Here is a 57,671-nt window from a genome sequence, read left to right on the forward strand (position 1 = left end):
TCTCTGCGATGTCCGCTGTCTCCTCATCCGCAGAGCGGCGGAACAGCAGTCCCAGACGGCCCGGTCCGATCCACTCGGTCCACAGGGAACCCCCTTCCTTCTCGGCAATCTCCTGAATCACACTGCGCAGCGTGAATTTGAACAATGCCTGATCCCGGGCCGAGTAATCTGCAGCAAAAGCCTCATAGAAATCAATCTCGGCAATGCCCACCACCGCACCAGCGAATTCACCGTCCATCCCGATCCGTTTCGCTTCCCGGCTCCAGTTATCCGCCGACATCTGGCCGCTGTTCTCCAGCAGCTCCTTGAATAACTGATTCCGCCTGTGCAGAATCCCCTCGGCCTGCTGCTGCTCATAGCTGTTGGTCTGCTCGATCAGGCTCTCCAGCGCATGGCCGATGAAGGCGAATTCGTCGCCTTCCTTGCTCTGCGGCTTCCAGCCGAAGGCACGGTCCTCCCCGAAGGAGTAGATCCGGCTCATGACCTGCTCAATCGGACGGTAATTCCGGTGGCTGATATACGTCATGGCGGCGATACCGCCGATGATCGCGGCGAACCCCAGGACCGCCCAGACATTGGAGAAGGCAGACAACAGAGAGAAGGCCTTGGCACGCTCCATGCCTACCTGGATCGTCCAGCCGGTATAGGAGGATTTGCGGCTGACTGCCTGACTATGAACCTGCGGCCCGGAGCAGGCCTCTCCCCCGGCAAAAGCGCGTCCCGCCGCATCCTTCAGGCAAATCTCCGTATTCGCCATGTTCATCTCCTGAATCAGCGCCTGCAGCGACTGCTTCCGCACGTTAATGACAATCAGCCCCTGCTCACCGGAGAAATACGGCACCTGCTCCACCAGCGAAATGACTGATTTCCGCTGATCCTCGCCGGAGAACAGCTGCAGCTCACGAATTCCGCTCCAGACCGGACTGCCGGTATTCTTCATGGAAGACTCTATGAAGCTGCGGTCCCCGAAGTCCGGCAGACGCGAGGAGAAATGCTGCATCAGCACCTTGCCGTCAGCCGCACGGTATAAATAGACCGACTCAATCATCGGCAGCGGCGACATGAAATCCAGCAGCACCTCCGTTACCCCGTAATCGCGGTAAGGATCAAGCTTCCCCGGACGGTCAAAATAACTGCCCACCTGATCATCCATCAGCAGGCTTTTGATCGTCATGGTCTCCAGATTGCGCAGGGTAGTATCTACAATCTGCAGCACATTCTCTGCATATACGCCGTTGGCCTTCGCGGTCTGCCTCTCCATCGCTTCATTTAAAGTCACGAAGAACAGAATAATCAGGCAGAACACCACAGCAAACAGGATCGGCAGATAGGAAAGAATCAGTCGGTACAGCCATTTCTTATGCATCGGTGTCATCCCCTGTAAGTCCAGATGTTGGCTATCTTATTAATGATATGGGCTGCGCACCCGGGTTCATAAGCTTATGCTGTCAGTATCCCAGCTCCGTGCTCGCATTGCGGGAGACCAGCCCGAAGTACCCGGCTTCCCCAATGGCCCCGGCGGCGGTGTCCAGATAATTGAATACCTGCACCCCGTTAACCTTCAGGATCAGGCGCACACCCCCGGATTCTTGAAAAGCACCGAGCTGAACCCGTTTGCGCTCCCCGAAGGGCAGGAACGAATTAGGAATCGCCGGTCCGCCCAGGCTGGGCAGGCCCTCGATTGCGCCATAGATCACGGTCCGCACCCCGCTGTTGAAGCGGTGCAGCTCAATGCCCGAGGCTCCAACGACCACCAGATACATGCTGCCGGTGCTGTAGCTCAGCTCCTTGCTCTGATTATTCAGCATCAGGGCATACCAGCTGGAGGAGGCAGGGCTGTCATTGATTGTCATAGTGAAATCCAGCAGCTCATTCTGATATTTGCGGTTCTGGTAGATGATATGGCCGCCGGGTGCCCGCAGGGTCAGCGTGTCCGTCCCGCTCTCCTTCAGCCCGTTGGCCGTTGCCGCTACATACCAGCCGCCTGAGTCCTGCACCTCGCCTTGCAGGGTATGATCGTAGGCACTCTCCTCATTCCATACCTTAACCTCATATTGCCCCTGCGTCACAGTGCCCAAATACTCCGTAGAGAGGGTCAGGGTGGCCGAGCCGGTCTGATGGGCCGTTAACAGGCCGTTCCCGCTGACGCTGACGATGGAAGGATCGCTGCTGGTATAGGTGACCGCATCCAGCTCCTCACGGTTGCCGAACAGCGTCTCGCCATAAGGCTGCAATTGCAGGTCTGCGCCTTCACGGATGTAAGCAACATGGCCGTCGTGCCCCTCCAGAAGAACCGTGGACAGGGTGTCTCCCACGAACACATCCGCACTGAGGGTGCGCAGCATCGAGCCGTTCAGGATGCTCACTACAAGCTTCGTCTGTCCCTGGCTCAGTCCGGTGACCTCACCCCCGCTGCTAACCGAGGCCACTGCCGGATCGAGAATGCTATAGAAGAAGGTGCTCGACGCTGTACCCAGCGGCCGGTCTTTGCCGTCCAGCGCCTGGAGGGATACCTGCCCGCTTGCACCGGCGGCCAGCTTAAGCGGAGCAAGCCTCCAGCGGCTGACCTGCCCTTCTGCGCCAGAGGCGTATTCCGGCTGAAGCCCCGCCTGCTCGATAATGGACAGGGCCGCCTGCGGCCAGGCGGCATCCGGCTGGACCAGATTATTCTGGAACAGCACATTGCGCCCGTTGTTGGTGTATCCGTCTGTTGTCGTATAGTTGTTCACGAAATCCACATCATGGATGGTCGGCACATACGCCATCGCCCAGCGGAGCGGAGAATGCCAGAGCGGAGCGTCCTTCAGATCAATGACGTTATGCTCGAAGCTCCAATAGGCAGACCCTTCATCCGTGTAGAGAACGGCATTGCCGTCCATCTGGTTGCGGATGTAGTTGCCGCTGACCAGGTTTTTACCTTCGGCTGTGGCTCCTGTCGGGCCAAGACTGTAAATGGCGCCTCCGTCACGCAAGCCCATGCCCATGAGGTCATAGATCAGATTATTCTGAATCTTGACGTTCCGGGTGGCAGCATCGAACAGCTTATCCCAGCCGTAGCCGATATGGGTTCCGCTATAAGGCAGATTGTACATCTCATTATGGCTGATATCCATGTCCACCGGATACCCTGCCGATACGGCGGACGCTGATTTATAATCGATGCCGATATCATGAATCACATTGTTCAGCACATCATTATTCTTCATCAGCAGCCGGGGGTCTGCCGGATGATAGATATTGCGGTCTGCCGAATTCGGCTGGCCCACGTTCAGTGCGCTGCCGGAAATATCATAGAAGCGGTTGCCCTCGATCAGGCTGTTCTGAACGCCATTCTGCATCCGTACCGCTGTAATCCCCAGCTTGGTGAACTCGTTGCTGCGGAAATTCACTGTATTCGCCAGCTCCAGCATCACCGCCGCCTCGGTCAGCTCATCGGGGATGGACGGATAACGCAGATGGTTGTTCTGGGAATCGGAGTGTCCCGCAGCCGTGCTGGGCCGGTTCCAGGTGGTATACATAAATTTCAGGCCTGCAAAATTCAGGTTACGCACCGGTTCATCAGCCGATTCGCCGTAGATTGTGGCGAGCTGTTCCAGTACCGGAACCACCACCTCTGCGGTGGAGAGATCCTCCCAGGCACGCGGTTTGTAATACAGCATCCCTTCCTGGCGGTTATAGTACCATTCGCCAGGCTCATCCAGCAGCTCAAAAGCATTCTCGTAATAGACCGGAACCGTAGCTGAGGTTAATCCGCGGTTAAAGACCGCGCTGCGGCCCGGCTCCTGGAGCACAATCTGCGCTTGGCTGCCTGAAGAAGCGATAGACGCTACTTTAATTCGGGAATTCGTCCACAGCTCATTGTATACAAGCTCCAGATCATCGGTGTTACCCCATCCGGCCAGCTCCGGGTTATCGGATGTATAGCCGGTGGCCGTCTTGACCGGATTAACCAGTCCTGCCGTACTGCGGGCCCGGACCGCGCGGATGCCATCGACGAATAACTGCCGGGTCTGAAGGCTGGTCCCTACGTTAGCTCTGTAGATTCCCTTGACACTGTCAAAGACTCCCCAGTCCGTGACGGGCCGTCCGCCGCTGATGGCTGCCTGCTCCCCGGGGTAACTGCGGTAAGTAACAAAATACCCGTTCGTCCCGGAATCCTCAGGTGTAAACGCCAGCGGCTCCGTGAGCGTATAGGTACCTCCCCTCAGATTCACTACGATATCCGCGTCCATATCGTCATTCAGCAGGCGAACAGCCTCCTGCGCCCGGGTAATCGTCTGGAAGGGCGCCGCTTCCGTGCCGTTATTACTGTCGTTCCCGCCAGGAGCGACATACAGCTCCTGACCAGTCGTTCTTCCGGTGATGGTGACACCCGTCTCGGCGCGGACGCTTCCGGTCTCATCCGTGACGAACACGGTTGTCGTTCCGGCGCTGACGCCCGTCAATTCCCCGTAGCGGTCAATGACGGCAATGCTCTCGTCCTCCGTTCCCCACCGGATGCCTGTGTCTGTATTATCTTCGGGCGTTACCGCTGCCTGGAGCAGCACCCGTGAGCCCACGGGAACGGCCCGCGCCAGCGGAGCCAGCACGATCTCCGTGACCGGAGCTTCGTAGACGGCAACTGTCGCAGTGACAGCCGGAAGCCCCTCATTCGGCTGGGCCGTCACCACGGTGGTTCCCTGACGGATGCCTGTGACCAGGCCGTTGCCATCCACTGTGGCGATCTCCCCGTTGCCGGCAGACCAGACAGCCGTCTGATCGGTAGCATCTGCAGGTGTGAACTGGAGAGGTAAGGACAGCTTATCGCCTCTTCGCAGACTGTAGCTTTGCTGGGAAAAGGCCGCACTGAGCGCCTGTTTGTATCCGCTTACAATAAAATCGTCAAAGCCGATCTTGCCTATGCTGTCTTTATAGAACCCCATATAAAAGGAGGTTAAAGCCCCTCCCTCGGCCATCGGCTCCTTCGTCAGCAGACGGTTGCCGTCAATAGACAGATCGAAGGTGTGGCCGCCGCCGTCAAGCGACAGGCGCACCTCATGCCATACGCCTGCCGATACCGGCAGTACGGAGGTCCAGGAGCCGGCCCCTTTTTTCATATAGCTGAATGCCCCGTTGTTAATGGCGAACTTCACCAGCGGCACGGAACCGCTCTGCGGGGTGGGCAGGTAGATCACGGCTCCAGTCTGCTCGGCTCTGAACGAATAGCTGAACATGCTTCTGTACGTCACATCTGTAACGGATCTGCTGATGCTGTAGCTGCTGGCGAGCTTGCTGGTCTGCTGGAGCTCCAGCAGCTTGCCGGGATACCCCTCCCACGCCTGCACCCCCACACTCACTCCCTGGGGAGGTGTCTTGATCGTCCATCCGGCCGGCTTCGCACCGATGCTATACGTCTCAAAGGTCTCTTCCAGCCTGTAATCACTGTCTGCCCGGGCCACAGAACCAAGGTCTGCCGGAAGCAGACCCATCAGCAGAACCAAAATGATAGCGTATACAAAGAACGGTTTCCGACTTGATTTTCTCATAATAGCCACCTTTCCGTAGGGAAGCAAGTATAGTGTTCCGGTAGAGCATCCGAAGTTAAGCAGTGAATTCATTCCATAGATGCAGCCCATAGATACGGAAGTAATTAAATGCGGCCTCTATGGAGTTGCGTTCGACGCGAACATTCAGCGATAGTTGTACTTTGTACATTTAAAAACGGTGAACAGGCAGGATTTCGTCTTCTAACTGCAGTCTGTACAACTAAATTCACCCAAATGGGTGAGAAGCGGGGTATAGGGGGATTTTAGTTGTACGAAATACAGCTAAACGTATATTCGGCGGTACATTGGGCGATTTACTTGTACAAAGTGCAATTAAGTATGGTGCTCCCGCCCCCGTTTCCGCTTGCATCTCAATCGGGGCACGGCAAACCTTGCCGCTTGAACCGCGTGGTTAAGGGGCGTATGGATCAACGGTGAGCTGAACCGGGGGCTGGTCGCCCGCAGTCAGCACAATGCTGCGTATAGAGGCCCACGGCTCGCGCGGCACCTCCCGGTCATCCCTCACCGTATCCTCAATCGTCACCGTATCGAGCAACCTCTGGATATCCGCTGACTCCGCTGCTTCGTCCAGACATACCACCGCCCAGCCCGCTTCCAGGCGGGGCAGTGCCAGCATCGTGCTGCTGCCGGAGTAGAGAATCTGGCGGAGCCTGATCCGTCCTTCCTCCCGCACCACCGTAACAGGCAGTACGGCGTGAGCTTCCGCCTTGGAGTCCAGGCCGCTGAGCGCCGTGACCGCTACCGCGCAGCCCGGGTAACGCATCACCAGCCATTCCCTGTCCCCGGCAGTATTCACTACAGCTTCCACCTCGCCGTCATAGCGGTGGATCAGCCATTCATCGGCAATCTCCGCTGCCCGGTTATGCACCCGGGTCATCGAGCGGACCACCACCAGCGCATTCCCCTGCTGGGCGGAGCGCGTCTCCACCTCCGGGTACAGCGGCTCGGCGAACAATGCGGGCATCAGATAGGCGCTGCGGTACTCCTCCGCCGGATGCGTCCGCACGGCTGTGGAATCATCCACATACCAGCGCAGATAGGACACCTGCTGATCCCGCACGCTGAAGCTGACCGGGAAGCTCTGCCAGCCCAGCCCCCAGGACGGATGCTGGTAGCTGCCCGGCATCACCGGGAAACGGTTGATGCTGCCCAGCCGGGTATGCTGCCCGATCCAGGTATAGGAACGCGAGGCATCGAAGATCCGCTCCTCACGAATCCGCGGGACCGGCAGCGCAGCCGGGGCGTTCTCCCGGGGCTGCAAATCTGCCGCAAACAGCAGGAACCCCGCCATATCGTTAAGGGAAAAGGTCTGCTCCGCCAGAGCGCTGACCCCGGTCACACCGGCAATCGTCCACAGCAGGCTCTGCCGCCAAGTCTCTCCCCGGAAGTTATAACTGCGGATCGAGGGAACGAATTCCTCTCCGTCATGGAAGAGGAGCAGCCCCTTCAGAGCATCCATCTGCACAGACAGCCGCCCGGCCAGCTCACGGTCATGCTCCTTCAGCACAGAACCGGCAATTCTCAGCGCGTTCATCATCACCCCTTGATAGACAAGGCTGATATTCTCTCCCCAGCCCCAGCCCCGGCGGACCGTATATTCCTCCCACCGCTTGAAATAGGCAGTTGCCGTCTGGAGATACTCAGGTTCTCCGAGGAAGTGGGCCACCGCCAGCAGCATTGCCCCGTCACTCATCGTCTTGTTCGGGTAGAACAGCTCCGGTGTCCGGCATTCCTTGGAGAACCAGGCAGCCGCATGCCGGAACATGCGCTGCATAATCTCCAGATGGCTGGCCGGGAAGACGCCGGGACTGCTGAAGCGCACCGCCACCAGCGGCATGAGGATGAAGAAGGCCGCATTGGAATCCTGGATCACGCTTTCCTCCCGGTACCAGAGGAAGCCTCCGTAATCCGGGTGCTCCGGGTCAGTGAATTGCAGCGCGGCAATCGCTTCGAGCATCTCCAGCCCTGCCGCTTCATCCAGCTCTCCCAGCAAGGTGCCGTAAGCATAAAATCCGGCCGAGAACCGGGCCTCATGGCAATACGCCAGCTGTGAGACCTGCCGGGTATGTCCGGGCCAGTTATAGCGCACCAGCCCTTCTTCCACCACAATATTCTCCGTGGCCGCCGCCCAGCTCTGCTCCAAAATGGCTCTAACCCCATTGTTCAACTCTGCTCGCCCCCTAAGCTGTGACTCCATTTATTCAGCCGCATCCAGCTGCTTGCCCATCTCATAAATATCCTTCAGCATGATGGCATCCGCTTTATTGTCCTGATACCAGGCTGCGTAGAACTCATCGACCTTGGGTCCGCCCGCCTTCTCCCAGATGCCCTTGGCCTCCGCAATGAACTGGTCCACCGAAGCCGGATCGGAATTCACGATGGCCTGCATGGCCCGGTCGAGAATCGTTTTATTCGCATTGGTGTTGATCTGGGTCAGCTCCTGAGGCAGCAGCGGCAGGAAGGCCTTCTGCGTAATGCCGACAATCGGACGGTCAGGGTTCAAATACAGCTTCTCGGCCATTTCATAGATTGCGATAAAATCCTGCTCCGCCGGTGTAGGGTTCACCTTGTTCTTCAGCCCGTAATTCTTGCCAATAAGCGGGGTGAGCATTCCCATATCGCGGTTATACTCCAGCTCCTTCTTGTTCTTCTCCGGGTCGATCACCTCGGCACGGCCATCGGCGGTTTTCTTGTAATGGACCCCTTCGATCCCGTTCTGGATCGTGGTGGTATAGGTCTCTGTCACCATGAAATCAATCATTTTCATGACGGACTCAGGGTCCTTGGCCGCTGCATTCACCATACCGGTCATCTGGATCGGTGAGGTCAGCGTCGGGCTGAACTGGCCGAATTCCGTCGTTGGCAGGGCAATCGGAATCACCTCGGCCTCCGGGGAGTTCTTCTTAAGTGTCTCATAGGTGCTGACATCGGCCCCGTTACCGCCGTAAATGCCCAGCTTGCCGGAGATCCAGTCCTGCTTCTGCTTCTCGCCGTTCTTATCGGTCACGAAGTCCTTATCCACCACCCCGGCCGCATACAGCGCCTTCTGGAAAGAAACTGCTGCCTTAATTCGATCCCAGTCATGCACCACCTGGTCATTCTCCAGTACCCATGGGTACTGGTCTTCGCCGAACAGCGTGAACCCGGTGCCGAACATGTTGTTCAAAATAATACCGGCCACGAAGCTGAGCCCGGTTCCATACGTATCCGCTTTGCCGTTGCCGTCCGGGTCCTGCTCTGTGAAGGCCTTCGCGACCTTCAGCAGCTCCTCCGGTGTGGTGGGCACCTGCAGATTCAGCTTCTTCAGCCAGTCGTTGCGGATAAACAGATAATGCTGCGGGCCGAACTGGATCGGACGCCCCACCGTATACAGCTTGCCGTCTGCCATGGTGCCTGCCTTGCGCAGCGCCGGATACTTCTCCAGCATTGCCTTATATTCTGTACTGCTTTTCTCAATCAGGTCATCCAGCGGCAGAAGCTGCTTCTGGTTATAGAGCTGCCCCTGGTAAGCGGTATCAAATTCAAAGATCAGATCGGGGGCGGATTTCGAGGCGAACAGCACGTTGAACTTTTGCAGGGATTCGAAGCGCGGCACCGTAACGTATTTGACATTCACTGGCCCGTTCTCGTTGACCCATTTCGTCCAGCGGTTGTCGCTCATTGTCCCCTCTTCTGCGGGTACGGAGCCGCGGTCATACAGGGAGACGGTGATGGCCCCGCGCTTCCCGGAGCCCTCTCCCTTGTCTGTGCCCTGCGTGGCGGCATTGCCGCCGCCGCAGCCTGTTACCGCGATTGCGAGCAGCAGGGATGCTGCACCGGCAGCGGTTGTTTTTCTAAGCCGGGGTGAATTGTACATATGATTATGACCCTCCTATAATGGCATTCTGGTACTTGCAGTATGGCGCAGCAGCGGTCAGCCCTTGATGGCCCCGATGGTTACGCCTTTGACAAAATAACGCTGCAGCAGCGGATAGACAATCAGCATCGGAATAACCATGACCATAATCCCCGCAGCCTTGATGCCTTCCGGTGTAATGTTGACCACCTCCTGCGAGTTCATCGTATTCAGCTCCTGCAGGACGGCCTGGCTCTTCACCATCTGCTGGATCAGTACGGTCAGATTGATTTTCTCCGGGCTGTTCATGTAGATCATGACGTTGAAGAAGGAGTTCCAGTAATACACGCCGTAAAAGAGACCGATTGTCGCCAGCACAGGCAGGGACAACGGCAGAATAATGCCCGCCAGCAGCCGCCATTCGCCGGAGCCGTCAATTCTCGCCGCTTCCACCAGCTCCTCCGGGATGTTCTCAAAGAAGGAACGCATAATCATCATATTATACGTGCTGACCAGAGCCGGCAGCCACAGGGCTGCATAGGAATCGACCAGACCGAGACTGCTGACCACGAGATAGGTCGGGATCAGTCCGCCGGTGAACAGCATCGTGAACACAATCGCCAGCGTCAGCGTGCGTCTTCCGTAGAAATCACGGCGGGACAGAGGATACGCGGCGAAAATGGTGAACAGCATACTGGCCGCCACACCGACCAGGGTAATCAGCAGGCTGTTGCCGAAGGCGCGCACCACCGGCGTTCCTTCAAAGAGCATCGTATATGAGCTTAGCGTGAAATCCACCGGCCACAGGGTGACAAAACCGGACAGCACCGCATCCTTGCCGCTGAGTGACAGAGAAGCCAGATGGAGCAGCGGCAGCAGACACAGAATGCCTGCCAGGGTCAGGAGCAGATAATTGAAGCTATAGAATACTTTTTCACCGTTTGTACTTTGCATAGTGTCCCTCCTGTTACCACAAGCCTTTATTGAAGCGCCGGGCAATGGCGTTGGAGATCAGCACCAGAGTCAGCGCAACCAGGGAATCGAACATCCCCAGAGCAGCCGTCAGGCTGAACTGTCCGCCTTGCAGTCCAATCGCGTAGATGTAGGTGCTGATGACCTCGGAGATCCCCGATACAATCGAATTCTGCAGCACGTAGACATGGTCGAAGCCCACCTCCATCACCCGTCCCATGGCCAGAATCAGCATAATGACGATGGTCGGACTGATCCCGGGCAGCGTGATATGGCGGATCTGCTTCCATTTGCCTGCTCCGTCCATACTCGCCGCCTCATAGAGACTGGGGTCGATGGAGGTCAGCGCAGCCAGATAGATAATTGCATTGAAGCCCGCATCCTTCCAGATTCCCGAGCCGAGGAAGATCGAGACCCAGGACCACTCCTTGAACAGGAAGGGAAAAGCCTGGCCGGTCAGCTTCTCAACTACCGCATTGGCTACCCCGGTCTGGGCAAAGATCGTTACTACCAGCCCGCCGACAATGACCCAGGAGAAAAAGTACGGCAGGTAGACGAGGGTCTGGACTGATTTTTTGAACCACTTGTTCCTGACTTCATTCAGCATAATCGCCAGGGCTATCGGGAACGGAAAGCTGACCAGCACGGATAATATACTGAGCACAAGCGTATTGCGGATAATCTGCACCGACTGTGCCTGGGTGAATAGATTGGTGAAATTGTCCATGCCGACCCACTGGCTGCCCCATACCCCTTCATAGAAGGTATAGTTCTTGAAGGCGATAACCAGCCCCAGCATGGGGGTGTATTTGAAAATCATATAAAATGCGATAACCGGAACGAACATGACCCACAGGGGAACATTGTTCTTGAACCGCCGGGTCTGCCAGAAGCGCTTACGGCTGCTTCCGCTCTGCCGTGAAGTGTCCAGCCGCAGCACCGCTTTACTGCTTGTATTCGCTTTCATTTTCGGTGCCTCCTTTCGCTTGCATGTTGTGCGTGATCCTGCTCGTGCGTGATTAAGTCTTGCGATGGAGCTGAAATGGCCGATTTCATGTCCTCACCATAGCCGCTTCAGCGGGTTAGGGCAATATTCAGTTTTTCTGTTAATTGGCGCGGACCCTTATACCGCCTGGGGTTACAGGATTCCAGCCAGCTCCCGGGCCAGATTCTCGCCCATCCGTAGATGTCCTTCATCCCCCGGATGAATCAGGTCGCAGGACAGCCCGGCCAGGTCATCCAGCACCCGGCTCCCCTCGATCAGGCTCAGCTTGGGATGGGACAGACGCTGCACATGAGTGCGCAGAATGTCGTTGAACTGAAGATCCTTCTCCGCTATTCCGCTGCCGGGGAACATCGCAAAGTTGGGATACATCGTGATTACCGCAACCGGCTTCCCGGGATGTCTGCTCACCAGCTGGTCAAGCAGGTAGCCGCTCCGCTCACGGAATTCATCCGCCGACAGGTGGTCACGCATATTCACGCCCAGCTCCAGCGTCATGAATGACCAGTCCTCCTGCGCCGCAAGATAGTTGCTCATCTCCCGCTCACAGTGGCAGGAGCCGCTCATGCCGAGATTGAGTACATCGGCAGCCAGCCTTCTTGCCGCGTGGGCAACATATGGCAGGCTGCCGTTCTCTCCATAGGTGATGGACGAGCCGTAAGCCATCCAGCGCTTGCGGGGAATCTCCCCTTCCACCGGCGGGCGGAGCGGATGGCCGAAGGTCTCGATGCCGCAGACCACACAGGCATAGCGTCCGAAGCAGATCCGCCATACCTCCGGCGCGAAGCCCGCTTCCATCAGCAGCTCACGCTCCGCCATCGCCAGCCGCGGCGGCTCGCTTAACTGGAGGGTGCGGATCGTCCCGGCCTGAAGCTCATGCCTGGAGTGGAACAACCCGCCCTTGTATACCGATACGCTGCCACCCGTCTCCGGCAAGGTCAGCGTAATACGGATATTCGGAGCCGGTGTGACGAATCTGAGCTCACAGCCGCCCGCTTCCCCGGCGATGAACCGGCCCCGCTCGTTCAGATGCTCCCTGACGCTGCGGGGAATGCGGCGGAGGTGCACGCCGTAGCCCGCTGCCGGCTCCAGCTCGGCCACGTTATGGAAGGCAATCCGGTCCAGCCCCGGCAGCCCCTTGGTGGCGGAATTGATGCTGGCAGAATGGGTGCTGGCGGGATTATACATGCTTCATCGCCTCCACCAGCAGCAGCAGGGCCATGGATTGCCCGTAGGGCATCGGGCAGACCGGAATCTCCCGGTAGTCGTCAAGCGTAGCGCCCATCCCCGTGCCGTAGGAGACGCCCTGCACCACCCCTTCTTCATCGATCTGGCCCAGCACATAATGCAGTGCCGCCATTGCAGGCTTGCGGCAATCCTCAGGCAGCAGTCCTTGCCGCACCGCCTTCAGCATCCCGTAAGCAAAAGCGGCGGTGGCCGAGGTCTCCAGATACGAGCTGCTGTCGTCCAGCAGCGTATGCCATGCGCCTGACGGAGCTTGCAGCTCCGTCAGCTTGCGTACCTGCCGCGCAAGGGAGGACAGCAGGAAGCTGCTCACCCCTGACGGCAGCTCCACCATCTCCAGATAATCCACGAGCCCGGCGGTATACCAGGAATTGCCGCGTGCCCACAGGGCCCGGGCAAAGTGATGGCCGCCCTCGAAGGTCCAGCCGTGGAAGAACAAGCCGGTCACGGGATCGGTCAGATACTTCAGGTGGACGAGAAACTGGCGGATGCTCTCCTGTATACACGCCTCCTCCTTCAGCACGATCCCCATCCGGGCCACAAACAACACCGTCATATACAGCGTGTCGTCCCAGAGCTGCCCGGTATTCGGACTGCCGGTCACTTCATGCTGAAGACCGCCTTCCTCTGTGCGCGGCATCTCATGCAGCGCATACTCCAGCCATTCCCGGCACAGCTGCATATAATCCGCGCGCCCGGTCTCCTCTGCCAGATAGCTAAGGGTAAGCATCGGACACATCGTATTAACATTTTTCGCCGGAATGCCTCCGTCAAGCTTGCTGTCGAACCAGCCCGTCAGGTAGTGTAGAATCTCCTGCTCCCCGGTTTCCCGGTAATATCTGTATAAGGCAAATAATCCAACCCCCTGGGGCCACTCCCAATTGTCCATAGAGATGATGCCGATGGGTGCGGTTTCCTGAATGGAGCCTCTCATATCCTTCATCCGCTCAATGACGCGGGCGATATGGCCTTCGAGTACTGTCCGTGATACTGCTTCCATAATGCTCCTCCTTCTGCAATGTCCTGCTCTGAACCGGAAACCTGTAGCCTGAAACCTGGAACCTCAAACCTGGAACCTCAAACCTCAAACCTGTAGCCTGTTCCCGGCTGTTTAGCTGTTCGCAACCCCAGTGTAGTCAAGCGCCGCATTGCCGTCCATTAACAAGAATCTTGCTAATCGCTTTCACTTCTGGCATTGTTCATAATAGAGCTGTATTCCTCAGTTGGAGGAGTACATGAGTAGAAGGAGTACATGCTCACGTTCTAATTCTGTATAAAGAAATCAGGGAGGGTAACAGGTAATGAGAATTAAGTTTGATCTTTTTCCGGGCGGAGTTTCTAAAGCGCTAACAACGAGCTGGGATGATGGAAGAATCTACGACAGACGTCTTGTGGAGATCCTTAACCGGCATGGGCTGAAGGGATCCTTCCATTTGAATTCGGGGTTCTTCGGCAAGGAAGGCTATATCACTGAAGACGAAGTGGCTGCGCTCTATGAGGGGCATGAGATCTCAGCACATACCAGTACTCATCCTTTCCTTACCATGACTCCGCGCGAGGGGATCGCGGATGAGATTCTGACCGACCGCAAGGCGCTGGAAGCGCTGGCCGGTTATCCGGTAAGGGGCATGTCCTATCCGTTCGGCAATTACGATGATCAGGTGATCGGCCTGCTGCCTGCCATGGGCATTGAGTATTCCCGCACGGTGAATTCGCACCGCAGCTTCAGCCTGCCGGACAACCTGTTGGCTTGGCACCCTACCTGCCACCACAAGGAGATGCTGGCCCTGGGCAAAAAGTTCCTGGAGGAGAAGCCCCGCTTCTCGCATATGCAGCTTCTCTATGTCTGGGGACACAGCTATGAGTTCAATGACGATGACAACTGGCAGGAGCTGGAGCAGTTCGCCGCTGTGATGGGCGGCCACGAAAACATCTGGTATGCCACCAATATCGAGATTGTGGACTACCTGTCCGCCCTGCAAGGACTGCGCTTCTCCGCTTCGCAGGAGATGGTTTATAATCCGTCGGCTACGGAGGTGTGGGTCTCTGTGGGGGATGAAGCCTGCCGCATTCCGGGCGGGGGGATGGTGCGGCTGGGGTAGGGAATGGGGCTAGGAGTTGGGGCTAGGGTGAGACCCAGGAGCTGGCATTAGAGATAGGGGGCTGAATAGAGAGAAAATTTGGGGGAGACTGGGGCTGTACTTGGACGGTGGCTAGGCTGACATTGGGGCTGGGCTGAGACTTGGGGCTATCGCTGAGACTGGGGTTATAGCTGTAACTGGGGCTGTGACAATGCACTCAACTATTATCAATACCGATCAGCCCCCACCGAGCCGCCACAAGAGTCCTCCCTTCAGCCTCAGCACAGCCCCAGCTATAGCGCTAACCGTGCCGTGCCCGAGTAATGTGTACACGGTATACTTACTTGCACTCTGTACAACTAAATTATCTGTTATACCGACTAATATCCGTTTAGCTGTAGTTCGTACAATTATAATAACGCTATAGCTGGATTCCTTGCTCATTCGGGCTAATTTAGTTGTACCAACTACACTTAGAAGAGAAAAGTCTTCCTTTTCGCTGGTTTTAAATGTACAGAATACAACTACCGCTGAATGATCGCTGCGAATGAAAACTTGGAGCTCCAAGCATAGCCGCATTACGCCGCAAAATGGAGTGAGCTTCCCTAATCATATGAATTTAAAACACATTACTTAAAACACATGAGATAAATCATACGACATAAAACACACCTATAAGTTAGTTTAAAAACCCGATTACGCGCAGCCCCAGGGCTTGGCGAAATCGGGTTTTTGTGGGTTTTCGAGTGTTTTGCGGGTATTTCGTTGGCATACGTTTGTGCAGATGGTGGAGAATAGAGCGCTGTATCAGTCGTTGCCTGGCCGATCCCGCTATTCGCGGCAGACCAGACAGTGTAGGCAGGCCAGGCCGCCGCTACTGCCAGCTACCGCCAGATACTTCCACCTACTGCCAACCTCCGGCGGCAGCATCAGGATGCTCCTGCCTCGCTATCCAGGTGAGGCAGGCCGCCCGCAGCAGCGCGTCGGTCCGCTGGGCCGCGCCGCAGAAGACCCCGCTCAGGCCGATCTCATACAGATCGGCCAGCGCGTACGCCGCCGGTGCCCCCGCGGCGAGCACTGCCGCTGCCGGCCGCACCCGGCGCACGGCGGCCAGCACCCCAGCCGCCGCCTGCGCGAAGCCCTCGGCGGCGTTCTCCCCGGGCGCGGCCTCCTCCGCCGCGCCGTCCAGCACCAGGAAATCGGCGATACGCGCGATTTCCCCTGCGGCAGCCGGCCCCACATCGGGCGCGAGCAACGCCCCGATGCGGCAGGCTGCCGCATAAGCGTGGCCGAGAGTCTGCTCGGCCACGCCCTCAATGAATTCGCGCTGCGCCGCGAATTCCTCCAGGCTGGCGGGGTACGGCGCCAGCAGGTCAATGCGGCTGTCGCCGCCCAGCCGCTGGCTGTGCAGGGCGGCGGCGAACAGCGCGCCAAGCTGCGCATCCTGCAGCGTGGCCAGCCGGTCCGGGCGGGCGGCGAGCTCCGCCGTGTAAGGCAGAGTGACTGCGGCCCATACGCCGTCCGCCGACTCCAGGAGGTCGGCAGCAGCAGCCCGCAGCCGGTGATAGATCCGCTGCAGGATACGCTCAGCCTGCACCGGCTCCTCATCCCCGCACGACATCCAGCGCGAGTAGAGCGCCGACAGTTCCGGCTCGTGCAGCCATTCCTCGCCCCGGATCAGGCAGGGCCCCGCAGGGTAGACGCCGGGCGGCTCACGGCGGACAGCCCCGTCCCCCCTGCCCTCGCGCAGCACCAGGAAGGCCTGGCGCTCCCCGGGACGGCGGATATACGTGCGGCTCGTACTCACGTTACTCTTGCGCCGGTCCCCCTCAGCAAGAAATTCCGCTGCGGCGGAGGCTACAGATGCGGACTGGCTCATCTCTGCACCAGCCGCCCGGCCACCGGGGTCAGACTGGAACGGATGCTCCTCATACTTTGGACCCTCATTCTGCTGGCGTTCAACCTTCATCCTCGCACCCACCTTTTCTCACTAGGATTACTGCCGTGCTGTTCCTCTCAGGACTGCTGTCAACACCTCACATGCTTCATTCTATAGTTACGGGCAATGATGCTGAAATATGCAAACGGTATCAAATGAATGCGGCTGCGGCACCTTATCCGAATGGGTAGTGGACACGGTGGGGCGACGAGTTGAGGGAAGTACGCGAGTTGGAGTAGGCGGGCGAGTTGAAGTCGGTGAGTAAGCTGGAGTAAGTCGGGCGAGCTGGAGTGGGTGAGTAAGCTGAAGTAAATCGGGCGAGCTGAAGTGAGTGAGTAAACTGAAGTAAGTGGAGCGAGCTCAAGTGGGTAGGAAATAACTTTCACATATTTTGTTGTCAGTCTCTAATGGCTTTGAACTGGGGTTCGGGTTCGGGTTCGGGTTCGAGCTAGGCTTCGAGTTCTGCTTTTGCTTGGCGCGCACAGTGATCTAATGTATTTACTACAGCAGATCTTCTCTTTAGCGGTTGTAAAAAGCGATCTGTTGCAGTTTGTACAGCAGATTTTTGCGGGAGAGGTGTTTTGGGGCCGTATGCCGGAAATCTGTTGTATGGAATACATTAGAACGGATTTTAACGCCGAAAATGGCCTAATCCATTGCAGAAAGTACAATTGCCGTGCAACTTCAGCGCGAACACATACCTCACCAACCGTTTTACTCACAAACGATTCCCCCGCTGACACTCCTCTCTCTTCCCATTACTCCCAAACCCACCTCCTGCTCCTGCTAAAAAAACAAGACCACTGCCTAATGCAGAAATACGCTGCATCAAACAGTGGTCTGTAATTCCTCTTCCTATGCTGCAAGGAACAGCGCCTAAGCCTGCTGGCTGGCAGCGATCGCCTGCTCCAGATCATAGAGGATATCATCGATGGATTCAGTACCGATGGACAAGCGCAGCAGCTCCGGTGTAACACCGGCGGTAATCTGTTCTTCGTCCGACAGCTGCTGGTGAGTGGTGCTGGCCGGGTGGATGATCAGCGACTTGGAATCGCCGACATTGGCCAGATGGGAGAACAGCTTCACGTTCTCGATCAGCTTCACCCCTGCGGCGGCCCCGCCCTTAATTCCGAAGGTCAGAATCGCGCCCTGGCCCTTAGGCAGATATTTCTGTGCCAGCTCATACGAAGGGTGACTCTGTAGTCCAGCGTAGCTGACCCACTCTACCGAATCATGCGCCTCCAGATACTGGGCAACCTTGAGTGCATTCTGGCTGTGACGCTCCAGACGCAGGTGCAGCGTTTCGAGACCCTGCAAGAGCATCCACGAGTTAAACGGTGAAATGGCCGCGCCCAGGTCACGAAGCAGTTGAACCCGCGCCTTGATGATATAAGCAATCGGACCGACCGCTTCAGTGTAGACTACCCCGTGGTAGCTCGGGTCCGGCTCGGTCAGGCCCGGGAACTTGCCGCTGGCCTTCCAGTCGAACTTGCCGCCGTCCACGATGACTCCGCCGATAGAGGTACCGTGGCCGCCAATGAATTTGGTCGCCGAGTGTACGACGATATCCGCCCCGAATTCAATCGGACGCAGCAGATACGGACTTGGGAAGGTGTTGTCTACAATCAGCGGAATCCCGTGCTCGTGGGCGATGGCTGCAACCTTTTCGATATCCAGAACGTTCCCTTGCGGATTACCAATCGTCTCAGCGTAGAGCGCCTTGGTCTTGTCCGTAATAGCTGCCCGGAAGTTCTCCGGGTTATCAGAATCCACAAAATTCACCTTAATGCCCAGCTTGGGCAGCGTCGTGGAGAACAAATTATAAGTTCCGCCGTACAGGCTTGCGGAGGAGACAATCTCATCCCCTGCCCCGGCAATATTCAGAATAGAGAAGGAAATCGCTGCTGCTCCGGAAGCGGTCGCCAGTGCCCCTGCCCCGCCCTCCAGCGCGGCAAGACGCTGCTCAAACACATCGGTGGTCGGATTCATCAGCCGGGTATAGATGTTGCCGAACTCCTTGAGCGCGAACAGATTAGCAGCATGCTCCGCATCCCGGAAACCGTAGGATGTAGTCTGATACAGCGGCACGGCACGGGCTAAAGTAGTGGGATCAATCTCCTGGCCTGCGTGGATGGCGAGGGTTTCAAAGGACAGCTTGCGCTCTTCTGACATGGGTATTTCCTCCTCTAAAATAGGTAATGTCAAATGTTAACTCTATAAGATTGTACCTATTCTCTCACAAACCATGTCATTTGAAAAGATAAAATTCTTATTAATTCACTGTGTTTTATTAAGTTTAGTAAGCCCCGGCATAGCCTCATGGCTGCTGCGCTATCCCCTTCATGAAGCTCATGAATTTCTCCGCAATTTCTTTGGGGTGGGAACGGTACAAATAATGATTGGCATCCAGCAGCTCCATGTCTGCATGTACGGAATTCTGGATCAGCTTCTCATGCTCAGGAATCCATTGATCGGTTGCCGGATGCTCTGCTTGAACAAAAAGAAGGACAGGAAGATTAGGAGGGAACGTTACCCCTCGCTGTTCAGCCCCTCTAAAGCTGGAGTACATGTTTTCTGCCTCATTTAACAGAGTGGTGTTATACATATTTCTCTGTATCAGCAGTTTCAATTGTTCTTTGGTATGTTCATCATACGGCAGTCCCTCATAAGGGTCAGCACTCAGCTTCAATTGCAGCCGGGCGAAGCCCAGATTGCGGAACCATTTAACCATGCTTGTCTCTGAAGACTCTATTTTCTTCTCGCTCAGCGAGGGTACACTGCTATCCAGTCCGACAAATGTACTTACTTCATCTGAGTATTTATTCACATAATCCAGACTGTAAATTCCTGAAATAGAATGGCCCATAAGGATATAACGGTCAATATCGAGCTGCTGCAGCGCTTCATGGATTTCACTTACGATATTCTCTGAGGTTCGTTCTTTCTTCGTTGCGTCGCTTAAGCCGTAGCCGAAAGGCTCAACCACTACAACCTTGTAATGCGGAGACAGCTCATCGATGAGCAGCTTGAAATCAAGCGCCGGTGAAGCTGTTCCGAAGCCGGGAAGCAGCACGACCGTGTCCGGGCCATCTCCTTGAATGAACACATTCATATTCTTGCCGTCTACGGATACATGCTGGCCGTAAGGCTCTATCCTTTTGGCCTCCGCATTGCTGCTGATTACATTCGTGATATACACAATCCCCACAAAAATCACAATAGCGAGCAGGATGGCTCCCAATATTTTAAGCAGAATCTTGCGCAGTTTCTTGAGCCCCGTTTGATTTCCCATTATGTTATTCGCCGATGGTCTCATGTTCATCTTCCCCTATCTTAAATGGTAGTAAGCTTGCTTCATTGACGTTAATGCAAGCTTACCGAACGAAGATGTACTCTTTATGACGACAATATGAACAGAATATGAACCGAATATGTACTATCAGGCGGACGCTACCGCTCCTACAGTTCCAAAATTCCCCTCCGCCACTTTCCCTTTCCGTATATTTTCAAGTTCAATCTATATAAGCAAAAATGCTACAGTTACCTACAAGCGAGCTTGTGTGCAACCGTAGCATAGAATGAGAGTGACGAGCCTCAGGTGTCGTAGCTGACCAGATAATGATGGAGCTCCGTATTATAGCTGCCGATGCTGTGTTCGATCAGCCTGCCTTCCCCGTCATAGGAGTTGCGCAGGCGCTTCAGCACAGGCGTCCCCGGCGGAAGCTTCAGCAGCAGGCATACCTCGGGTGGTGCTGACTCGACAAAAAACCGGTCCCTGAAGTTCTCCAGCACGATGTCGTTCTCCTCCAGCGAGTCGTACAGGGACTGGATGTCCTCCCCCAGCTCTGCCGACCCTCCGCCCGGCAGGGCTGCTGCCGTCAAGAAGTGCACCAGATGGATATAAGGCTGTCCATCCAGAATATACAGACGTTCAATCCGCTGGCAATACGGCCCGTAGCGGCTGTATTCCTCTGTCCCAGTCTCATTGGTGACCAGACTTGTGCTCAGCAGCTTCTTTTCCAGCTTATGACCTGCTTCAACCAGCAGCTCTGTGAACCGTTTGCCCTTGGAGAGCTTCTGATAGGCGGTATTGCGCATGACAATGGTTCCGACACCGCTTTTCTTCTGCACATAGCCTTCCTGGGCCAGCTCCTGGACCGCGCCGCGGACCGTCATTTTGCTGACACCGAACTCTTTCTCCAGCTGCGGCTCGGAAGGGATAATGCTGCCGAGCGGGTATACCCCGTGCAGAATCCGGTCCTTGAGGATCTTCTGGATCTGCTGGTATAAGGGGCCTTGCTTGCGTTTCAGAGACACCTTACGTTCACTACCTTTCAACATCTGAGGTATGGCCATCCAGCGCGCGGAGCACCTCGCTCTCGGTGAACAACGCTGTATCGCCCGGGATGGTATGGGCCAGCATCGCTGCGGCCGCTGCCATATCCACCGTCTGCTGCTGCGGATAATCCTGCAATTCACCATGAATAATGGCACTGGCAAAAGCATCCCCGGCACCGATCCGGTCATACACCGGAAAGGTCAACTTACGGGAGAACGCGAACGTACCTTGACGGTACAGATATCCTGTAAGGGAATGCGTATTGTCTGCGTTAATCTCACGGTGGGTGCCCGCTGCCGCTGCAATTCCGAAGCGCTCCGCCACAGCGGGAACCGCTTGCTTCAACTGTGTTATTCTATCATAATCTGCCGCTGCGGTGCCAAGAATGTACAGCGCATCCTTCTCGTTCATCAGCACCAGATCGGCAAGCGTAAGCAGCTCTTCGTAATGCGGGCGGGCCTTGGCATAACCCTCCTCGCCCCATAACGCCGGACGGTAGTTACAGTCGAATACCACCCTGCCCCCCGCACGCTTCACCTCTGCCGCAAGCTGCTTCATCTGCCCGCGCACCCTGTCATTCATAGCCAGCGTAATGCCGCATAGATGAAGCACATCCACCCGGGAAACCAGCGCCGCCATATCATACTGATCAGCCTCAGCGGTATTGAAGCTGCTGCCCAGCCGGTCGGTATACGTGACTCTTCCGGGGCGGGCACCGAACCCGTTCTCCAGGAAGTACATCCCGAGGTGCTTGCCGCCCCGGCGGATCAGTGACGTATCTACCCCAAGCTTGCGCAGATAAGCAATCGCGGCTTCCCCTACCGGAGTCTCCGGCAAGGTCGTGATTAATGCTCCGTTATGGCCATATCTGGCCAGCGCTGCCGTTACATTTACCCCGCTGCCCGAAAAAGAGTACTCCAGCCTGCTGCTCTGGACCAGTGTCTCCACCCCCGGAACCTGCAGCCGCATCATCACTTCGCCAAATGCAGCGATTCTAGGCATACCGGTCCACCAGTGATTTCATCGCGCTGAGCAGCGTGCGGACATCCTGGATGTTCGTGTTCCCGGTCTGCGGATCGATGATCGAGGAATAGACATGCGGGATCACCTGCGGTACACCCGCCTGAAGCGCAATCTCCAGAATAGGTGCGAAGTTATCCAGATCGATGCCGCCCGTAGGCTCAAGGGCAAATCCGGCTTCTCCGCAGGCCTTGGCTACCGCACGATACTCTTCTTCCATCTCCAGCCCCTTCATCGGATAATATTTGAGCGCATTGCCGCCCATGTCCCGGACCAGAGCGATGGCAGCATGAACTGGAACGATAGCCTGCGAAGCATTCCCCGAGCTGACCGGTCCGGTGGATATATTGACATAGCCGGGCTGTCCGCATGGCGAGACCAGGCTGTTAATCCAGCTATCCTTCGCTCCCAGATTGGCCCGGGTCGCGCCTACAGCCGGAAACACCTGATTGATATGGCTGCCCGCATAGCTTGAAGCAATCTCTGCGACTACCGCCGCCTGGCGGTTGTCCCCGGCTCCAAGCCCGATGGATACGGCGTCCTGAATCACCTGTCCATATTCCGTCATAGCGGCGGATGCTTCCCTGGCGTTGGCGTAATTTTTGGAGAGTACGCCTACCAGAACATGCCCTTCGGCAGCCTCGTAAATATCCTTGGCATTCCTGATACTGCCGGCCAGTACATTCAGTGCCGCTCTGTTCTTATAGAATCGCTCCTGAATCTTGCTCATTATGATCTGCCCCCTATAATCTCATGAATTCTGCTGACAATAACCTGGAGATCATCTCCTTGGAGCGGCCTTGGATCAATATCGAAATACCCCTGCTTCACCCCATAGTCCCGGGTATACACCGCAATCTCGCCTTCCCGCAGGCGGTCATTGACCTCCCTTGCATCCATTCCCGCAGCAGCGGCATCAATCTGGATGCGTCCCCGGTAAATCGCCCGGCCTGCTTCATCCTGCACGGTGCGGACCGACACTCCGGGAAGACCCGCCAGCGGCTGAAGCGCCTCCAGCGCCTGCTTCTCCTGCTGGCTGTTGTCCGCCTTGTCCTGATATTCGTCCAGAGCCTGGAGCAGTCCGAAGGTCGTCTCTTTGCCGACCTTCATGCTGCGGCCGATCCCGTGCAGCTGCACCTTCAGCCAGCCGATGTATTTTTTCCCGCCGGCTACAATGCCTGAAGTAGGACCTTCCACCGCCTTTGAGCCGCTGTAGATGGCCAGATCAGAATACTGGACATATTTGCGCAGATCCTCCTCCGCAGCCGCATCGACAATCATCGGCACGCCCCTGCGCTGTGCAACCTCCCAGGCTTCCTCTACTGAGATCATATTCTTCTGGACGGCGTGATGGGATTTCACATAGAGGATCGCTGCGGTACGTTCCCCGATGGCCTGTTCAATATGCTCTGCGCGGCCTTCGTTGGCATATCCTACCTCGACCACCCGGCCGCCGCCGAGGAAGACCATCGTCTCAACAGGCGCTCCATACTGCACATTATGGCCCTTCAGCATAATGATCTCATTCTTCAGCACCGGCTCCTGGTGCAGGCGCAGACTGAGGCGGGGATCTCCGGCGGTCACAATGGCTGCCACCGACAGCGCAATGCCGCTGGAGGCCGAATTCACGACAACAGCCCCTTCCGAGCCGAGCAGACGGGCGATGTACGCTCCCGATTTGTCCACCAGATCCGCAATCTCCACGTACTGCTGCCCGCCCTGCTTCATTGCCTCCATCACCGAATCTGTTGGCGCAGATACACCAAGGATGCTCATTCTTCCACTGGCATTAATCACACGCTTCAATCCATATTTAGCTTGTAATGAGTGATCCATTGATAAAGACTCCTTTTGCTTCAATATAGTGATTCGCGGTCCGGACATCGCCCTCCGAGTCCATAAGCTGCTTCTCTCCGGCTTCCATGGAGAATAAGGTCAGATTCGCCTGCTCCCCTACCCGGATCTGCCCAAGCTCCGGCTTGCCGAGCCACGCCGCGGCGCTGCTGGTGACTGCACGGATGACCTCTTCCAGGCTGTAGCCGAGATAGAGGAACTTGGTCAGTACATCTGCCATACTGTACACCGGACCGTTCAGCCGGTTGCCCCGGTAGATGTCTGTGCTGATCGTATTCAGCGCAATCCCGGCCCGCTTGGCCTGCTCCGCCACCCGGAAGGAGAAGCTTGCTGTGCCGTGTCCTACATCCAGCCGGACGCCCCGGGCCACCGCATCCAGCAGCTCCGGCAGCGGTGTGCCGTCCGCCCGGAACAGATTATTGGCTTTGCCGTTCAGGTAATGAGTGATTATATCGCCCGCCCGCAGCAGCTCCAGTACCTCGGAGATAGCAGGCGGAGCGGAGCCGATATGCACCATGAGCGGAAGCTTCATCTCATCCGATAAGGTACGCGCCAGCTTAAGCGGCTGTATGCCGCTGTCCTTGACGACACTTTGGCTGATGCGTGCCTTCAGGCCGACGATGAATTCAGGATAAGCCTCTACTGCTGCAAGTGCGCAGTTTCGGTCAATCCAGTCCAGCTTGGAGAGCTCATCGGTCCGCGTAAGGCCGATTCTTGAGATATTGAGCAGCGCGAATACCCGTGTATCCGCCAGAAGACTGGCACTATAAAAATCCCCGATCCGGTCTGCCCCGCAGCTTCCGGCATCCACCACTGTCGTCACTCCCTGCTTCACCCCGATCTCGTCGATCACATCACCATAGGGGTCAAGCTCCGGCACAGCATGTACATGCAGATCAATCCATCCGCTGGAGCCGTATAACCCGGAACAGTCCAGCAGGGTCCTGCCTTCTGCCTGGCCCGGCGGGGTAATCGCGGTGATGATCCCATCCTGAATGGAGATATCCACCGTCCGGCCGTCCACCAGCCGCAAATTGCGCAGCACGTTCTCTGTGCCCACTTGTCCCATCTCCTTTTTTCCAAATACAGATTTACAGGGGAATTACAAAAAATGATTAATGACATGAACTCCATACATCCTTATATTTAACAAGTAGTAACGGACATGCCGTCCTCTTAGAAAAATATAAAGCTGCTTCACTCCAAAGATTATAATGTTATAATGTTTATAGTAGCACAAGTGTAATCCAGAAGAGAACTGCAATTTCTAAGTCAAGAGGTTCCATCCTAGATTTCTAGTCCGAATATCTTAACACTGGAGGTACTGCTGTATGGCTAATTCCGCACCCAAGCCATCCTTGCTGAACCGGTTCCGGCTGACCTGGAATCATTTCAAGTCAAGGCTGCTGCTGAAATACGCTTTTTCCTATATCCTCATGTTCCTGATCCCGCTCACAGGTGTTACCATCTTCGTCTATGAAAACGCCGTCAAGGGCCTGCGGGTCGAAATTGAACAGTCCAATGTCAATCAGCTCAATCAGGTGAAAAGCACCATCGATGGCCGGATGAACGAGCTTCAGGAGATCGCCGGAAGAATCGCCTATGACAAGCATCTGACTCCTTATATGGTCCGGCATCCCTATTACAGTCTGGAGGCGATTCAGGCACTGGCCAATTACAAGGCCAGCAGCAGCATCGCGGAGGACCTGTTCCTCTACTTCCACGGTGATTCCAATATCTATTCTTATCGCGGCCTGGCTGATCTTCATGTCACCTTCGATACCCTCTATCAGTTCGAGCGTTGGACCCCGGAGGAGCTGCGGCGCGACTTGAACGAGACCCGTCAGCCGCTCGTCCGTCCTGCCGAGAATGTGACCGTCAATTCCCGGATGGAGCCGATGCTCGCCATGCTTGTCCCGGTGAAGCCGAATGACCCTTTCCCTTACGGGACGGTCGTCTATCTGATGAAGGAATCCAATCTTACCGGCGTTATGGATTCGGTTCTGAGCGATTTCTCAGGCAGCAGCTATATTTTCGGCCCCTCCGGCGAGGTGCTGACCGCGAACAGCCATGGCGTCAGCTTTCCCCAGAACGAGCTTCAGACCCTATCCGCCCTTGAGCCGGGGATACACAATCTGGAGCTGGACGGGGAACAGTACTCCGTCGTGTCCGTGCAGTCGGAGGAGAATGGCTGGACCTACGTCACCACGATGCCCAGCTTCCAGTTCTTCAGCCGGGTTGCCCATGTCCAGACGCTGATTCTGATTGTCTTCTGTATTACAGTCGTTACCGGCATAGCGGCCGCGCTGCTGCTGGCCAAGCGGCAGTATCACCCGATCCGCGATCTGATGGAGTTCGCCAAGCCGAGAGGCAACGGCAATGAGGCTCCGAAGCTGCGCGATGAATGGGAGTCCATCCGGCAGACGCTTCATGACTACAGTGCCCGGATTGATCTCCAGGAGCCTTTTGTCCGCAACCAGTGCATGCTGCTGCTGCTCAAGCACGGCCAGCCGGATGATCCCGAGATTGAACAGATGATCCTGAGCGCAGGCTTCCGGCATCCGCAGGGACAGGGCCTTTACTTCTCGGCCATCCTGTCCTGGGATGATACCGCTCCGGGCGGCAAGTCCTGGCAGGAACGCCATCTGCTGCAGGAGATGCTGAGCAATATCTGCCTGCCGGGCCCGGATGCGCAGATCTTCGGAATTGAATTCTCGGTCAAGGACCAGTTCGCCCTGATCATCTCCCTTCCAGGGGAGGGGGAGCTGCCCGTTCAGAGCCGGATGGAGCAGGTCATTGAAGGGATTCAGGATGTGATCCGTGAACACTCGCAGCTTGCGCTGAGTATCGGTGTCGGTATGGCCTACCGTGACCTCGCCCGGCTGAACCAGTCTTTCATTGAAGCCGCCGCCGCGCTGGAGCACCGGATGATCCGGCGCAGCGGCCAGGTCACCTACTTCGAGCAGCTTGCGGAGCTGAACCCTGCCGCTGCCGAGAGCTTTTGGATTCCGCGCAAAACCATGCTGAAGCTGGAGCAGAGTCTGAAGCAGGGCAACGAATCGGTAGCGGCCCAGATGATTACCGACACCATTGACACGATCAAGGACGAGCCGCTGCAGGTTCATCTGCTGCGGTGTATCTGCTTCGATCTGCTGAACGCTTTTCTGCGCACCGCCTCCGAGCTTGGTATGGATGAGGTGTTCACCAATATGCCGGAGCTGACCTCCTTCGAGACATTAGAGGAGCTGGAGAGCCGGCTGCTCTCGCTCGCTTCCGCCATTTGCGCGCAGGTCGAGCGGAACACAGAGACCAGTGAGTCTTCCCTGATGGATGACATTCTGGAGTATGTGGACCAGCAATTCGCAGACTACACCCTCAGCCTGGAGCATGTAGCGCTGAAGTTCGCCATCTCGACCTCTTATTTAAGCCGGAGCTTCAAGGAGAAGACCGGCAGCAATTTCTCGCAATATATCTGGCAGCGGCGTGTGGACGAGGTCATCCGGCTGCTGGAGAACACCAGCGCTCCGCTCAAGGAGATTATCGAGCAGGTCGGTTACCTGGATGCGCCCAACTTCATCCGCAAGTTCAAAAAAGAAACCGGTCTGACGCCGGGGCAATACCGCAAGGAACATGCCTTGAAGGGGGCCGCTGCGAAAAGACCGGTTTGATTGGGCGGAGCCTCCGCCCTGTGGATAGGCTGAACCTGAGCAATTATTTATCCTGTGAAAGTTAATAGCCTGAACCCCTGAAATCTGGTGAGCACCCCTATAATCCTGCAACAAATGCAACATTTCCCGTATCTGTTTGGCCCGAATCCGCGATTGTTGCACAAAAGGCAGGATTTCACCTTTTTCAGGCCGCTTAGCAGGCAGATTGTTGAATTCTATGCAACAATCTGCCTGTACACCTGGCTACCTACGAACCGAAGCTGCAAAAAGTGCAACATTTATGTCCTCAATGCCTTATAAAGGAGTTCCCTGGCAGTTGGGAGTGAACCCCTCGCCCGTAGGGGAACTGGGACTGGTTGCTCCACTTCATTGCCTACTCCGATTTCTGAAGCTGCCGCCTACTCTGCTTCCTGCAAAATATGCTCTACCAGCTCATCCAGCGGCACGGTAGCCAGCGCAATCGCGGTATCGGTTACCCCGTAATAGATATAGAGCAATCCGTCCTTGACTACATTGCCGGTCGGGAAGATGACATTTGGAATCTGGAAGCCGAATTTCTCGTAATACGTCTCCGGCTCCATAATGAAGTTATGGGTCCGGGCAATGATCTTCTCCGGCTGCTCCAGATCCAGCAGCATCGCCCCCACGCGGTAGACGATCTCTTCATCTACGCCGTGATAGAGCACCAGCCAGCCCTTGTCTGTACGGATTGGAGGCGTAGAGCCGCCGATCTTCCGCGATTCCCAGGACAGGTTCCCGGCGGTGGCGAGCAGCTTGGGCTCTTCCCAATTCACGAGATCCTCGGAATAGGTAATCCACATGGCGGCTTTCTCCGTTCCGTAAGCCTCGCCCACATATTCTTCGGGGCGGCGGAGCAGCACGAATTTGCCGTTTATTTTCTCAGGAAACAGGATGTTGTCCCGGTCGTTAATGTCCAGCGGCGTGGTGTCCGCGACGAACTCCCAGTCCAGCAGATTGGTTGACTTCAGAATCGAGGAGCGGGTCAGCCAGTGGCCCTCCTCTTCCCCCCAACCGTCCGGGTAGGTCGGAATGGAGCGCTCAGGGACGCCGCGCCCGGTAGGATAATAGCTCATGGCGCAAGGGCGCAGGGCGTAGTTGAGGTAGAAGGTTCCGTCAATCTTCACAATACGCGGGTCCTGCACGCTACCGTACGGGAAGCCTAGCATATCCGGGGTGACAATCGGCTCATCCTTCACATGGGTGAAGTTCACGCCGTCCTCGCTCTCCAGCAGCCCCAGATAGTTCTTGCACGGAGTCAGGGACCCGGCTGTACGCTCAATCATATAGAACTTGCCGTTATCGATGATAACCGCAGGATTGAACACGGTCACCTTGCGCCACTCATAGCCGCCCGGGACGACAATCGGATTATTGGGATGTCTTGTAATTTGCATGTCTATTCCTCCTGCGAATGATGTTCGTGGTATATAGGAAGCACTGTGGTATACAAGAAACACTTAGGATTTGAACTTGAAGCTTGATCGTCACTGCGGTGAACATTTGTACTTTCGGCCGCTGTTGTGTTTGAATTTCCTGATTATAACCGCTCCTCGCGGTAGAAATCCAAACACAAAGGCGGACGCTACCGCTCCTGCAGTTCCAAATTTCCCCTCCGCTTCTTTGCTTTCAGTTAATTTCTTTCGTGCTTCTTTGCTTTCAATTAATTTCATTTGTGCTTCTTATATAGCTTAAGCGTCTGGACCTCATAAGGCCGGAAGGACAGCGGGATCACACCGCCGGATGTCTCCACTGAGCCGGTCTTGCTCTCCAGCAGGTTGACCCGGCAGGCGCTGATCTCCTCGTCCTGCCAGTCCAGCGTGGCTGTCTCTCTGCTGCCTGCCGCCTCATACAGCCGGACAATCGTGCCGCTGCCGTCCTCGGCAGGCTTGATCGTGTCGAGCATGACGTGACTGCTCTGGAAGGCGAGCCAGGCATTGGTGCTTGGATAGCGGCCGGAATGTGCGGCTTCGCTGACCGCCAGCAACGGCTCATTCAGCGCTGCCGCTTCCCGCACCACATCGGCCTGCCGCCATTCTCCGCTGTGCGGATAGAGCGAATACGTAAATTCATGCTCCCCCTGGTCCGCATAACTGTCCGGCCAGCGCGGGGAACGCAACAGCGAGAGGCGCAGCACTCCGTCATGGATGTCATAGCCGTATTTGCAGTCGTTCAGCAGGCTGACGCCATAGCCGCCCTCGGACAGATCAGCCCAGCGGTGTCCGCAGACCTCGAATTGCGCCTGCTCCCAGCTGGTGTTGCGGTGGGTCGGGCGCTCCAGCGCGCCGAACGGAATCTCATAGGTAGCCTTCGCGGCCACAATATCGACCGGAAAAGCAACCTTCAGCAGCTTATGCTGCTCCCTCCAGCTTACGCGGGTGCGGAAATCCACTCTGCGGCTGTTCCGGGGCAGGACAATCTCCTGCTCAATCTGCGATTCACCGAGCTGCCAGCGGAACTTCAGCACTGTCTGCGCTGGTCCGCTACTGACTACCTCGCGGTCCAGCAGCTTCGCCTTGCCCGCAGGCTGCTGTTCATAGCGCGGGTCTATATCCCAGGCATCCCACAGCGGCGGGGTGTCATGATAGAACTGCAGCTGGTTGCCGGACTGGCCGGGCTGGAGCAGCTCGCGGCCCTCGCTTGTGTCATACCAGCGGCTGATCTCGCCGTCTTCATTGAACTTCAGGATATAATGGTCCGTCTCCCATTGCTCCGGGAAATCGTCTCCCGCAGCTGAATCAACCTGCCGCTCAAGCCTTACTCCGGCTGGCTCTGCAGCCTCCCGCAGCCAGATCGTCCGGCAGCCGAAGGCCGGTACCTTGCGGACCTCCACAGCCAGTGTGTAGCTGTCCCCGCCAGCCTCGGTGTTCCAGCATTCGCTCGCAAGCGGCCCATCTTCATCGAAGGCCTGCATAGCAGCCAGCTCAGGACCACCCTCCAGCTGGATGACCTCCGTCCGCTCCCAGCCCAGGCTGTTGAAGACCACATAAGGGCGGCCTTCGCCCGATGTATTCACCTCAGCCGCTAGAGCGTGCAGGGAGCGGTCCAGCACCTGCCCGCCCAGACGGAAGATCTCAGCGTATTCCTCACGCGAGGTTGTATACACCTCCGGGATGGAAGTCCCCGGAATGATGTCATGGAACTGGTTGAGCAGCAGCAGCTTCCAGCCCTCGGCCAGCTCCCCGGCGGGCAGCAGACGCTGCACATCCGGCTGATCCGGTTGCTCCAGCTCCAGCGCACCGTCCTTCTGCGCCAGCACACTCCAAATCTCTGCCTGCCGGTATAAGACCTCCGCCTTGCGGTTGCTGCGTTTATTGAAGGCATGGGTCGTGAAGGTGCCCCGGTGCAGCTCCAGATAGAGGTCGCCGTGCCACGCCGGAAGCTCCGGCTGACACGCACCGATCTCCGAGAAGAAAGCTTCGGCCGTAGAGAATCCGCTGACCGGCTGGCCCGGCGCGAGATCAGTACGGGCCACATATTCCAGCATCTCATGAGTGACTCCGCCGCCTCCGTCTCCGTGGCCATAGAGCAGCATAAGCTCATCATGCACTTCCTTCTGAGCGTAGGCCTCCCAGTGCTCCAGCACATCCTTCGGGTGGGTATGCTCGTTCACCCCATGGTTCTGATAGGCCACAATCTTCGTTCCGTCTATGCCGACCCAATGGAATAAGGTATGCGGGAAGGGATTGGTATCATTCCAGCCCAGCTTGGTGGTCATGAAATAATCGATGCCCGCCTGCTTCAGCAGCTGCGGCAGGGAGGCGCAATAGCCGAAGGTATCCGGCAGCCATTCAATCGTAGAATGCTTGCCGAATTCCTTCATATAAAAGCCCTGGCCGTACAGCATCTGCCGGACCAGCGACTCCCCGCCGGGAATGTTCAGATCCGGCTCTACCCACATGCCTCCGACCAGCTCCCACCGGCCTTCAGCGATCCGCTCCTTGATCCGCCCGTACAGCTCGGGATAATGCTCCTTGGCGAAGGCATAGAGCTGGGGCTGGCTCTGCGAGTACCGGAAGTCCGGGTACTTGTCCATCAGGGTGCAGACGGTGGAGAAGGTCCGGCTGACCTTGCGGACCGTCTCCCGGACCGGCCACAGCCAGGCCACATCAATATGGGACTGGCCGACCATATGCATCGTTCCCGGGTCCAGTCCCGCAGCCCGGTCAGCCGCAGCAGCAGCCCGTAGCTGCTGTTCCGCCGCAGTCACGGCCTCAGAGTCCAGCAGCAGCTCCTCCTTCATATAGAGCGCGTCCATCACCCGCTCCAGCGCCTTAAGGCTGCGGATGCGGCGCATGTCGCCCTCCGGCAGCAGGAGGGCTGCTTCGTGTACGATTCGCACCGTATACAGCAGGCTGTATACCAGACGATTGACGCGCACCAGCTTGATTTCAATGCCTGTCAGCGGCGGCTTAATCACCGCCTGCCGGTTCAGCGGGTCCTCCGGCTCAGGCACCGGATCATACAGCTCGATGTCCAGCTTGAGGCATTCACCCGGAGCATAAGAGGGCAGCGGAATGAACCAGTGATTGCTGTCCAGCCCATGATAGGGCGCTCCGTCCAGCTTCAGCAATCCTTCCCCGCGTCCCAGATAGAGCAGTGCCGCTTCTTCATGCGCCCAGCCTTCCGGAACCGTGATCTCCCGCTGAAGGAAATACGTAGTACCATACCCGCCATCCAGCCGGGAAATGTTGTACTCCTGATGCAGTTCCTCCTCATGCTCATAGCAGCCCGGAGTGAGGTAACGGGACCCCCGCATCGTCCATTCCGCAAGCTCTATTTTCTCAGCCCACTGCCGCTTGGCCAGCCATCCGGTGAACCGCTCCATTCGCTTCATGGCTTAGCCCTCCTCTCTGACCTGGAGCGGTGCGCTCAGATACTCTGCGGAGTGAGGGCCTGCCATCACCGCGAATTCTCCCGGCTCGACGATCCGCGTCAGATCCGCTGATACATATTCCAGCTCCTCCCGGCCTACACGGAACGTTACCGTCTGCGTGTCTCCCGGCTGAAGGCTGATTTTGCGGAAGCCCTTCAGCTGCTTCTCGGGCCGGGTAATGGAGGAGACCAAGTCGGAGATATAGAGCTGTACCACCTCACTGCCCGCCCGGTCGCCCCTATTAGTCACATCCACGGAGACAAGCGCTTCTTCATCCGCAGAGATTACAGGAGGTTCCACCTTCAGGTTGCTGTACCCAAATTCAGTGAAGCTAAGACCATAGCCGAAGGGATATTCGGCGTGGAAGTCTGTCTCCAGATACCTTTTGCCTCTCGTCCGCCGCTTATAGTAATACACAGGAAGCTGGCCGACATGCTTCGGAACGCTGATCGTCAGCCGCCCCGAAGGATTCACCTTGCCGAACAGGATATCGGCAATTGCATGTCCGCCCTCCTGGCCCGGATACCACGCCTCCAGAATGGCGTCGGCGTGCTCTACAATCCAAGGCTCGGCAATTGGACGGCCGTTGATATAGACCACAATCAGCGGCTTACCCAGCTTGTGAAGCTCCTGCGCCAGCTCAAGCTGCACGCCCATCAGATTCAATGTGGACCGGTCGATGCCCTCCCCGCTTTCCATATCGCTCCAGGAATGCTCCGTCACGACAGAAGCGCCGGTGAGCAGATCAATCGTCCCCTCACCGAAGTCCCTGGCGCTGGAGCCGCCGATCGCCAGCACCACCGCATCCGCTTCAGCCGCGCAGGCCAGCGCAGGGGCGAAGCCTTCCCGGGAATCGCCCTTGATCCGGCACCCGGGTGCATACAGGACCTTGTCCGCTTCGCCGCCCAGCGCCTGCCGGATGCCGTCCAGCACGGTAACAATCGCGCCTGCGGGCTGTGGCGAGGTGTAGTCGCCAAGCTGGTTGTACGGCGCATCCGCATTGGGACCGATTACGGCAAGCTTGCGAATCTCCTTGCTTAGCGGCAGCGCTGCGTTCTCATTCTTCAGCATGATGATGCTCTCACCGGCGATCCGCCGGGCCAGCTCCCGGTGCTCCGGCTTGCCGATGATTTGCTCTGCCTGCTCAGGATCGGCATAGGGACGGTCGAACAGCCCGAGCTTGAACTTCAGCTCCAGAACCCGTGCCGCCGCGCGGTCCAGATCAGATTCCTGCAGCCGTCCATGCTCGATCGCGGACGCGATATGCTGCTCGAACATCTCGCCCGACATCTCCATATCGATGCCCGCCAGCAGTGCCTGGGCTACAGCCGTTTCTCCGCTATCTGCGGTGTTATGACCATTCGTCAGCATGCCCAGCGCTCCGCAGTCCGTGATCACGAACCCGTCAAAGCCCCATTGCTCCCGAAGCACATCCTGCAAAAGATAACGGTTCGTCGTACAAGGTACGCCGTCAATCTCGTTGTACGCTGTCATAATGGACAGCGCTCCGGCCTCTACCGCCTTACGGAACGGCAGCAGATCGACCTCATGCAGCTCGCGCAGTCCCATATGCACGGGCGCAGAGTTCCGCCCGCCTTCCGAGCTGCCGTAGGCGGCGAAGTGCTTCAAGGTGGCCAGCACGGAATCCTCCGCGTCCAGCCGTTCCCCCTGTAAGCCCTTCACGGCTTCTACACCCATCGCCGCGATCAGGAACGGATCTTCGCCGAAGGTCTCCTCCGTCCGGCCCCAGCGCGGATCACGCACCACATCAAGCACCGGCGAGTAGGTTGCCGCTCCGCCCTGGCTGCGGGTCTCCAGCGCCACCACCCGGCACATCTCCCGGTACAGCTCCGGGTTCCACATACTGCCCAGAGCCAGCGGAACCGGAAATACGGTGGCGCCGATAGCCATATGCCCGTGGGAGCATTCTTCCCCGAACAGAATCGGAATCCCGAGCCGGCTCTCCTGCATGGCGTAAGCCTGAATTGCATTAACAGCCTCCGCCCCCTCCTTCGGGGACAGGCCGGTCTCCAGCGTGACCCCGGTCCACGGGTCGGCACGCAGCGTCCCATACAGGGAGCCGACGCCTCCGGCAGCAACCTGGCGCTTGAAGGCTTCCGTCATGCCTGTAGTTCCGTCCGCGTGCTTCTCATAGCACTGCCAGCCGAAAGGCTGGACTAATTGTCCAGCCTTCTCTCCAAGCGTCATGCGCTGCAGCAGGTCCTGTACCCGATCCGCCACAGATTGTGTTTTGTCCTTATAGATCATTTTTACAGCACCTTTCTGCCGGGCCTGATTTAGTTGGTTTTCCAGCGGTCATAGGCAGCCTGGTTAATCTCGGCTACACGTTCTCCGCCCATCTTCTTGACAGTGGCCACATAGTTATCCCAGCCGGTCAGCGGCTCGGCTCCGGTAATGAACTTCGCTTCCATCTGCTTCACATAAGTGCTCAGGTCCGAATTCAGACTGCTGATTTCCGTCTGCTCTTCCACCGTGAGGAACAGGGCCGGGAACGGAATGCGTGCGCCTTTATCCAGCAGCTTCTGCTTAGTCTCCTGCTCTACCCAGAGGTCAAAGTCCGTCTTCAGCCCCTTGTTAATGTCATCCATGGACAGGGTTGGGGCAGGAATACCGTAGTTCGGCGTCAAGGTGGCCCGGAAATCTTCCATTTCCTTGCCGTCCGGTACAGGCAGGTATTGCTTCACACGGTTGTCTTTGTCGGTGTACTCCCAGAGTGTACCCTCCGGCCCTTTGTTGAAGAACAAAGCTCCTTCATAGGAATAGAGGTAATCCACCCAGCGGAGCGAGGCTTCCGGTGCAGGATTGCTGTTCGTAATGGCGAATGCGCCTGTCGTAATTCCTCTGTTCTTGGCAATCGCCGGAGCGGACACCGATTCACTGCGCACAGGGGCGAACATCGGATCTGACGTGGACGGCTCTCCACCCTTCGTCATATAAGCGTGCCAGTCGGAAAAGAGCGCCACGCGGTTATTCTGCGCCTTGGCCTTCTTCTGCTCCGCCGTCTGCGAGAAGCTCTCATGATCCAGCAGCTCCTCGGACCACAGACGGTTCATATACGTCAGATACTCCTTATAGCCTTCTTCGAGCGGTGTATAGTGGACCTTATCCGCATCGTCTACATAGATTTCTTCTTCATAGATGCCAAAAGCGCCCAGCAGCCAGGTGCGGATATCGCGGAGGTTCGCGGCCGTTGTCGTCACTGAAGAGATCGGAATTTCATCGGCGGTTCCGTTGCCGTTCGGATCTTCCTCCTTCACGCGCTTCAGGTAGGTGTACAGCTCCTCGGTCGTTTCCGGCAGCTTATCGATGTTCAGCGCCTTCAGGAAGTCGCCGTTATACCACATCGGGTTGCGGTACCAGTGCTGGCTCATTTCCACCACCGGCAGGGAGTAGATATGACCGTCCGGGGCAGTAATCGATTTGCGCACATCCGGGTTCTGCTCCAACAGCGCCTTGAAGTTCGGGGCATACTCTTCGATCAGGTCCTCCAGCGGGATCAGAATCCCCTGTTCGCCGTAATTCATCTGCTCGGCAGTCGTCAGACCGGCCGCATAGAAGATATCAGGGTAATCGCCGCTGGCGAACACCAGATTCTTTTTGGTATCGAAGCTGTCCTTCGGCGCATTTTTATATTCCATCGTAATCCCGGTCTTCTCCTTCATCTGCTGGAGCACCGGCATGTTCTCCCAGTTCTGGATGCCCACATCCGGGGCCATCATGGACAGAGTGATCGGCTCACTCACAATCGGGAAGCCCTCTTTGTTCACTGTAGCCTCTCCGGTACTCTTATTCGCGTTGCCTTCATTTGCCCCCGAGCTCCCGCAGCCTGCCAGCAGTCCAACAATCACAGCCGATGACAGCAGAATCTTCCATGGTTTACGTGTGATCTGCATTAATAATTCCTCCCTTAGGTTCATTACATTTTAACCTTTAGCCTTTCACAGAGCCAATCATGACCCCTTGCACAAAATAACGCTGCAGGAACGGGTAGACCGCCACAATCGGCAGTGTCGACACAACGATGACGCCATATTTGACCAGCGATGCTGTCTCTGCCTTATTATTCATGGCCATAGCTACCTCGCCGTTGATCGCAGCGCCTGTAGTTTCGGCCGACATTTCCTGCAGGACCAGAATCTGGCGCAGCACCATCTGCAGCGGATATTTGGCTTCATCGTTCAAATAGATCAGGGACGGGAAGTAACTGTTCCAGTGTCCAACCCCGTAGAACAAGGCCATCACGGCGACAATCGGCGCAGACAGCGGCAGGATGATGCGGATGAACAGCTTCAGATTCGTACAGCCGTCGATGTGGGCCGCTTCCTGTAATTCTTTTGGAATGGTGGACTGGAAAAAGGTGCGGGCGACCACGATGTTCCACACCGATGCGGCCACCGGCAGGATCAACGCCCCCATGCTGTTAATGAGGCCAAGGTTCTTGACGAGCAGATACGTCGGCACCAGCCCGCCGCTGAAGAACATTGTGAACAGAATAAGGCCCATGAACAGCTGGCGTCCGACAAAATCAGACCGGCTGAGCGCATACGCAGCAGGCAACGTAACCGCCAGATTCAGCAGAGTGCCCACCGCTGTGTAAATGATGGTATTGAGATAGCCGTTCCAGATCTTCGGGTTCTCGAACACCAGCTTGTAGCCGTCCAGCGTCACATTCTTCGGGAACAGCCACATGGCGCCCGAATTGACATCCTGCGGCGAACTGATGGACGCGCTGAGGATGTAGATCAGCGGATAGAGGACCACTACCAGCGCAAGGCACAGATAGATGTAGGTGCTGATAAGAAACAGCTTATCTCCCCTGGATTCTTTCATCGCAGTAACCATAGACTTCAACTCCTTTCTACCAGAGGCTGTTCTCACTGGTGCGTTTGGCAATCCGGTTCACGGTAACGAGCAGTATTACATTGACTACCGAGTTGAACAATCCGACAGCTGTCGAGAAGCTGTATTGGGCGTTCACCAGACCGGCGCGGTAGACATAGGTGGATATGACATCGGAGGCTTCCATGTTAAGCGAATTCTGCAGCAGCAGGATTTTCTCGAAGCCCAGGCCCAGAATGTTACCCATGTTCAGAATCAGCATGATCGTAATCGTGGGTATAATCGTCGGCAGATTGATATGCAGCACCCGCTTGATCCGGCTGGCTCCATCCACAATGGCCGCTTCATGCAGCTGTGGATCTACGCCGGACAGCGCTGCGAGATAGATAATCGTCCCCCACCCGGTGCTCTGCCAGACGCCTGAGAAGACGTACACCGTCTTGAACCAGGCAGGATCGGTCAGGAACTGCGCGGGCTGGAAGCCCAGGAATTCAATCGCCCGGACAATCATTCCGCTGGAGGGCGACAGGAAGGTAATAATCATCCCCGCCATGACGACCACTGAAATGAAATGCGGCGCATAGGTAACCGTCTGGACCGACTTCTTGAACGGGCCGTTGCGGACCTCATTGAAGGCCAGGGCCAGAATGATCGGCAGCGGGAACCCGATGGCAAGCTCATAGAAGCTGATGCTGAACGTGTTCCACAGCAGATCCCAGAAGAAATAAGAATTGAAGAACCGTTCGAAATGGTCGAAGCCTACCCAGTCGCTGCCCGTAATTCCTTTAGAAGGTACGAAGTTTTTGAAGGCAATCTGAATGCCGTACATCGGACCATAATGAAAGATGAAGAAATACAGTAACGCGGGAAGCATGAACAGATAGAGCTCCCAATTCTGCCAGATTCGTTTGCCAAGGGACTTGTTCCCCTTCATTCTCCCACTCCTCTCTATGTTAGTTTTCATTACACATAAATCTGTATCCGCTTCGCATTCTTGCAATGGCCTTGCCTGCTAACGCTTACATCTCAAATTGTAGTGAAACTAAGCTAACACCGTAAATATGTAGGTTGTGCATTGTCATGTTAACGGAGTGTAAAACCGCGCTGTTACGGGGCTTACGGGCTTAATAGCTTGTATAGGCCGCCGCTGGCTGTCTGCTGTAAATGTGTGAATTATGAACCCTTCTCCCCCCTGCAAAAGTTACATATTGTGATCCCCGGGCAGGTATGCAAACATTTGCTACGAATGCCAACACTACAACACCCTACTGAAGATATAGGAGGTTTCTGTCATGACCCGTACAACTGCCCACCTGATCTCACACACCCACTGGGACCGGGAATGGTATATGCCTTATGAGCGTCACCATGTGCTGCTGGCGAAGCTGATGAACGAGCTGCTGGAGACGCTGGAGCAGGACGAGCGCTACCGGTATTTCCACCTGGACGGACAGACCATTATTATTGAAGATTATCTGCAGGTGCATCCTGAGAAAAGAGAGCAGCTAGAGCGGTTCATCCGCGAAGGCCGGATTGTCATCGGCCCCTGGTATGTGCTCCAGGATGAATTCCTGACCAGCTCCGAGGCCAATGTGCGCAATCTGCTGATCGGCCATCAGGACGCCGCGAAATATGGCGTGATCTCGAAGCTCGGGTACTTCCCCGATTCCTTTGGCAATATGGGCCAAGCCCCACAGCTGCTCAAGCAGGCTGACATCAAGACTGCGGTGTTCGGCCGCGGCGTGAAGCCGACAGGCTTCGATAATATGGTCGGCGAGCTGAACAGCACCAGCTATGAGTCGCCATACTCGGAGATGTACTGGGAATCCCCGGATGGCTCAGTTGTGCTTGGACTGCTATTTGCGAACTGGTACAGCAACGGCAACGAGGTGCCGGTGGATGCAGAGGAAGCCAAGGTCTTCTGGGACAAAAAACTCGCGGATGCCGGCAAATACGCCTCCACCCCGGAGCTGCTGTTCATGAACGGCTGTGATCATCAGCCGGTGCAGCGTGATCTCGCGGATGCGCTGGAGACAGCCCGGAAGCTGTACCCGGACACGGACTTCGTCCACTCCAGCTTCGAGCAGTATCTAAAGGCGCTGGCGCCCTCGCTGCCTGAGGATCTGGTCACCGTGCACGGCGAGCTGCGCAGCCAGCATACGGACGGCTGGGGGACGCTGGTGAATACCGCTTCCGCCCGCGTCTATCTGAAGCAGCTTAACCAGCAGGGCCAGACGCTGCTGGAGAAGGGCGCAGAGCCGCTGGCGGCACTCGCTTATCTGGTCAGCGGGCAGGCATACCCCCATGCCCTGCTGACCTACGCCTGGAAGACTCTGATGCAGAACCACCCGCATGACAGCATCTGCGGCTGCAGTGTAGATGAGGTCCACCGCGAGATGATCAGCCGTTTCGAGAAGAGCCGCCATGTCGGCGAAGCTATTATAGAAGACAGTCTGAAAGCGGTCTCCGCACAGATTGGCACCCGGAAGGTTGCGAACTGGGATGAATCGGCGCGGCCGGTGACGGTGTTCAATACCACCGGCTGGGAGCGCAGCGGAACAGTAAGCGTGGAGGTGATCTTCGCCAAGCGTTACTTCAAGGAAGGGCCGAATCCGGCGGCGATCGCAGAAGCGCTGGATCAGCTTACGCTTGAGCTTGCGAACGGACGGCTGCTCGACGCTGAAGGGCAGACCGTGGCTTGCCAGGCGGAGGATCTGGGCACCCGGTTCGGCTATGAGCTGCCGGACGACCAGTTCCGCAAGCCTTATATGGCCCGGATGGTCCGGCTGACCTTCGAGGCTGCGCAGGTGCCGCCGTTAGGCTACAGCACCTACGCCTGGGTAGAGTCGGCGGATGAGTCTGCCTGGGCTGCTGCTGAAGGCCCGCTTAAGCTGCTGGAACGTGGGATGGAGAATGAATTCCTGGCCGTTCAGATCCGCGAGGACGGTTCTTACGATGTGGCTGACAAGCGGACGGGCCGCAGCTTCACCGGACTCGGCGTCTATGAGAACTGCGGAGATATCGGGAATGAATACGTGTTCCGCCAGCCCGAGGGCGATGCTGCACTGACGACCAAGGGCCTTGCCGCCCAGATCTCGCTGGCTGAGCATGAGCCTTACCGCATCACGTATGAAATCGTGCATGAATGGGCGATTCCCGCTTCCGCCGATGCTTCGTTCGAAGATGAGAAGCGCAGAATGGTGCCGTTCCGGCAACGCAAGGCCGGACGCTCTGCGGAGCAGGTGCCACTGCGGATCGTGACCCGTATCAGCCTGGAGACCAGCGGGACCGGCGTTCAGATCTCTGCCACGTTCAATAATCAGGCTAAGGACCACCGGCTGCGTGTGCTTATCCCTACCGGGCTGGCGGCGTCCACCCTGCGGGCCGATTCGATCTTCGAAGCTGCTGAACGCGAGATTGAGCCGGCAGCGGACTGGATCAATCCGAGCAATGCCCAGCACCAGCAGGCTTATGTCAGCGTGTCAGACGGCAGCGCCGGACTGCTGGTAGCCAACCAAGGTCTGAACGAATACGAGGTGCTGCGGGACGGCAGCAATACGATTGCTGTCACCCTGCTGCGCAGCGTATCAGAGCTTGGTGACTGGGGCGTGTTCCCTACACCGGAAGCCCAGTGCCTTGGTGAGCAGACCGTGGAATTCGCGATCCGCCCCTTCGCCGGGGACTCGGACTGGACGGAGGCTTGTGCCTGGGCCTATCAGTACCAGGTGCCTTGGTTCACGGTCCAGACCGGCTGGCAGGAAGGCTCCCTCCCTGCTGTCTATCAGCCGCTGGAGTGGCAGGGCCGCACCCTGGCGCTGTCGGTCTTCAAAATGTCCGCAGACCATGAGGACCTTATTCTGCGCTGGTATAATCTGGCGGGAGCAGAGCAGGAGCTCGCGCTGGCGCCGCATTTTCCGGTGAAGGCTGTCTATGCCAGTGATATTCTGGAACGGCGCAAACAGCGGGAAGTTCTGGATGAAGGTACTCTCCGCCGCTCTGTCGGTAAAGCTCAAATCGTCACCTATGCCCTGCAAACCGTACAACCCTAAATTGACTATGCCAGGAGGAGTTACACCATGAATCTGCCAGCTTCCATTACCGCCTATCTGAATGAGGCCGATGAACGGCTAGCGCATCACCCGAAACTGCAGCAGTTGTTCCGCAACTGCTTCCCGAACACACTGGAGACCACGACCAAGCTGCTGGATGACGGCACGACCTTCGTGTTCACCGGCGATATTCCGGCCATGTGGCTGCGCGATTCGACGGAGCAGGTGCGGCATTATATTCCTTTTGCCAAAAACGACCCTGAATTGCAGCGGATTCTCCGCGGCCTGATTGCCCGCCAGATGTTCTATGTGAATATTGATCCGTACACCAATGCCTTCAACGAGACGGCAAGTGACAAGCATTACCGCGATACGGACGACTGTAACTTGAACCCGTGGATGTGGGAGCGCAAATATGAGCTGGACTCCCTCTGCTTCGTCGTTCAGCTGGCTTATATGTACTGGAAGGAAGCGGAGCAGACCGATATCTTCGATGCCGCCTGCTACCAGGCGCTGACCTCCATCGTGAACACGATCGAGACCGAGCAGCACCACGGGGAGAAATCCCCTTACCATTTCATCCGCCAGACGCTCCAGGATACGGAGACGCTGCACAATAACGGACGCGGGATGCCGGTCAACTACACGGGGATGAGCTGGTCGGGCTTCCGCCCGAGCGATGACAGCTGCGAATTCGGCTACAATATTCCCTCGAATATGTTCGCTGTGGTCATTCTGGGGTATATCGGCGAGATAGCGAACGAGGTCTACCAGGACGAGCGGCTGGCGGCGAGAGCGGCGAAGCTGCGCAAGGAGATCGACTTCGGCATCCGTACCTATGGCATCGTGACCCATCCGAAATACGGCAGAATCTACGCCTATGAGACGGACGGTTACGGCAATTACTCGCTGATGGACGATGCCGGAACCCCAGGGCTGATCTCTATTCCTTACATTGGTTATGTGGGCGTGGAGGACGAAATCTATCAGAACACCCGCCGATTCGCGCTCAGCTTCGACAACCCCTTCTATTTCGAAGGCAAGCATGCCAAGGGCATCGGCAGTCCGCACACCCCGGGCGGTTACGTGTGGCATATGGCGCTGTCCATGCAGGCGCTGACGGCGGATAATGATGAGGAGATCAAGGAGCTGATCGATATGCTGATCCGGACCGATGCCGATACCGGCTACATGCATGAAGGTTTCCACCCGGATAACCCGGCCGACTTCTCGCGCGAGTGGTTCGCCTGGTCCAACAGCCTGTTCGCTACGCTGATTGGCAAGGCGATGGATAAGGGATTGGTTTAGGGGATTGGTCTAGGGGGGCTGGTCAAGACATGGCAGCCTCGTCATCCGCGCGGACTCTAACTGTAGTTTGTACAACTAAAATGGCGCAGAATCCGGCTTGAATCGGTTTAGTTGCAGTTTGTACAGCTATAATTCCCTACTTTCCGCAAAAGACGGCTAACCGCTGTTTTTAATTGTACCGAATACAGTTAAACCACTAAATCGGAGTTTCAGCACAGTTTAGGTGTATGGAATACAATTAAGCATACGCTCCAAGGTAGCCGCCTGCTCGAATAAGCGGGTAAGATCGCCATATCCCCAGGAGAACCCTAAGCGGATAGCTTATCCTGCAACAAGCAAGTGGAATAACGTATCTTAATTCGCCGATTGGGCTGGAGTTACCGGTAACAGGTGGACAAACAGCAACTAATATAATTAGTTTATGCTACTTTGGATGAATCGGGAGAATTTAGTTGGAGGAAATCCACCTATCATACTTCCTCTAAACACAAAACGGCTGCGGCTCCCTTGAAGATTGACATCAAGGAGGCCGCAGCCGTTTCTATGTGTTTAACTCACCTCAGCTTAGTAGCCGCTCTGGCTCTGCTCGCCCTTGGCAATCGCTACGCCGCCGCTGGTGCCGATCCGGCTGGCGCCTGCGCCGATCATCACGAGCGCGTCTTCCGCGCTGCGGACACCGCCGGAGGCCTTCACGCCGATCTCAGGGCCGACGGTCGCCCGCATCAGAGCGATATCTTCCTTCGTGGCTCCGCCGGTCGAGAAGCCGGTTGAGGTCTTCACGAAGTCTGCGCCCGCTTCTACAGCAAGCTTGCAGGCACGGACCTTCTCCTCTTCAGTTAGCAGGCAGGCTTCAATAATAACCTTGGTCAGCGCTTTGCCGCGCGCGGCTTCGACTACTGCAACCATATCGCGCTTCACCAGCTCGTCATTGCCGTCCTTCAGAGCGCCGATATTAATGACCATATCCACCTCACCGGCACCATTCGCAATGGCATCCTTCGTCTCAAAGGCCTTCGACTCAGGCGTCGATGCCCCCAGCGGGAAGCCGATTACTGTACATACCTTCACTTCCGGGGTATCCTTCAGCACGGCATGCGCCGTAGCCACCCAGGCCGGATTCACGCACACAGAGGCGAATTTGTAGGCTTTGGCCTCTTCGGCAAGCTTGATAATATCGTCTTTCCGGGCATCCGCCTTCAGCAGCGTATGATCAATAATCCCGGATATTGTAGTTTCACTCATGTTCAATTCCTCCATATAATCGGTAATAGATGTTCACATCCCTTGTATCATACCAATAGTCGGACGCTTTTGAAAGCTGGAGGGCATAACCTCTGCTAATCCTGTATCCGCTCCGGGCAGTATAGATCAAGCGCACCGAACCCTTAGCCCTATACATTCACCTGCCGGATGGCCTCCCGTAGATCGCCTGTACTAGCGCTGACGCTCAGCGAAGCCTCGTAGACTTCTTTGATTCGCGCCAATTGCAGATCAGTCAGCTCACGGATCTCCCGGGTCTGCTCCGAGACCTCTCCGGCAATATCGGCCATGCTGCCCACCACTGCCGCTACCTCCTCTGAGCCGGCGGAGAGCTGCTCGGCGGTCGCCGACACATCAATGATCTGTCCGGCTACCTCACGGAAGGCAGTGGAAGCCTCCAGCAGAGCAGCCTCCGCTTCGGCTGACATCCGCACCCCTTCCTTCACTTCAGCGGATGCTTCCGTCATCTGTACCCCGATGCTTGCCGAAGCCTGGCTGATGTGCAGCAGCAGCTCGGTCACCCGCTCGGTCGAGGCTGCGGAGCCTTCCGCCAGCTTGCGTACTTCACCGGCTACGACAGTGAAGCCTCTGCCGTGCTCCCCCGCACGCGCCGCCTCAATGGAAGCATTCAACGCCAGCAGCTTCGTCTGATCCGCAGACTGCCTGATCGCAGCCAGCGCGCCTTCAATCTCATCCGTGTACCCTTGCAGCCGCAGCACAATATCCAGCGTCTCCCCGGTGGATACAGAGATCGATTTCATCTGCTGATTGGTGTGGTTCATCGCCGTCTGTGACGCCTCTGCAATGTCCAGCGCCTTGACTGCGAATTCCGAGACCGCTGCCGAGGCCTCCGAGATGCGCGAGATGCCCAGCGCCATCTCATCCATGGCTACTGCGCTGCTCTGTGCGCCTTCCGTCTGTGAGTTAGCCCCGGCATGGATATTGCTGATTCTGCCGCTCACCGTCTCACTCATCTTCAGCACATCATCGGCATTTCTGGCGAAGGTCTCGGAGGAGCCGTAGAGACTGTCAGATGCGGTAGACACCCCGGATACCATCCCTTTCACTCTGGCATTCAGATCCCCTGACATCTGGAGCATCGCCTGATAAGCCCTGCCAATCTCATCCCGGGAGTTGACCGGATGGGCATGCAAGATACGGGCTGCCCCGGCGAGATTCCCTTCAGCCATCGTGCCCGCGCTCTCTGTAATCGTCACCAGCGGACGCAAGGACCGGGAGACGAACCAGGCCAGCACCGCGAGTGCGCCCAGAGACAGAGCTAGAATAATACTATAGAGCGGCAGGCTCTCCATCAGGACATCACGGGTCAGCGTACTCAGCACAGCAACATCGGTATCAATGCCCAGCGCCCCGACCAGCTTCCCGCCGGTGTCCTTCATAGGAACGAATGCTGAGATATAATCCCCGTATTCGGGATTGCTGATCAGCGGCGTGCTGGCATTCTCTCCGGCAAGCACAGCCGTAACTGCGGCCGCTGGCATATCAGTACTCTCATTAATCCCCGAAGCCAGCGGGTCTCCCTCCGGCCTGCCGTCAATCATCAGCTGCGGCTGGCGGGCATCATCAATCCGCACAAAATATACATAACGGGCACCAATCGACTTCCGGAACTGATCCAGTTCATTGCGGAGCGACCAATACAGGTCCGACTCCTGCGGATCGGCCAGAAATTCACTGTAGCGCCCGGCATCAATCTGCGTCACATAATGGCTGGCAATACTCATGTTGTAGCTGCTGATCGTCCCTTTGACCGCTGATCCGGTGTTCACCCACTGAATGGCGGCATTGCCTGCTGTAATGCAGAGAATCACTACGGTCATAACACAGAGAATACGGGCAATCAGTCTGGTTCGGATAAAAGAAAACATGGAGGCCTTCCCTTTCGCGCATCACAATTGCGTGGTTATAGTAGGGCCATCCGAAGAAGCAATGACAAATGTCCCTCTACCGGAAAATTTCGACAAACTTTTCAAAAACCCTTTTCCAAAGACGGCGTAGACGATTAAAATTTGTAGGATGAATCCTTTACATTATTAATTGTCAAAAAAAGACTGCTTCTGAAGCCTAATCGCTCCAAAAACAGCCTTCTGTCCTTGATCCGTCAATGGCCGCCCGAAGACGACAATCCAACCCGCTGCACCAGCCGGGCACTTTCTTCATTCAGACCCGTGAGAGTGACCTTAGTACCCAATGCCGCGTATTTGTCCATCGTCTTGGCAATGGCCCCCACCGCCGACTGATCCCACACATGGGAACGGCTGAAATCGATAATGACCTGCGCCGGATCACTGTCATACATGAATTCATTCACGAAATGGCTCGTGGTTCCAAAGAACAGCTGGCCCGATACCCGATAAGTCGTTACAGATGCCGTAGTATGAACATTCAGCTGAAGGGAAGCGATTTTCCAGGCAAAAGACAAAGCACTCAGCAGCACGCCGAACAGCACGCCGATCGACAGGTTATCGGTAGCTACTACTGTAACCACAGTGACCACCATGACCAGGGCATCGCTTAGCGGAACTCTCCGCAAGGAGGTCAGGGACTTCCATTCAAAGGTGCTGATGCAGACCATAATCATTACACCGACCAGTGCGCCCATAGGAATCTGCTTAACAACATCACCCAGCACAAGAATCAGGAACAATAGGAAGATCCCGGAGACAAAAGTGGACAAGCGTGTCCGTCCGCCCGATTTCATATTGACCATCGACTGGCCGATCATCGCGCAGCCAGCCATGCCTCCGAAGAAGCCGGTCACGATGTTGGCCAGCCCCTGCCCCTTCGCTTCCCGGTTCTTGTCGCTGCCGGTGCCCGTGATATCATCAATCAGCGTGGCTGTCATCAGCGATTCCAGTAATCCGACGACCGCGAGTGAGAGCGAATACGGCAGTATAATCAGTAGTGTATCCAGCGTCAAGGGAAGGCTCGGCAGATGGAATACAGGCAGCGCTGAAGTAATAGTCCCCATATCGCCCACGGTTCTTACATCCAGACCCAGCACAATGCTGAGGACCGAGACTACGACAATGGCGACCAGCGCCGATGGCACCGCCTTGGTGATCCGGGGAACCGTATAGATGATGACCAGCGTAAGAGCCACAAGTGCGTACATGATCCAGCCCTGTCCCTCAAAATGCACGAGCTGAGCCATAAAGATCAGAATCGCCAGCGCGTTGACAAAGCCGGTCATGACCGGCTGCGGCAGGAAGGTGATGAACCGGCCCAGCTTCAGCAGCCCCATCACAATCTGCAGGATGCCAGCCAGCACCGTAGCCGCGAACAGATACTCAATGCCGTGCGACAGCACCAGACTGCCGACCAGCAGGGCCATCGCTCCTGTCGCCGCCGAGATCATCCCCGGCCGCCCGCCGGCGAAGGCTGTTACAATAGCGATACAGAAGGAGGCGTACAGACCAACCATAGGGCTTACGCCAGCAAGGATGGAGAAAGCAATCGCTTCAGGAATTAAGGCAATAGCCACGGTCATGCCCGATAAAATATCACTCCGTGTGTTGGAGAACCAACCGTTGTTGTATGAGACGATTTGCTTCAAAATTTCAGTTCCTCCTGTTACCTGAATTCACCCTGTTTCACTTAACGGTATAATCCGGAGGCCTTCACCTCATTGAAGAAGGTGTTGAACTCCTCAATATTAAGCTGCTGCGCCGCATCGGACAAGGCTGTAGCCGGATCAGGATGCACCTCCACCATAATACCGTCGGCTCCGGCAGCAAGCGCAGCCTTGGCACACGGGATCAGAATATCCTTGCGTCCGGTGGAATGCGTGACATCCACCAGCACCGGCAGATGGCATTCCTGCTTAAGAATCGGTACCGCCGAGATATCCAGCGTATTGCGCGTCGACCGCTCATAGGTGCGGATACCGCGTTCAATCAGCATAATCTCCATATTGCCGCGGGACATAATATATTCTGCCGCATGGACGAATTCATCCAGCGTGGCGGATAGTCCGCGCTTCAGCAGCACCGGCTTGTTCACTTCCCCTACCGCCTTAAGCAGCTCGAAGTTGTGCATGTTCCGCGCGCCGACCTGAATGACATCCACATAATCCAGCGCTTCTTCAATATGCCGGGGATCGACAATCTCACTGATCGTCAGCAGCCCATATTCATTCGCCGCTTCACGCAGAATCCGCAGGCCATCCATGCCCAGTCCCTGGAAATCATAAGGGGAGGTCCGGGGCTTGAAGGCGCCGCCGCGCATAACCTTGACGCCTGCCTTCTGCAGGGCCGCAGCCACCGTACGGGTCTGCAGCTCGCTCTCCACCGAACACGGGCCAGCTACCATCAGGGAGGATAATCCGCCTACTGTAACGCCGCCCGGCAGCTCAATAACTGTATCCTCCGCATGGTCTTTACGCGCTACCAGCAAGGTCTTCTTATGCTCCGTACTTTGCAGATCAAGCGAAGCTGAGAAAATCTGCTTGAACAGCGTACGGATGGTTCCATTCGTGAACGGCCCCTTATTGCCTGCGACCATTTTCTCCAGCATCGCCTTCTCCCGTTCAGGATCGAACTTCGGCACGCCCTGCTTCTCTTTGAGCACCCCAATCTCCTGAACGATTCCGGCACGCTCCGAGATCAGCTCCAGCAGCTGACCGTTAATCTCATCCAATCTTGCTCTCAGATCATCCAATTCCACATTACTCATTCCAAGACACTCCTTTGTGATATTAATAGTTAAGGCTATGAACGAACGCAAAAAGACCCCCCGCCGCAAGGGACGAGGAGCCGTGGTACCACCCTTATTTAGAACTGAATCCTGCTGACGCATCAGCACATGACGGCATACCTGAAGGATACCGGCCAGTCGATTCATTCTGTCTTACATCCGTTAACGCAGGAAGCGGGCCACCCTACCCATAACTGCTGCAGCAGTGTACTTCAGGGACCGACTCGGAAGTGAACTTCGGCACTAAGCGTCTAATGGGGGTGCTCTCAGTCTCCGGCACGCCTTCCCTGTTAAAATACGCTATGAAGTGCTTACTCTCTTCGTCATTGTCATTACAAGGTATATCGGTGCTGCTTATGCACCAGTTTCTGCTATCTTAATCAAAAAGACTTCCATATGCAAGACATCACAGCACTGCACTGCAGCTTTAACTCAGCATTGTGATTATTTTGTGAAGAGAAGTCTGCTTATTCCTGTTCCGCAAAAAATTTCCCGATTACTTTGGCAATGCTGTCGCTTCTCAGCGGCTTACTGATATACTCATCCATCCCTGCTTCAAGGCATAGCTCCCGGTCGCCCTTGAGCGCGTTGGCCGTCACTGCAACAATGACCGGCTGCCGGTCTGCCGGCTGCTCTGCCCTAATGGCAGCTGTGGCCTCCAGGCCGTTCATCCCGGGCATCTGCACATCCATGAAGATCAGATCATAGCCATGCCGGGCTGTCATATCGACCGCCTGCCGCCCATCCTCGGCCACATCGACGGCAAAGCCGCGCTTCTCCAGGATTTTGCGCAGGACGATCTGGTTAATCACATTGTCCTCGGCTACCAGAATATGCAGGGACCGGCCTTCTGATTGCGGCTCCGGCAGGTTCCCCTCCGGCCCGTCAGCCGGAAGCGACTGCGCTTCTGTCCGGAGGACCACGGTGAACACAAAGGTCGCCCCCTGCCCGGCTGCTGTATCCAGATAGATCTCTCCGCCCATCCGCTCGACCAATTGCTTGCTGATCGCCAGCCCCAGACCGGTGCCTTCACCCTGGCGGCCCCTGAAATGCTCCATCTGATAGAACGGCTCGAACAAGCGGCTGCGGGCCTCCTCGGGAATCCCGCTCCCCGTATCCGCCACGGTGAACTGGAGCGTTACGCCTGCCAGGCCATCGGCAATGCGTTTCACGCTTACCTTTACCCCGCCGGTACAGGTGAATTTCACGGCATTGCCGGCCAGATTGAGCAGCACCTGCTTCAGCCGCTCCCCGTCCCCGATCAGCCGCTGCGGCACATCCGGCTCCGTCTCCACGCTGAGGGTCAGCCCTTTGCGCTCCGCCTTGAGCTGAAGCAGCTCCAGTGCGGAATCCATACAGTGCCGGAGGATGAACGGCTCGTCTTGGAGTGAGATTTTGCCTGCCTCAATCTTGGAGAGATCGAGAATGTCGTTGATGATATTCAGCAGGGATTCACCGCTCTGGCGGATAATCTCCAGGAACTCCCGCTGCTGCGAACCCGGCTCACTGCTCTCCAGCAGCAGGTCGGTCATCCCGATCACCCCGTTCATCGGAGTACGGATTTCGTGGCTCATCATAGCCAGGAACTCACTTTTGGCGCGGTTCGTATTCTCTGCGGTCTCCTTGGCAATCAGCAGCTTCTTCTGCTCGGTAATATCCTTGACGATAATATAAAAGCCTACGGTAGACTGGTTGATAATAATCGGCGCAAGGGTAGTCAGGACCTCCACAGAATGCCCGTCCTTATGCCAGATCAGGTTGATATCCTGTCCCACGGAGCCGCTCCGCCGGCGGGGGCCGAGTACATTCTGCAGCTGCCGCTCGCCGATGATCCGGCTGACACTCATGCCCACCATCTCAGGGATCGTATACCCCGTCAGCCTTACCGCCTGTTCATTCCCGTTAATAATATGGCCTTCCAGGTCCAGCGATATGATCGCGTCATGATTGTATTTCTTCAGCGAGGTATAACGCTCGACCGATTCCTGAAGCTTCTGCTCCACAATCTTGCGCCGGGTCACATCGCGGCCGACAGCCAGCACCCCGCGCTCCCCGCCGTCTTCCACCGTTCTCAGAGAGAATTCAATCCAGATATATTGGCCGTTCGCATGTAATATCCGCAGCTGGACATCAGGCGAGTCAGCCATCTGCTGCGCACTGATTAAGGCCAGATCCTCAGAATGAACCAGTCTGCTGTTATCCCGGCCGATCAGCTCCTCGGGTCTATACCCGAGCACCTCCTCCACAGAAGGGGAGCAGTAGCGGCAGACTGAACCCGGCGCAGCATAGTACACAATGTCCCTGATGTTGCCGGCAATCAGCTCGTACAGCCGCTCAGACGGTCCGGGAAGTGCCTTAGCCGGTGCCGCAAGCTGCCCTCCAGCCAAGTGAACGATATAATACAGCCCCTCTCCCGTCGAAGGCTCGCTCACCCTCGCCACATGCAGCAGCACCGGAACCGCAGAGCCATCCGCATGGCGCAGCTTAATTTCGGCTTCAAAAAAAGGGGCTGCTCCTGTCCTGAGGCTCCCCATCCTGTAGCTATGTATGTGCAGGCTATCTTCATCCCAGAACGCTTGGAAGCTGCGTCCCAGCAACTGCTCTTCGGAATATCCGAGCAAGAGGGTTACCGCCGGATTCACTTTCATCCATTCTTCAGCCATGGAGAGAAAGGCTACTCCGGCAGTTCCTGTCTTAAATGCCTGTTCAAATGGAGAAGACGTCTCCGTATGCTGCCCTAGCATAAGATCCACCGCCCGTTTGTGAAGTATTAGATGCAATTCCTTTATATTAAATCTGCAATATAAATATCTTGCATAATCGGGCGAAAGTCAAATCATTATGTCGAATACTGACAATTCCTTATTCAGCGGATTACAGCAGCCCGTGAACCCGCCGCCAGACAGAGATCTCCCCAGTTCCCCACCTTAATGAATCCCCTGTTGCTATTTCAAGCTAAATCTTCTGCAGGTCTTCTCCGTAGAGCAGCCTCTTCACGGTTTCGGTGAACGCTTTAACCTGAAAGGGCTTGGTGATATATTCGGCAAAGCCCTTCTTCCGGGCCTTCTCAATATCCGAGCTTTGCGCAAACGCACTCGTCGCCAGCACCGGAATATGACAAGTTGCCTGATCCTGCTGCAGTATTTCCAGAGCTTCATACCCGTTAAGTCCGGGAAGCCCGATGTCCAGGATAATCAGATCCGGCAGAGCTTCCCGCGCTATTTGCAGTCCAAGCTCTGCCGTTTCAGCCTTCAGCAGCAATACGGAGGGCAGATTTCTTTTGAAGATATGGTGTACTAAGGCCATATTGAGCTGATTATCTTCTACATATAATACCGTCCACTTGCACTCCTCCATCCAGCTTATCCTCCTAAAAAGTCTCAGCACCCCTAACGGCAGATGGGCAGAAAATAAAAAAACCGAAGAAAGGGACGATTCCCCCTTCTTCGGCTCATGTTCGGCTCATTTGCATGTCCGACTCATTTCCACCTCATATATGGTTAGACTTTAGTGAAAAGTATAGGCTATCACGCTGGTATCTTTGTCGAAATCCCAATCCACATAAATATCCGCCAGCTCTTTGCCGAGCATCGGGGCTATCGTGGTGGTATCCTCCAAATATCGTTTCTCCATCTTGCGCTTGGTGGTCTTCAGTGTATTCTCGTAGCCGAGGCCGATCAATTCCTTCTCCAAAGGAATCATGATGCCTTCGCGCTTGATAATCAGAATGCGGGGTCCCAGCCACCAGGAGTCTGTATGGACCGGTTCCTTTTGGACCTTCCTGGTCACCTCGTTAATCTGGGTATGGACTTCTTCACGCCCGGCATAATCATCAATCGGTACGTCGTCGTTCTTGATGAGTGCCACGATCATACCCGATGCATTATGAATGCCCCAATCATAAAAAAGCTCGCCGACCTCAATAGCCAGGCTCTCCTTCAGGTATGCTGCAAGCTCGGGAAGCAGGGACTTCATCAGAAGCTCCCGTGTATAACGAAACGCCTGTTCTTCTTCCTTATTCAATAAAAACCTCTCCACAGGTCCGATGAAATTACGGATATGCAGTGCTATACATTGCTCCCCGATAGAGGCATGTATCGATTCAGGTCCCTTCCCGAAGCGTTCCCGCAGTAGCCTTCCTGTGAAACTGGAAAGTTGGCTAGTAAGTTCTGTAGTGCTCATTCAATTTCCTCCAGCATAATATTCTAGTGTCTGTGTGTAGATTTGGGGAGACGCTCCGCCTGCTGAAGAAACGGTTCGTTCAACTTAGTATAATCTCAACCGCCCAGTTAGTATATATTAAAATAATTTATATTTTTCTGCAGCAGCTTAGCCTGCTTCTATATGTATCGGCGTGTTCCTAGTATTGCCCAAATTATGTCATATTACTTAGACACGGCCGAAACATACAAGAACATGCACCCGTCAGTCAGAAGCGATTATATACAAAAAGGTGTTCCGCTGCCGGCATGGCTGCGGAACACCTGTGAATTCACTTGCCTATCTCTTGCTGCTTGCCGCGGTAAGCTTCGGTGAAGACCTCGAAGAACGGTGTCGTGTCCCGTTCTGCCATCGTGTCCTCCGCCCCCGGATTCCAGCCGATCTCCTTCCGCCAGCTGCCCAGCCGGCCGGATTCAATCAGCTCCTGCTCATCCGGGTTCGCAGACTTATCTGCCTGCGGTGCCACATACAATGCATCGACAGGACAATAAGCTTCGCACATGAAGCAGGTCTGGCAATCCTCCTGGCGGGCAATGACGGCAAGCTTGCCCTCCATCGCGAAGACATTCGTCGGACAGACCTTCACGCACAGCCTGCAGCCGATGCAGCGGTCCTGGCTAACCAGCTCAATCATATGGCCCGCTCCTCTCCCGGAATCCGCAGCTCATGGGCATGAGGCACACTTTCCGTGCGGATACCGATCGTATTAACGCCGGAGAGAATCAGGCGGTGGGTCTGGCGCGGGTCCAGCGCCGGATACTCGGCCAGGCGCTGCAGGCCGCGGCTCTCTTTGCGGGCCAGCGCAGCAGTGTAAATCCAGCGGCCGACATTCAGCATAGCGGCCGCTTCACGTGACTGCACGATGCCCTGAACCGTGGCAGGCACCTGCCCGCCCAGCTCGGGCATCAGGCGGTTCAGGCGCTGCAGGGCGGCAGCGACTACGGGCTCGCTGCGGAAGTAATTGATCCGCAGCGGCAGGATCTCCTGCTGGACCGCCGCGATCAGCGGCTTCGCGTCCAGCGTCCGTGAGGTGCCGGCGCCAGCCGGCATGCCGTAGCGGCCCGCCGCGCGGAGCATCCGGCGCTCCGCCGGATGCGGCTGCTGCAGAGCGTGCCGCGCCGCGCTTTGTCCTGCCCAGCTGCCGCTGCAGATGGCCCAGGATGCATTGTAGGCGCCGCCGCCGGAGATGGCGCCGGTCACTTTCTCGCGGGAGGCGGCGTCGCCTGCCGCATACAGCCCCGGCACCGAGGTTTCACAACCGGGGCCGGTCAGGCGCAGGCCGCCCGTGCCGCGCATCGTGCCTTCATAGCGGAGCGTAAGCGGAAATTTATCCTTGAACGGATTAATCCCCGCCCGCTCCAGCGGCATGAAGAAAATCGGGTGGGCATTGCGGAGGAATTCCTGCTTCTCCTTCGTATCAGCCAAATCCAGAGAAGCATAGACCGGGCCCTTCAGCATCAGCTCGGGAATGCTGCCGAAGGTGCGGTCGCCCCGGTGCAGCGGCCTTCCCGCAGCATCATACAGCGTGGCCCAGGCCAGCATCCGCCCGCGGGTGACCGTTCCGTCCGCGAAGCTCGGAGCATATTGCCGGGTGAATTCCATGCCCGACAGCTCGGCACCGGCTTCGGCTGACATCAGCAGCCCTTCACCGGTAAGCACATTACAACCCAGCCCCTTGCTGAGGAAGGCGCAGCCGCCCGTAGCCATAATCACCGCATTCGCCTTCACTTCCCAGCTCTCTCCGGTCAGGCGGTTGATTCCGCGGGCGCCACCCACACCGTGCTGATCATGGAGCAGCTCCAGCGCCGGCGATTGATCCCAGATGCGCACTCCCGCCTTGCGCACCACTCTGCGCATAATCTTCATGTATTCGGGGCCATGCAGATGCGTCCGCAGCGGCCGGCCCTCCTCATCCTTCGGGAAGGGATACCCCCACTCCTCAACCAGCTGCAGATTCTGCTCGACCTGATCCAGCACACGGTGTATCCAGGCATTCTCCGAGAGATAGCCGCCGGCCTTAAGTCTGTCCTGCACGGCCTGCTCCCGCAGCTCGGCTACCGGCGGAATCACCAGCAGCGTCGTTCCCCCCGGCGCGGTAGCCCCGCTGGTTCCGAGATATCCCTTATCTGCCAGAATCACCTTCGCTCCCTGAGAAGCTGCACTCCATGCCGCCCATGCTCCGGCCGGGCCTCCACCCAGCACTAGAACATCTGTTGTAGCCTGCTGTTGCTGCGGCATTCCGCTTCCTCCTCTTCACGGTTCTTTTAAATGTAGAAATAAGCTCAGGCCAGCTTCTCCTGCAAAAATGCTATCGTTGAGGTGACAGCCTCATTCAGCGCAGAGGTGGAGCCTTCGTACGGATCTACCGTTCCGAAGGTATGATCTGCACCCCGGATGCTCAGGTACCGGTGCTGCGGCGCTTGCTCCCTGAAGCCGGCATGCTGCAGCAGCAGGGCATCACGGTCCTGATCACCCTGAATCAGCAGCGCAGCAGCCGATACTCTGCTGAGCGCCTCCTCCAGATTGAAACGCTCCTTATTCCGCAGCTGATCCTCCCGGACCGCCTGCTCCTGCGGCGTAAGCGCCGCAGTACCTTCACCCTGCCGAGGCTGCGGTGCAGCACCGCCGTTCCAGACTACCAGCGCCTTCACCTCAGGATGCTCTGCCGCGAACAGGATGTTGCTCCCGCCTGCACGGCTATGCCCCAGAACCGCTATCCGCTCCGTGTCGGCTAGCCCGGCAAGCGGCAGCCTGCCTTCAAGCAGGCTATGGAGCAACTGCTCCAGATCCGCCAGCTCCCTGCTCAGCGTGGCCGCTTCGGCTGCTTCCTCCGGGCTGATCCCATCAGCATCACGGGCAGCGATACGCGAGAAATTGAAGCTTACGGTGTAGAACCCGCTTCCGGCAATTCTGCCGGAGACCTCCGGCCAGAACGCCCAATCTTTATGTCCTCTGAAGCCATGGCTGATCAGGAGTACAGGCTTCGTTGCCGTCCCCGCAGGGACCCGTACCTCACCTTCCAGATACAGCCCATTCTCCAGCGGCAGCTTGAAATGTTCAATAGTTAAGGTTTCATGAGACATCGGCATTCCCTCCGTTTCCCTATGTTGAATTACTTGAGCTGCCAATCGCTGATATTGAAATCCTTCTTGGCCAGCTTCTCATCGACGAGGAAGTTCTTGGTGCCCTCCAGCAGCTTAATGCCGTCATCTGTGAAGGCTGTATCCTTGATATCACTGATTGGATTAACCTGCTTCGCGAGTTCCGGGGTGGTATCTCCGATCTCTGCCAGGAATGCATAATATTCATCTTCATGCTGCTTCAGGTCGGCCAGTGCCTTCTCCCGGGCCGCATTCCAGACCTTGGGGAAATCCGGGAATTTCGCAAGGTACTCCTCTGACACTACGGTAGCGCTGCTACCGAGCAGATCCGGATGCTGCGAGGCATCATCCAAATGGGTGTACCCCTGCTCAATCTGCTTAAGCGCTGCCACACCGTTATTGGTGGTCGCGTCTACATCGCCGCGGGCCAGTGCTGCGCTTGCATCGGGAATCAGCATGTGAACCAGCTTATAATCAGTTACGCCCTCCTGCTTCAGCAAGCCGACTACATAACGGTGCATAAACGAACCTTTTTGGATGGCAATCGTCTTGCCCTTCAGGTCCTGCACCGTCTTCGGCCCGTCCTTCTTGCCGATCAGATAACCGACTGTATGCGCTGAAGTCTGGGCGATCAGCCGGGTCTTGGCTCCTGAGGCGTAGGCGATAATCGCCGGGGTATCCCCGAGGCTGCCGAAATCAAGTCTTCCGCTGATTAAGGATTCCGTCTGATCCGGCCCGTTCGGGAAGCCTGTCAGCTTGACTTCGGTAATTCCGTATGGTTTCAGCTCTTCCTGAATAATGCCCTTGTAAAGGCCCCAGCCTTCCGCGCCTCCCGGCAGATTCAGCTTATTGGAGCCAATGAATCCGTAATTCAGCACGGCCGGAACGTTGCTTGCAGCCTTATCGCCAGCCGCTTCAGCGGTATTGGTACCTCCACTGCCTGCTGCTGAGCTGCTGCTCCCCGTATTATTGCCGCAAGCCTGCAGTACCAGCATGATCATCACCACACCTGTAATCAGCGTGAGGCGTCCCCTTTTGCTCCATATACCTGTAATCTCTCTGTACAATCTGCTCATTGGTGTATTCTCCCCTCAGTCGTCTACTGGATGTTGTTATCGCATATCAGAAATCAGAATCCTGCCCGGGCCGCCAGCTTCACCATGAAGTCATGACTAGCCACCGGCTGTCTGCCCTTGCCCCAGCCTACCTTCTCGCGGTAGCCTCCAAGCAGGCCTTGCTCCTCCAGCTCTGCCTCTGTAATCCCGGTAATTCCCTCGGAATCCGGAGCAACATACAGCGCATCCACCGGACAATACAGCTCACACATGAAGCAGGTCTGGCAGTCGCTCTGCCGGGCGATAACAGGAATTCCATTATCTGAACGGTCGAATACATTGGTCGGGCAGACGGATACGCATTGGTTGCATTCTATACACCGGTCAGCGCTGATGACTTCAATCACAACAATACACTCTCCTTCGCTACCTCTTCTGTCTTCACCCATACCTGATCCAGTCCGCCGCTGATCAAACGGTGATGCTGGCTGTCATCACTTGCCTTGAAGTCCTCCCGTTTATGCATTCCCCGGGTCTCGGTCCGGGCCAGTGCGGAGCTGTACATCCAGCGTGCCGTCGCCGTCATCGCTTCGGCTTCACGCGCCTTTACACCTTCCGGCGTGCGCTGGATTTCCCGGCTGCGCTGCTCCTTCCATAGTCCGTCCAGACGTTCCAGCGAAGAGGCCAGCCCCTGCTCTGTACGGA

Annotated in this window: 39 protein-coding genes (2 of these 39 cut by a window edge); 4 read left to right on the forward strand and 35 right to left on the reverse strand. The window is 56.5% G+C overall.

Annotated features, from left to right (window positions below; translation table 11 throughout):
• The 8 genes from NST26_RS28355 to bglB form a co-directional block, all read right to left on the reverse strand.
• On the reverse strand, window positions 1-1,366 hold the 5' portion of the coding sequence (locus NST26_RS28355; protein ID WP_339251355.1) for a helix-turn-helix domain-containing protein. Its footprint begins 917 nt before the window's first position; the window shows 1,366 of its 2,283 coding nt (coding positions 1-1,366); it begins with the start codon at window positions 1,364-1,366; its stop codon lies off the left edge, out of view.
• A gap of 82 nt (window positions 1,367-1,448) precedes the next feature.
• Entirely contained in the window at window positions 1,449-5,525 is a 4,077-nt protein-coding gene (locus tag NST26_RS28360; RefSeq protein ID WP_340980379.1) for an Ig-like domain-containing protein, read from the reverse strand.
• Between the two features lie 412 nt (window positions 5,526-5,937).
• On the reverse strand, window positions 5,938-7,713 hold the full coding sequence (locus tag NST26_RS28365; RefSeq protein ID WP_340980381.1) for a hypothetical protein: 1,776 nt from the start codon (window positions 7,711-7,713) through the stop codon (window positions 5,938-5,940).
• A gap of 30 nt (window positions 7,714-7,743) precedes the next feature.
• Entirely contained in the window at window positions 7,744-9,402 is a 1,659-nt protein-coding gene (locus tag NST26_RS28370; RefSeq protein WP_340980383.1) for an extracellular solute-binding protein, read from the reverse strand.
• Window positions 9,403-9,459: 57 nt separating this feature from the next.
• Entirely contained in the window at window positions 9,460-10,335 is an 876-nt protein-coding gene (locus NST26_RS28375; RefSeq protein ID WP_209991818.1) for a carbohydrate ABC transporter permease, read from the reverse strand.
• Window positions 10,336-10,348: 13 nt separating this feature from the next.
• Window positions 10,349-11,320, reverse strand: a complete 972-nt coding sequence (locus NST26_RS28380; RefSeq protein WP_340980386.1) for an ABC transporter permease — start codon at window positions 11,318-11,320, stop codon at window positions 10,349-10,351.
• 171 nt (window positions 11,321-11,491) lie between these two features.
• On the reverse strand, window positions 11,492-12,544 hold the full coding sequence (locus tag NST26_RS28385) for an SGNH/GDSL hydrolase family protein (RefSeq protein ID WP_340980388.1): 1,053 nt from the start codon (window positions 12,542-12,544) through the stop codon (window positions 11,492-11,494).
• On the reverse strand, window positions 12,537-13,601 hold the full coding sequence (gene bglB, locus NST26_RS28390) for a beta-galactosidase BglB (RefSeq protein WP_340980389.1): 1,065 nt from the start codon (window positions 13,599-13,601) through the stop codon (window positions 12,537-12,539). Before bglB ends, NST26_RS28385 begins: the two co-directional genes overlap by 8 nt.
• A gap of 301 nt (window positions 13,602-13,902) precedes the next feature.
• Here bglB and NST26_RS28395 point away from each other — a divergent pair, with 301 nt between their 5' ends.
• Complete coding sequence (locus NST26_RS28395) at window positions 13,903-14,703, forward strand: polysaccharide deacetylase family protein (RefSeq protein ID WP_340980390.1); 801 nt, start codon at window positions 13,903-13,905, stop codon at window positions 14,701-14,703.
• 883 nt (window positions 14,704-15,586) lie between these two features.
• On the opposite strand, the gene NST26_RS28400 is transcribed toward NST26_RS28395, so the two are convergent.
• From NST26_RS28400 to NST26_RS28435, 8 genes are all read right to left on the reverse strand, one after another.
• Window positions 15,587-16,651, reverse strand: a complete 1,065-nt coding sequence (locus tag NST26_RS28400; protein ID WP_340980391.1) for a hypothetical protein — start codon at window positions 16,649-16,651, stop codon at window positions 15,587-15,589.
• 846 nt (window positions 16,652-17,497) lie between these two features.
• Complete coding sequence (locus NST26_RS28405; protein WP_076084569.1) at window positions 17,498-18,793, reverse strand: homocysteine synthase; 1,296 nt, start codon at window positions 18,791-18,793, stop codon at window positions 17,498-17,500.
• A 145-nt stretch (window positions 18,794-18,938) separates the two neighbouring features.
• Window positions 18,939-19,913, reverse strand: coding sequence for an alpha/beta hydrolase (locus NST26_RS28410; RefSeq protein ID WP_340980392.1), 975 nt, complete (start codon window positions 19,911-19,913; stop codon window positions 18,939-18,941).
• A 302-nt stretch (window positions 19,914-20,215) separates the two neighbouring features.
• Window positions 20,216-20,962: a GntR family transcriptional regulator gene (locus NST26_RS28415; protein WP_209876752.1), complete on the reverse strand. Its 747-nt coding sequence runs from the start codon at window positions 20,960-20,962 to the stop codon at window positions 20,216-20,218.
• A complete protein-coding gene (locus tag NST26_RS28420; RefSeq protein WP_340980393.1) occupies window positions 20,949-21,962 on the reverse strand; it encodes a sugar kinase in 1,014 nt (337 codons plus the stop codon). Before NST26_RS28420 ends, NST26_RS28415 begins: the two co-directional genes overlap by 14 nt.
• Window positions 21,955-22,710: a 2-dehydro-3-deoxy-phosphogluconate aldolase gene (gene dagF, locus NST26_RS28425; RefSeq protein ID WP_340980394.1), complete on the reverse strand. Its 756-nt coding sequence runs from the start codon at window positions 22,708-22,710 to the stop codon at window positions 21,955-21,957. The genes NST26_RS28420 and dagF overlap by 8 nt, the downstream gene beginning before the upstream one ends.
• Window positions 22,710-23,816 (reverse strand): DgaE family pyridoxal phosphate-dependent ammonia lyase, encoded by a 1,107-nt coding sequence (locus tag NST26_RS28430; RefSeq protein ID WP_340980395.1) that lies wholly within the window; start codon window positions 23,814-23,816, stop codon window positions 22,710-22,712. Before NST26_RS28430 ends, dagF begins: the two co-directional genes overlap by 1 nt.
• Entirely contained in the window at window positions 23,794-24,894 is a 1,101-nt protein-coding gene (locus NST26_RS28435) for an amidohydrolase/deacetylase family metallohydrolase (protein WP_445323346.1), read from the reverse strand. Before NST26_RS28435 ends, NST26_RS28430 begins: the two co-directional genes overlap by 23 nt.
• A 271-nt stretch (window positions 24,895-25,165) precedes the next feature.
• Here NST26_RS28435 and NST26_RS28440 point away from each other — a divergent pair, with 271 nt between their 5' ends.
• Complete coding sequence (locus tag NST26_RS28440; protein WP_340980397.1) at window positions 25,166-27,502, forward strand: helix-turn-helix domain-containing protein; 2,337 nt, start codon at window positions 25,166-25,168, stop codon at window positions 27,500-27,502.
• A gap of 398 nt (window positions 27,503-27,900) precedes the next feature.
• On the opposite strand, the gene NST26_RS28445 is transcribed toward NST26_RS28440, so the two are convergent.
• From NST26_RS28445 to NST26_RS28470, 6 genes are all read right to left on the reverse strand, one after another.
• Window positions 27,901-28,917 carry a glycoside hydrolase family 130 protein gene (locus NST26_RS28445; protein WP_340980398.1) on the reverse strand — a complete coding sequence of 339 codons (1,017 nt, stop codon included), beginning with the start codon at window positions 28,915-28,917 and terminating at the stop codon, window positions 27,901-27,903.
• A 272-nt stretch (window positions 28,918-29,189) separates the two neighbouring features.
• A complete protein-coding gene (locus tag NST26_RS28450) occupies window positions 29,190-32,357 on the reverse strand; it encodes an alpha-mannosidase (protein ID WP_340980400.1) in 3,168 nt (1,055 codons plus the stop codon).
• A 3-nt stretch (window positions 32,358-32,360) separates the two neighbouring features.
• A complete protein-coding gene (locus tag NST26_RS28455) occupies window positions 32,361-34,664 on the reverse strand; it encodes a glycoside hydrolase family 3 N-terminal domain-containing protein (protein WP_340980402.1) in 2,304 nt (767 codons plus the stop codon).
• Window positions 34,665-34,693: 29 nt separating this feature from the next.
• On the reverse strand, window positions 34,694-36,310 hold the full coding sequence (locus NST26_RS28460; protein WP_340980403.1) for an extracellular solute-binding protein: 1,617 nt from the start codon (window positions 36,308-36,310) through the stop codon (window positions 34,694-34,696).
• Window positions 36,311-36,347: 37 nt separating this feature from the next.
• Window positions 36,348-37,259 carry a carbohydrate ABC transporter permease gene (locus NST26_RS28465; protein ID WP_036694906.1) on the reverse strand — a complete coding sequence of 304 codons (912 nt, stop codon included), beginning with the start codon at window positions 37,257-37,259 and terminating at the stop codon, window positions 36,348-36,350.
• Between the two features lie 16 nt (window positions 37,260-37,275).
• Complete coding sequence (locus tag NST26_RS28470) at window positions 37,276-38,190, reverse strand: ABC transporter permease (protein WP_235192024.1); 915 nt, start codon at window positions 38,188-38,190, stop codon at window positions 37,276-37,278.
• Window positions 38,191-38,548: 358 nt separating this feature from the next.
• Between NST26_RS28470 and NST26_RS28475 the strand changes: the two genes are divergently transcribed.
• Entirely contained in the window at window positions 38,549-41,305 is a 2,757-nt protein-coding gene (locus NST26_RS28475; RefSeq protein ID WP_340980405.1) for an alpha-mannosidase, read from the forward strand.
• 27 nt (window positions 41,306-41,332) lie between these two features.
• Window positions 41,333-42,613: a glycoside hydrolase family 125 protein gene (locus NST26_RS28480; RefSeq protein WP_340980406.1), complete on the forward strand. Its 1,281-nt coding sequence runs from the start codon at window positions 41,333-41,335 to the stop codon at window positions 42,611-42,613.
• Between the two features lie 564 nt (window positions 42,614-43,177).
• Here NST26_RS28480 and deoC read toward each other — a convergent pair.
• The 13 genes from deoC to NST26_RS28545 all read right to left on the reverse strand — a co-directional run.
• A complete protein-coding gene (deoC, locus tag NST26_RS28485) occupies window positions 43,178-43,855 on the reverse strand; it encodes a deoxyribose-phosphate aldolase (RefSeq protein WP_036694901.1) in 678 nt (225 codons plus the stop codon).
• A 149-nt stretch (window positions 43,856-44,004) separates the two neighbouring features.
• Window positions 44,005-45,762 (reverse strand): methyl-accepting chemotaxis protein, encoded by a 1,758-nt coding sequence (locus tag NST26_RS28490; RefSeq protein ID WP_340980408.1) that lies wholly within the window; start codon window positions 45,760-45,762, stop codon window positions 44,005-44,007.
• Between the two features lie 233 nt (window positions 45,763-45,995).
• Complete coding sequence (locus NST26_RS28495; RefSeq protein ID WP_281068252.1) at window positions 45,996-47,450, reverse strand: SulP family inorganic anion transporter; 1,455 nt, start codon at window positions 47,448-47,450, stop codon at window positions 45,996-45,998.
• A 41-nt stretch (window positions 47,451-47,491) separates the two neighbouring features.
• Window positions 47,492-48,568: a bifunctional 3-deoxy-7-phosphoheptulonate synthase/chorismate mutase gene (locus NST26_RS28500; RefSeq protein ID WP_036730419.1), complete on the reverse strand. Its 1,077-nt coding sequence runs from the start codon at window positions 48,566-48,568 to the stop codon at window positions 47,492-47,494.
• A 488-nt stretch (window positions 48,569-49,056) separates the two neighbouring features.
• The gene (locus NST26_RS28505; RefSeq protein WP_340980409.1) at window positions 49,057-51,333 is read right to left on the reverse strand and encodes a PAS domain S-box protein; all 2,277 of its coding nucleotides are present in this window, start codon (window positions 51,331-51,333) and stop codon (window positions 49,057-49,059) included.
• A 211-nt stretch (window positions 51,334-51,544) separates the two neighbouring features.
• Window positions 51,545-51,946 (reverse strand): response regulator, encoded by a 402-nt coding sequence (locus NST26_RS28510; RefSeq protein WP_076084640.1) that lies wholly within the window; start codon window positions 51,944-51,946, stop codon window positions 51,545-51,547.
• 150 nt (window positions 51,947-52,096) lie between these two features.
• Window positions 52,097-52,771 carry a Na-translocating system protein MpsC family protein gene (locus tag NST26_RS28515; protein ID WP_036730423.1) on the reverse strand — a complete coding sequence of 225 codons (675 nt, stop codon included), beginning with the start codon at window positions 52,769-52,771 and terminating at the stop codon, window positions 52,097-52,099.
• 310 nt (window positions 52,772-53,081) lie between these two features.
• On the reverse strand, window positions 53,082-53,444 hold the full coding sequence (locus tag NST26_RS28520; protein ID WP_209876726.1) for a 4Fe-4S dicluster domain-containing protein: 363 nt from the start codon (window positions 53,442-53,444) through the stop codon (window positions 53,082-53,084).
• On the reverse strand, window positions 53,441-55,048 hold the full coding sequence (locus tag NST26_RS28525) for an FAD-binding protein (protein WP_340980410.1): 1,608 nt from the start codon (window positions 55,046-55,048) through the stop codon (window positions 53,441-53,443). The genes NST26_RS28520 and NST26_RS28525 overlap by 4 nt, the downstream gene beginning before the upstream one ends.
• A 44-nt stretch (window positions 55,049-55,092) precedes the next feature.
• Complete coding sequence (locus NST26_RS28530) at window positions 55,093-55,893, reverse strand: alpha/beta hydrolase family protein (protein WP_340980411.1); 801 nt, start codon at window positions 55,891-55,893, stop codon at window positions 55,093-55,095.
• 29 nt (window positions 55,894-55,922) lie between these two features.
• Window positions 55,923-56,987, reverse strand: coding sequence for an ABC transporter substrate-binding protein (locus NST26_RS28535; RefSeq protein WP_340980412.1), 1,065 nt, complete (start codon window positions 56,985-56,987; stop codon window positions 55,923-55,925).
• A gap of 53 nt (window positions 56,988-57,040) precedes the next feature.
• Window positions 57,041-57,373, reverse strand: coding sequence for a ferredoxin family protein (locus NST26_RS28540; RefSeq protein ID WP_340980413.1), 333 nt, complete (start codon window positions 57,371-57,373; stop codon window positions 57,041-57,043).
• Window positions 57,370-57,671, reverse strand: partial view of an FAD-binding protein gene (locus tag NST26_RS28545; RefSeq protein ID WP_340980414.1) — the end only. It continues 1,306 nt past the right edge of the window; the window shows 302 of its 1,608 coding nt (coding positions 1,307-1,608); its start codon lies beyond the right edge, outside the window — the gene reads right to left on this strand; the stop codon is at window positions 57,370-57,372. The genes NST26_RS28540 and NST26_RS28545 overlap by 4 nt, the downstream gene beginning before the upstream one ends.

Origin of the sequence: Paenibacillus sp. FSL R7-0128, assembly GCF_038002245.1 — a bacterium.
Lineage (GTDB): Bacteria > Bacillota > Bacilli > Paenibacillales > Paenibacillaceae > Paenibacillus_AQ > Paenibacillus_AQ silagei.

Excerpts from the sequence above, each read along its gene's own strand:
- NST26_RS28360 (WP_340980379.1), bottom strand. The coding sequence starts at position 5,525 with ATGAGAAAATCAAGTCGGAAACCGTTCTTTGTATACGCTATCATTTTG.
- NST26_RS28370 (WP_340980383.1), bottom strand. The coding sequence starts at position 9,402 with ATGTACAATTCACCCCGGCTTAGAAAAACAACCGCTGCCGGTGCAGCA.
- NST26_RS28375 (WP_209991818.1), bottom strand. The coding sequence starts at position 10,335 with ATGCAAAGTACAAACGGTGAAAAAGTATTCTATAGCTTCAATTATCTG.
- NST26_RS28380 (WP_340980386.1), bottom strand. The coding sequence starts at position 11,320 with ATGAAAGCGAATACAAGCAGTAAAGCGGTGCTGCGGCTGGACACTTCA.
- NST26_RS28385 (WP_340980388.1), bottom strand. The coding sequence starts at position 12,544 with ATGTATAATCCCGCCAGCACCCATTCTGCCAGCATCAATTCCGCCACC.
- bglB (WP_340980389.1), bottom strand. The coding sequence starts at position 13,601 with ATGGAAGCAGTATCACGGACAGTACTCGAAGGCCATATCGCCCGCGTC.
- NST26_RS28395 (WP_340980390.1), top strand. The coding sequence starts at position 13,903 with ATGAGAATTAAGTTTGATCTTTTTCCGGGCGGAGTTTCTAAAGCGCTA.
- NST26_RS28400 (WP_340980391.1), bottom strand. The coding sequence starts at position 16,651 with ATGAAGGTTGAACGCCAGCAGAATGAGGGTCCAAAGTATGAGGAGCAT.
- NST26_RS28405 (WP_076084569.1), bottom strand. The coding sequence starts at position 18,793 with ATGTCAGAAGAGCGCAAGCTGTCCTTTGAAACCCTCGCCATCCACGCA.
- NST26_RS28410 (WP_340980392.1), bottom strand. The coding sequence starts at position 19,913 with ATGGGAAATCAAACGGGGCTCAAGAAACTGCGCAAGATTCTGCTTAAA.
- NST26_RS28415 (WP_209876752.1), bottom strand. The coding sequence starts at position 20,962 with ATGTTGAAAGGTAGTGAACGTAAGGTGTCTCTGAAACGCAAGCAAGGC.
- NST26_RS28420 (WP_340980393.1), bottom strand. The coding sequence starts at position 21,962 with ATGCCTAGAATCGCTGCATTTGGCGAAGTGATGATGCGGCTGCAGGTT.
- dagF (WP_340980394.1), bottom strand. The coding sequence starts at position 22,710 with ATGAGCAAGATTCAGGAGCGATTCTATAAGAACAGAGCGGCACTGAAT.
- NST26_RS28430 (WP_340980395.1), bottom strand. The coding sequence starts at position 23,816 with ATGGATCACTCATTACAAGCTAAATATGGATTGAAGCGTGTGATTAAT.
- NST26_RS28440 (WP_340980397.1), top strand. The coding sequence starts at position 25,166 with ATGGCTAATTCCGCACCCAAGCCATCCTTGCTGAACCGGTTCCGGCTG.
- NST26_RS28445 (WP_340980398.1), bottom strand. The coding sequence starts at position 28,917 with ATGCAAATTACAAGACATCCCAATAATCCGATTGTCGTCCCGGGCGGC.
- NST26_RS28450 (WP_340980400.1), bottom strand. The coding sequence starts at position 32,357 with ATGAAGCGAATGGAGCGGTTCACCGGATGGCTGGCCAAGCGGCAGTGG.
- NST26_RS28455 (WP_340980402.1), bottom strand. The coding sequence starts at position 34,664 with ATGATCTATAAGGACAAAACACAATCTGTGGCGGATCGGGTACAGGAC.
- NST26_RS28460 (WP_340980403.1), bottom strand. The coding sequence starts at position 36,310 with ATGCAGATCACACGTAAACCATGGAAGATTCTGCTGTCATCGGCTGTG.
- NST26_RS28465 (WP_036694906.1), bottom strand. The coding sequence starts at position 37,259 with ATGGTTACTGCGATGAAAGAATCCAGGGGAGATAAGCTGTTTCTTATC.
- NST26_RS28470 (WP_235192024.1), bottom strand. The coding sequence starts at position 38,190 with ATGAAGGGGAACAAGTCCCTTGGCAAACGAATCTGGCAGAATTGGGAG.
- NST26_RS28475 (WP_340980405.1), top strand. The coding sequence starts at position 38,549 with ATGACCCGTACAACTGCCCACCTGATCTCACACACCCACTGGGACCGG.
- NST26_RS28480 (WP_340980406.1), top strand. The coding sequence starts at position 41,333 with ATGAATCTGCCAGCTTCCATTACCGCCTATCTGAATGAGGCCGATGAA.
- deoC (WP_036694901.1), bottom strand. The coding sequence starts at position 43,855 with ATGAGTGAAACTACAATATCCGGGATTATTGATCATACGCTGCTGAAG.
- NST26_RS28490 (WP_340980408.1), bottom strand. The coding sequence starts at position 45,762 with ATGTTTTCTTTTATCCGAACCAGACTGATTGCCCGTATTCTCTGTGTT.
- NST26_RS28500 (WP_036730419.1), bottom strand. The coding sequence starts at position 48,568 with ATGAGTAATGTGGAATTGGATGATCTGAGAGCAAGATTGGATGAGATT.
- NST26_RS28505 (WP_340980409.1), bottom strand. The coding sequence starts at position 51,333 with ATGCTAGGGCAGCATACGGAGACGTCTTCTCCATTTGAACAGGCATTT.
- NST26_RS28510 (WP_076084640.1), bottom strand. The coding sequence starts at position 51,946 with ATGGAGGAGTGCAAGTGGACGGTATTATATGTAGAAGATAATCAGCTC.
- NST26_RS28515 (WP_036730423.1), bottom strand. The coding sequence starts at position 52,771 with ATGAGCACTACAGAACTTACTAGCCAACTTTCCAGTTTCACAGGAAGG.
- NST26_RS28520 (WP_209876726.1), bottom strand. The coding sequence starts at position 53,444 with ATGATTGAGCTGGTTAGCCAGGACCGCTGCATCGGCTGCAGGCTGTGC.
- NST26_RS28525 (WP_340980410.1), bottom strand. The coding sequence starts at position 55,048 with ATGCCGCAGCAACAGCAGGCTACAACAGATGTTCTAGTGCTGGGTGGA.
- NST26_RS28530 (WP_340980411.1), bottom strand. The coding sequence starts at position 55,893 with ATGTCTCATGAAACCTTAACTATTGAACATTTCAAGCTGCCGCTGGAG.
- NST26_RS28535 (WP_340980412.1), bottom strand. The coding sequence starts at position 56,987 with ATGAGCAGATTGTACAGAGAGATTACAGGTATATGGAGCAAAAGGGGA.